Source organism: Brevibacterium sp. CT2-23B (assembly GCF_013168765.1).
GTDB lineage: Bacteria > Actinomycetota > Actinomycetes > Actinomycetales > Brevibacteriaceae > Brevibacterium > Brevibacterium sediminis.
Genome location: NZ_JABBYK010000004.1, coordinates 345,282 through 402,467, shown reverse-complemented (window position 1 = coordinate 402,467; position 57,186 = coordinate 345,282). Strand labels below are relative to the sequence as shown.

49 protein-coding genes (2 of these 49 running past the window's edge) are annotated in these 57,186 nt (G+C 61.8%); 28 read left to right on the top strand and 21 right to left on the bottom strand.

Annotated features, from left to right (window positions below):
- A protein-coding gene (locus HIM68_RS12750) for a hypothetical protein (protein WP_172172709.1) crosses the window boundary here: on the bottom strand, positions 1-197 show its 5' end (the start). Its footprint begins 256 nt before the window's first position; only the first 197 of its 453 coding nucleotides appear in the window; its start codon is at positions 195-197; its stop codon lies off the left edge, out of view.
- A gap of 96 nt (positions 198-293) precedes the next feature.
- Between HIM68_RS12750 and HIM68_RS12745 the strand changes: the two genes are divergently transcribed.
- Together HIM68_RS12745 and HIM68_RS12740 are read left to right on the top strand one after the other, a co-directional pair.
- Positions 294-1,013 carry a hypothetical protein gene (locus HIM68_RS12745; protein ID WP_172172831.1) on the top strand — a complete coding sequence of 240 codons (720 nt, stop codon included), beginning with the start codon at positions 294-296 and terminating at the stop codon, positions 1,011-1,013.
- A gap of 188 nt (positions 1,014-1,201) precedes the next feature.
- Entirely contained in the window at positions 1,202-2,698 is a 1,497-nt protein-coding gene (locus HIM68_RS12740; RefSeq protein ID WP_172172707.1) for a PepSY domain-containing protein, read from the top strand.
- 195 nt (positions 2,699-2,893) lie between these two features.
- Here HIM68_RS12740 and HIM68_RS12735 read toward each other — a convergent pair whose 3' ends face one another.
- The 3 genes from HIM68_RS12735 to HIM68_RS12725 all read right to left on the bottom strand — a co-directional run bounded on the left by HIM68_RS12735 (position 2,894) and on the right by HIM68_RS12725 (position 8,005).
- Positions 2,894-3,700, bottom strand: a complete 807-nt coding sequence (locus HIM68_RS12735) for a carbon-nitrogen hydrolase family protein (protein ID WP_367647530.1) — start codon at positions 3,698-3,700, stop codon at positions 2,894-2,896.
- Between the two features lie 236 nt (positions 3,701-3,936).
- On the bottom strand, positions 3,937-5,910 hold the full coding sequence (locus tag HIM68_RS12730) for a hydantoinase B/oxoprolinase family protein (RefSeq protein ID WP_172172705.1): 1,974 nt from the start codon (positions 5,908-5,910) through the stop codon (positions 3,937-3,939).
- Between the two features lie 10 nt (positions 5,911-5,920).
- Positions 5,921-8,005, bottom strand: coding sequence for a hydantoinase/oxoprolinase family protein (locus tag HIM68_RS12725; protein ID WP_367647529.1), 2,085 nt, complete (start codon positions 8,003-8,005; stop codon positions 5,921-5,923).
- A 164-nt stretch (positions 8,006-8,169) separates the two neighbouring features.
- On the opposite strand from HIM68_RS12725, the gene HIM68_RS12720 reads away from it, so the two are divergent.
- From HIM68_RS12720 to HIM68_RS12695, 6 genes are all read left to right on the top strand, one after another.
- Positions 8,170-9,381, top strand: a complete 1,212-nt coding sequence (locus HIM68_RS12720) for a CdaR family transcriptional regulator (RefSeq protein ID WP_172172701.1) — start codon at positions 8,170-8,172, stop codon at positions 9,379-9,381.
- A 9-nt stretch (positions 9,382-9,390) separates the two neighbouring features.
- On the top strand, positions 9,391-11,739 hold the full coding sequence (locus HIM68_RS12715) for an MMPL family transporter (protein ID WP_172172699.1): 2,349 nt from the start codon (positions 9,391-9,393) through the stop codon (positions 11,737-11,739).
- Positions 11,740-12,045: 306 nt separating this feature from the next.
- Positions 12,046-12,507 (top strand): MarR family winged helix-turn-helix transcriptional regulator, encoded by a 462-nt coding sequence (locus HIM68_RS12710; protein WP_172172697.1) that lies wholly within the window; start codon positions 12,046-12,048, stop codon positions 12,505-12,507.
- 65 nt (positions 12,508-12,572) lie between these two features.
- Positions 12,573-13,628 (top strand): pirin family protein, encoded by a 1,056-nt coding sequence (locus HIM68_RS12705; RefSeq protein WP_172172695.1) that lies wholly within the window; start codon positions 12,573-12,575, stop codon positions 13,626-13,628.
- Between the two features lie 107 nt (positions 13,629-13,735).
- Positions 13,736-14,110 (top strand): GNAT family N-acetyltransferase, encoded by a 375-nt coding sequence (locus tag HIM68_RS12700; protein ID WP_172172693.1) that lies wholly within the window; start codon positions 13,736-13,738, stop codon positions 14,108-14,110.
- An 8-nt stretch (positions 14,111-14,118) separates the two neighbouring features.
- On the top strand, positions 14,119-14,589 hold the full coding sequence (locus tag HIM68_RS12695) for a carboxymuconolactone decarboxylase family protein (RefSeq protein ID WP_139469518.1): 471 nt from the start codon (positions 14,119-14,121) through the stop codon (positions 14,587-14,589).
- Between the two features lie 72 nt (positions 14,590-14,661).
- Here the strand turns inward: HIM68_RS12695 and arr are convergent, their stop codons facing one another.
- Positions 14,662-15,075, bottom strand: a complete 414-nt coding sequence (gene arr, locus HIM68_RS12690) for an NAD(+)--rifampin ADP-ribosyltransferase (protein ID WP_172172691.1) — start codon at positions 15,073-15,075, stop codon at positions 14,662-14,664.
- 263 nt (positions 15,076-15,338) lie between these two features.
- On the opposite strand from arr, the gene HIM68_RS12685 reads away from it, so the two are divergent.
- Positions 15,339-16,646: an Nramp family divalent metal transporter gene (locus HIM68_RS12685; protein ID WP_172172689.1), complete on the top strand. Its 1,308-nt coding sequence runs from the start codon at positions 15,339-15,341 to the stop codon at positions 16,644-16,646.
- A 6-nt stretch (positions 16,647-16,652) separates the two neighbouring features.
- On the opposite strand, the gene HIM68_RS12680 is transcribed toward HIM68_RS12685, so the two are convergent.
- The 5 genes from HIM68_RS12680 to HIM68_RS12660 all read right to left on the bottom strand — a co-directional run bounded on the left by HIM68_RS12680 (position 16,653) and on the right by HIM68_RS12660 (position 22,042).
- Complete coding sequence (locus HIM68_RS12680) at positions 16,653-17,903, bottom strand: DUF4143 domain-containing protein (protein ID WP_172172687.1); 1,251 nt, start codon at positions 17,901-17,903, stop codon at positions 16,653-16,655.
- A 243-nt stretch (positions 17,904-18,146) separates the two neighbouring features.
- Positions 18,147-19,430 (bottom strand): TRAP transporter large permease, encoded by a 1,284-nt coding sequence (locus tag HIM68_RS12675; protein ID WP_139469512.1) that lies wholly within the window; start codon positions 19,428-19,430, stop codon positions 18,147-18,149.
- Positions 19,430-20,074: a TRAP transporter small permease gene (locus tag HIM68_RS12670; protein WP_172172685.1), complete on the bottom strand. Its 645-nt coding sequence runs from the start codon at positions 20,072-20,074 to the stop codon at positions 19,430-19,432. Before HIM68_RS12670 ends, HIM68_RS12675 begins: the two co-directional genes overlap by 1 nt.
- Positions 20,074-21,108 carry a DctP family TRAP transporter solute-binding subunit gene (locus HIM68_RS12665; protein WP_172172683.1) on the bottom strand — a complete coding sequence of 345 codons (1,035 nt, stop codon included), beginning with the start codon at positions 21,106-21,108 and terminating at the stop codon, positions 20,074-20,076. Before HIM68_RS12665 ends, HIM68_RS12670 begins: the two co-directional genes overlap by 1 nt.
- 235 nt (positions 21,109-21,343) lie before the next feature.
- The gene (locus tag HIM68_RS12660) at positions 21,344-22,042 is read right to left on the bottom strand and encodes a GntR family transcriptional regulator (protein ID WP_139469509.1); all 699 of its coding nucleotides are present in this window, start codon (positions 22,040-22,042) and stop codon (positions 21,344-21,346) included.
- A gap of 146 nt (positions 22,043-22,188) precedes the next feature.
- On the opposite strand from HIM68_RS12660, the gene HIM68_RS12655 reads away from it, so the two are divergent.
- The 3 genes from HIM68_RS12655 (at position 22,189) to HIM68_RS12645 (ending at position 26,362) form a co-directional block, all read left to right on the top strand.
- Positions 22,189-23,430, top strand: coding sequence for a CaiB/BaiF CoA-transferase family protein (locus tag HIM68_RS12655; RefSeq protein WP_172172681.1), 1,242 nt, complete (start codon positions 22,189-22,191; stop codon positions 23,428-23,430).
- Between the two features lie 110 nt (positions 23,431-23,540).
- Complete coding sequence (locus HIM68_RS12650; protein WP_172172829.1) at positions 23,541-25,178, top strand: FumA C-terminus/TtdB family hydratase beta subunit; 1,638 nt, start codon at positions 23,541-23,543, stop codon at positions 25,176-25,178.
- Positions 25,179-25,213: 35 nt separating this feature from the next.
- Positions 25,214-26,362 (top strand): acyl-CoA dehydrogenase family protein, encoded by a 1,149-nt coding sequence (locus HIM68_RS12645; protein ID WP_172172679.1) that lies wholly within the window; start codon positions 25,214-25,216, stop codon positions 26,360-26,362.
- Between the two features lie 19 nt (positions 26,363-26,381).
- Here the strand turns inward: HIM68_RS12645 and HIM68_RS12640 are convergent, their stop codons facing one another.
- Positions 26,382-26,852, bottom strand: coding sequence for a MaoC/PaaZ C-terminal domain-containing protein (locus tag HIM68_RS12640; protein WP_172172677.1), 471 nt, complete (start codon positions 26,850-26,852; stop codon positions 26,382-26,384).
- A 113-nt stretch (positions 26,853-26,965) separates the two neighbouring features.
- Between HIM68_RS12640 and HIM68_RS12635 the strand changes: the two genes are divergently transcribed.
- Both HIM68_RS12635 and HIM68_RS12630 read left to right on the top strand, forming a co-directional pair.
- Complete coding sequence (locus HIM68_RS12635; RefSeq protein WP_216657120.1) at positions 26,966-28,429, top strand: MFS transporter; 1,464 nt, start codon at positions 26,966-26,968, stop codon at positions 28,427-28,429.
- Positions 28,422-28,931, top strand: coding sequence for a nuclear transport factor 2 family protein (locus tag HIM68_RS12630; RefSeq protein ID WP_172172675.1), 510 nt, complete (start codon positions 28,422-28,424; stop codon positions 28,929-28,931). The genes HIM68_RS12635 and HIM68_RS12630 overlap by 8 nt, the downstream gene beginning before the upstream one ends.
- Positions 28,932-28,933: 2 nt before the next feature.
- Here the strand turns inward: HIM68_RS12630 and HIM68_RS12625 are convergent, their stop codons facing one another.
- Positions 28,934-29,572 carry a TetR family transcriptional regulator gene (locus HIM68_RS12625; protein ID WP_172172673.1) on the bottom strand — a complete coding sequence of 213 codons (639 nt, stop codon included), beginning with the start codon at positions 29,570-29,572 and terminating at the stop codon, positions 28,934-28,936.
- 59 nt (positions 29,573-29,631) lie between these two features.
- Between HIM68_RS12625 and HIM68_RS12620 the strand changes: the two genes are divergently transcribed.
- The 6 genes from HIM68_RS12620 (at position 29,632) to HIM68_RS12595 (ending at position 36,452) form a co-directional block, all read left to right on the top strand.
- A complete protein-coding gene (locus tag HIM68_RS12620; protein WP_172172671.1) occupies positions 29,632-30,396 on the top strand; it encodes a hypothetical protein in 765 nt (254 codons plus the stop codon).
- A 1-nt stretch (position 30,397) separates the two neighbouring features.
- Positions 30,398-31,330, top strand: a complete 933-nt coding sequence (locus tag HIM68_RS12615) for an alpha/beta fold hydrolase (RefSeq protein WP_253903933.1) — start codon at positions 30,398-30,400, stop codon at positions 31,328-31,330.
- Complete coding sequence (locus tag HIM68_RS12610; protein WP_172172667.1) at positions 31,327-33,039, top strand: AMP-binding protein; 1,713 nt, start codon at positions 31,327-31,329, stop codon at positions 33,037-33,039. Before HIM68_RS12615 ends, HIM68_RS12610 begins: the two co-directional genes overlap by 4 nt.
- Before the next feature lie 42 nt (positions 33,040-33,081).
- Entirely contained in the window at positions 33,082-34,257 is a 1,176-nt protein-coding gene (locus HIM68_RS12605; RefSeq protein ID WP_172172665.1) for an acyl-CoA dehydrogenase family protein, read from the top strand.
- A 114-nt stretch (positions 34,258-34,371) separates the two neighbouring features.
- Complete coding sequence (locus HIM68_RS12600; protein ID WP_172172663.1) at positions 34,372-35,229, top strand: MaoC family dehydratase N-terminal domain-containing protein; 858 nt, start codon at positions 34,372-34,374, stop codon at positions 35,227-35,229.
- Between the two features lie 11 nt (positions 35,230-35,240).
- Positions 35,241-36,452: a CoA transferase gene (locus HIM68_RS12595; protein WP_172172661.1), complete on the top strand. Its 1,212-nt coding sequence runs from the start codon at positions 35,241-35,243 to the stop codon at positions 36,450-36,452.
- A 795-nt stretch (positions 36,453-37,247) separates the two neighbouring features.
- Here the strand turns inward: HIM68_RS12595 and HIM68_RS12590 are convergent.
- Positions 37,248-38,372 (bottom strand): DNA cytosine methyltransferase, encoded by a 1,125-nt coding sequence (locus tag HIM68_RS12590; RefSeq protein WP_367647528.1) that lies wholly within the window; start codon positions 38,370-38,372, stop codon positions 37,248-37,250.
- A gap of 380 nt (positions 38,373-38,752) precedes the next feature.
- Here HIM68_RS12590 and HIM68_RS12585 point away from each other — a divergent pair, with 380 nt between their 5' ends.
- The 6 genes from HIM68_RS12585 to HIM68_RS12560 all read left to right on the top strand — a co-directional run bounded on the left by HIM68_RS12585 (position 38,753) and on the right by HIM68_RS12560 (position 46,460).
- On the top strand, positions 38,753-41,416 hold the full coding sequence (locus HIM68_RS12585) for a Z1 domain-containing protein (protein WP_172172659.1): 2,664 nt from the start codon (positions 38,753-38,755) through the stop codon (positions 41,414-41,416).
- Positions 41,413-42,384 carry a PD-(D/E)XK motif protein gene (locus HIM68_RS12580; RefSeq protein WP_172172657.1) on the top strand — a complete coding sequence of 324 codons (972 nt, stop codon included), beginning with the start codon at positions 41,413-41,415 and terminating at the stop codon, positions 42,382-42,384. Before HIM68_RS12585 ends, HIM68_RS12580 begins: the two co-directional genes overlap by 4 nt.
- 17 nt (positions 42,385-42,401) lie before the next feature.
- Positions 42,402-44,348, top strand: coding sequence for a hypothetical protein (locus HIM68_RS12575; RefSeq protein ID WP_172172655.1), 1,947 nt, complete (start codon positions 42,402-42,404; stop codon positions 44,346-44,348).
- Positions 44,345-45,217: a hypothetical protein gene (locus HIM68_RS12570; RefSeq protein ID WP_172172653.1), complete on the top strand. Its 873-nt coding sequence runs from the start codon at positions 44,345-44,347 to the stop codon at positions 45,215-45,217. The genes HIM68_RS12575 and HIM68_RS12570 overlap by 4 nt, the downstream gene beginning before the upstream one ends.
- Complete coding sequence (locus HIM68_RS12565; RefSeq protein ID WP_172172651.1) at positions 45,217-45,975, top strand: hypothetical protein; 759 nt, start codon at positions 45,217-45,219, stop codon at positions 45,973-45,975. The genes HIM68_RS12570 and HIM68_RS12565 overlap by 1 nt, the downstream gene beginning before the upstream one ends.
- 65 nt (positions 45,976-46,040) lie before the next feature.
- Positions 46,041-46,460, top strand: coding sequence for a very short patch repair endonuclease (locus HIM68_RS12560; RefSeq protein WP_172172649.1), 420 nt, complete (start codon positions 46,041-46,043; stop codon positions 46,458-46,460).
- Between the two features lie 46 nt (positions 46,461-46,506).
- Here the strand turns inward: HIM68_RS12560 and HIM68_RS12555 are convergent, their stop codons facing one another.
- Positions 46,507-47,550, bottom strand: a complete 1,044-nt coding sequence (locus HIM68_RS12555) for a DUF2891 family protein (protein WP_172172647.1) — start codon at positions 47,548-47,550, stop codon at positions 46,507-46,509.
- 131 nt (positions 47,551-47,681) lie between these two features.
- Between HIM68_RS12555 and HIM68_RS12550 the strand changes: the two genes are divergently transcribed.
- Positions 47,682-48,008 carry a CHY zinc finger protein gene (locus HIM68_RS12550; protein ID WP_172172645.1) on the top strand — a complete coding sequence of 109 codons (327 nt, stop codon included), beginning with the start codon at positions 47,682-47,684 and terminating at the stop codon, positions 48,006-48,008.
- A 9-nt stretch (positions 48,009-48,017) separates the two neighbouring features.
- Here the strand turns inward: HIM68_RS12550 and HIM68_RS12545 are convergent, their stop codons facing one another.
- From HIM68_RS12545 to HIM68_RS12535, 3 genes are read right to left on the bottom strand one after another with little or no spacing between them, the layout of a single operon-like run.
- Positions 48,018-48,647 (bottom strand): hypothetical protein, encoded by a 630-nt coding sequence (locus HIM68_RS12545; RefSeq protein ID WP_172172643.1) that lies wholly within the window; start codon positions 48,645-48,647, stop codon positions 48,018-48,020.
- Between the two features lie 12 nt (positions 48,648-48,659).
- A complete protein-coding gene (locus HIM68_RS12540) occupies positions 48,660-50,621 on the bottom strand; it encodes a primary-amine oxidase (protein WP_172172641.1) in 1,962 nt (653 codons plus the stop codon).
- Between the two features lie 5 nt (positions 50,622-50,626).
- Positions 50,627-52,183, bottom strand: a complete 1,557-nt coding sequence (locus HIM68_RS12535; protein ID WP_172172639.1) for an APC family permease — start codon at positions 52,181-52,183, stop codon at positions 50,627-50,629.
- A 137-nt stretch (positions 52,184-52,320) separates the two neighbouring features.
- Between HIM68_RS12535 and HIM68_RS12530 the strand changes: the two genes are divergently transcribed.
- Positions 52,321-52,935, top strand: a complete 615-nt coding sequence (locus HIM68_RS12530; RefSeq protein WP_172172637.1) for a TetR/AcrR family transcriptional regulator — start codon at positions 52,321-52,323, stop codon at positions 52,933-52,935.
- Positions 52,936-53,055: 120 nt separating this feature from the next.
- On the opposite strand, the gene HIM68_RS12525 is transcribed toward HIM68_RS12530, so the two are convergent.
- The 4 genes in view from HIM68_RS12525 to HIM68_RS12510 are tightly spaced (at most 54 nt apart) and all read right to left on the bottom strand, a layout consistent with a single transcriptional unit that may run on beyond the window.
- Positions 53,056-53,829, bottom strand: coding sequence for an SDR family NAD(P)-dependent oxidoreductase (locus HIM68_RS12525; protein ID WP_172172635.1), 774 nt, complete (start codon positions 53,827-53,829; stop codon positions 53,056-53,058).
- Positions 53,830-53,857: 28 nt separating this feature from the next.
- A complete protein-coding gene (locus tag HIM68_RS12520) occupies positions 53,858-55,393 on the bottom strand; it encodes a cytosine permease (protein WP_172172633.1) in 1,536 nt (511 codons plus the stop codon).
- Positions 55,394-55,447: 54 nt separating this feature from the next.
- Positions 55,448-56,968, bottom strand: coding sequence for an aldehyde dehydrogenase family protein (locus HIM68_RS12515; protein ID WP_172172631.1), 1,521 nt, complete (start codon positions 56,966-56,968; stop codon positions 55,448-55,450).
- A 51-nt stretch (positions 56,969-57,019) separates the two neighbouring features.
- Positions 57,020-57,186, bottom strand: the 3' portion of a protein-coding gene (locus HIM68_RS12510) for an MFS transporter (RefSeq protein WP_172172629.1). It continues 1,237 nt past the right edge of the window; 167 of the gene's 1,404 nt are visible here — the last part of the coding sequence; the start codon falls outside the window, past its right edge; it ends in the stop codon at positions 57,020-57,022.

Genomic DNA, 57,186 nt, shown 5'->3' with positions numbered 1-57,186 from the left:
GTCAGGTTCCGCCACAGCCACACCGCGATTCCGATGGCGACGAGTGCTGTGAGTCCACCGGCGAGGATCGTGACCTCGCCGCCGGTGGCAGAGACGACGATCTGCACGATGGTCATGGCGATGATGAGACCGAGCGTGTATGGGAGCAGAAGGGTTCGGGCGTTGGCGGGCGATGACGTCTGCGGAGCTGTAGTCATATTGGTACTGTACCTATGGTTCACTGCCTGGCGCAAGGGTCGATCCCGCACGATCATTCGGGTGGGTTCCACCTGTGTGAGAATGTCACCGTGGAGATGGAAGTCAGGCACCGGCGCGCTCTGCGCGGCACTCTCGCCGCAGCGTTCGCGACCTTTGTCGCGCTGACGTCGCACATCCTCGGCGGTGGATCGTTTCCGACTGCGATGGGCGTCATCGTGCCGCTGGCGCTGTCGACCCTCGTCTGCGTTCTCTTGGCCGGGCGCCAAATGTCGCTGCCGCGGCTGACAGTTTCCGTCGGAATCAGCCAGACGCTCTTCCACCTTCTGTTCTCCCTCTTCACTCCGCACGGTTCTGCATCGTCGAACACGATGGCGCGATCCGACAACGGTCTCGCCGCGCTCCTCGGCGGGCGCTCTCACCACTCGCCGGCGCATGGAGTCCACCAAGCGGCGATGCATGCGTCGCCCAGCGGCGGGGTGCAGATGACTCATGATTCCGCAGTCATGCCTGCCATGGATGGTTCTGTGGGTGCAGCAGCCGAGATGCATTCGCACGCGTCTCCCGCGATGCTGCTGGCCCACTGCGTTGCCGGGATCGTGACGATTGCGATGATCTACTGGGCCGAGCGACTGCCGGTCATGCTCGGCGAGTTCGCCCGCCTCATCATCCGTGCGGTCATCCCGCGCCTCGTCGTCTTGCGGGCGCAGATCGAGAAGCCGCGGTCACTGGTCGGCTTCGAGCCCGAACTGCCTCGCAGCCTCGGTGTGTGCCGATCCCCGGTGCTGCGTCGAGGGCCACCACAGCCTGCTTTCTGACACTCATCACATCCGCGCATCGGCTCTCGTGAGCCGGTGCGATCACTGCTGACCGCATCTGGTCGTCGACCGCGACTGCGTGTCGTGCGCGACCACTGCCGACCGCAACTGCCCGGCGACCGCATCTGCTCGTCGAAGGCATCAGGCCGACCCGATCCGGCTCAGCGCACCTGAGAGAAAGCATCATCATGACCACACCTTCATCAACCGTGCCCGAAAGCTCGGGTCCGGAACCGACCAGCCACCGTAACTACCACGACCGCCCTATTCCGTGGCTCGGCCCGCTCCTGCGCCGTCTCCACTTCTACGCGGGCATCCTCATCGGCCCGTTCATCCTCATCGCCGCGCTCACCGGGGCGGCCTACGCGATCAGCCCGACGCTCGAGAAGCTGGTCTATGCCGACCAGCTCAGCGTCCCCGCCACCGACGACCCTCTGCCACTGGCCGCCCAGATCGACGCCGCGAACACCGTCATCGCAGGCAGCGATTCGACGCTGTCCGCCGTGCGACCGGCCCCCGAGCCGGGCGATACCACGCGAGTGATGTATTCCGATCCCAGCCTCGGGGAGAGCGAATCCCGGGCGATCTTCGTCGACCCCGCCACCGCCGAGGTGGTCGGTGACCTCACCGTCTACGGAACCTCGGGTGCCCTGCCGCTGCGGACGTGGATCGATCAGATGCACCGGAGCCTCCACCTCGGCGACGTCGGACGGATCTACAGCGAACTCGCCGCCTCATGGCTGGGAATCGTCGCCGCCGCGGGTCTCGTCCTCTGGATCCTCCGGTCTCGCAAAACCAAGAAGCCTGCCGCGATGCTGCGACCGAACCGGAAGCACAAGGGGCTGAGACGCACGTTCTCCTGGCATGCTTCGGTCGGTGTCTGGGCGGCGATCGGGATGCTCTTCCTCTCGGCCACCGGGATGACGTGGTCGCAGTTCGGCGGGGAGAACGTGACGAAGCTGCGCGCGGCGCTGAGCTGGGAGACTCCGGCCGTGTCGACGGAACTTGGCAGCGGGGCCGCCGCGCATGCTGACGGCGGGTCCGGTCACGCTGGTCACGAAGGCCACGCTGGGCACGAGGGCCACTCGGGAATCGGTGCCTCGGCAGGGGCCGATTTCGATCCGGCCGATTTCGACAGGATGCTGTCGATGGCGCGCGGGGTCGGCATCGACTCCGAGTCCGTCGAGATCCTGCCGCCCGAGGACGACGGATCAGCGTGGGTGGTGCAGGAGATCCAGCGCACCTGGCCCACTCAGGTCGACACGGTCGCCTTCGACCCCGAGACGATGAAAGCCGTCGACCGTGTCGACTTCTCCGATTACGGTGTGGCGGCCAAGCTCGCCCGCTGGGGTGTCGACCTGCACATGGGCACACTGTTCGGCTTGGCCAACCAGATCGTGCTCGTTGCACTCGCTATCGCCATCGCGTCGATGGTGATCTGGGGATATGTCATGTGGTGGCAGCGTCGGCCGAAGCGCGGTCCGGCGAGACGGTTCGGGCGCGCACCCGCGCGCGGTGTGCTCAATGGGGCTCCGTGGTGGGGTGTGGCTGCGGTCGGTGCTGCCGCAATCGTGATCGGTGTGTTCCTGCCGCTTGTCGGTATCAGCCTCGTCGGGTTCGTCGTCATCGACGTTCTGCTCGGGCTGAGGGAGTGGCGTCGCCAGCGGCAGTCCATGAGGATCTAACGCTCACAGCACCGGCCGATAAGCGGAGGTACCGCAACAGGTACATGCCGTCATCACATTAAGTGCAATCCGCCATCACTTCTAGGACAGGTCATCAGGACGCGAACCGATGACCTGTCCTAGAAGTGATGCGACCGGATGCATTGGCCGGCAAGGACGAAGTCGAGCGGCCTTCGCGATCGGCCGCCCGCCGCTTCACTCAAACGTCACGGAGCTCTTCGCGCGAGTGTCGACTCGCAGCTCAAAAACGTCCGGCCGGGAGTAGTGGCCCACCGGGTCGAAATCGAGGTGCGAACGGGTCTTGGCGCCGAGGTCGATGTCGGCGTAGAGGATCGTCTCCTCGTCATAGACCGGTCCCGCCAGCACCTCGCCGGTGGGTGCGACGATGACGCTGCCGCCGCGGATCGCGGTCTCGCCGTAGGGGAGTTCCTCGTCGAAGGGGTGGTCGTCGGGGAACTCGCTCTTCGTGATGAACTGGCATGCCGAGAGCACGTGAGTGCGGCCCTCCAAGGCGATATGCGTCATCGTCGCCGTCCAGGTCGGACGGTCGTCGACCGTCGGCGCGCAGTAGACGGAGACGCCCTTGGCGTACATCGCCTGGCGCAGCAGTGGCATGTAGTTCTCCCAGCAGATGACGCTGCCCACTCGGCCGAAAGGTGTGTCCATCGTGTCGAGAGTCGACCCGTCTCCGAATCCCCAGATGACACGCTCGGTGCCGGTGGGCATGAGCTTCCGGTGTGCGCCGACGATCCCGAGTTTCGGGTCGATCATCACTGCTGTGCAATAGAGGGTGTTGCCGGACCGTTCGATGATGCCGATGACGACGAAGGCACCGACCTCGCGGGCCGCCTCGGCGAGCTTGGTGATTTCCGGTCCATCGACGGTGACTGCTCCGTCGAAGTACCGTTCGAATTGCGCCCGGCCCTGCCCGGTGCGCATTCCCACGGGAGCACCGAACGTGCTGCCCTTCGGGTAGCCGCCGATGAACGCTTCGGGGAACACGACGAGCCCGGCCCCCCTGGCCGGCGGCCTCCCGCAGCCGGGCGATCGCCTTGTCGGTCGACGCTTCGGCATCGAATGGAACGGAACCTGCCTGGACTATTGCCACTGTGTTCATGATGCTCGACCCTCTTTTCTCTGTGGATTCTCCTGCTATCACTCTCGAACGCGAGGTGATTCAGGTCAAACAATCGGGGCGTTCGCCTCGAATGGACGAGCGCCCCGATTGATTCGAGTCATCAGCTCCAGTGCGAAGCAGACCGAGTCCGCATACTGTCGCGGAACTGTCCCGTTGACTTCTCCAACAACTCTCCGGTGCCCCAATCGAGCACGACGCCGTATTGGCGGATGACGTCGTGGACGGTGCTCTCACCATCGCGGTAACGGCGGGCCACCTCGGCGGGGTCGGCTTCCAGCCAGGACGCACGTTCGGAGCGGATCCGTTCCCGCTCCGTCGCTGTCGCGGTCTCATCGATCTCGTACTCATCGAGCTCGGCATCGATCTCACGGATGACGACGCCGTAGTCTTTCGCCGCCCGGTCGATGGAGACATAGCCGTCGATGACGTCCTCGAGCACCTCGACAGTCGGCCGATCCAGCGGGTCACCGAAGCCACCACCTCCGGCGCTTGGTCGTTCGAACGTGTCACCGGGGCTGATGGCTACATTCGAGAACGTGGCACCCAAGTAGCGCGGGTTCTCTGACGAAGGATTGAGCCAGACTCCGTGTGGGATCGACGGCAGTCCGCCATTGATGCCCCACGTCGTCGACCGCCCGCGGTCGCAGCAGTAGCTCATCACCGCACCGGTCGCATCTGTGAGGATGCCGCCTTTATTCACTCCACATCCTCCGCGGAACCTGCCCGGCCCGCCGGAGTCGATGTTGATCGAGTGCTGAGTCGTGATTACCGGGGTCAGGCGCTCCTGTCCCTCGACCGGCTGCACGGCGAGTCCGGTGCCGAATACCGGTGAAGTCGCGGAGGAGCCGTCCTTCGTCGACCGGCCGCCCCATCCGCCTGCCATCCAGTCGTACCACATGAAGTACGGGCTCGACTCGGTCCTGGCATCATGCCCACCGACGAGCAGATACTCGAGGTTGAATGCACACGCCATCGCGCGTTCGGGCATGATGTGGGACCACAGTTCGAAGATCGCGTTCATGACCTTCTCGTACGGGCCCGAACAGAACCCGGTCACTGCATGCGGCCAGCCGGCGTTGACGACGGTTCCCTCTTCGCCGATCTCTGCGGTCACCGCCTGGTAGAACCCGGAGTTGAGCGGAACCTCGGGGAAGAACGTCTTCGTGCCCGCGTAGATCGCAGAGAAGGTCGTCCCGTAGCCGGAGTTGAGGAACGTTGAGACCGCCTCGGCGGATCCCGTGAGGTCGTAGTGGATACCTGTCCCATCGAGCGTGAGCTTCACCCGGATCGGAGCCAGCCCCTCGCCCTTAGCCGGATCGCCGTCGAGGAAGTCGACCGTCTCCCACTCGCCCTTCGGCAGATCGCCGAGGCTGGCGAGCACGGTGCGGCAGACATAGTCCTGCGTCTCCTGCATCGCATCGAGGACCGTGTCCTTCGAATATTTGTCGACGAGGCGGAGCACTTCGCGTTCGCATACAGCTGTGGCCTCGGCTTGGGCGTTGAGATCGCCGAGGGCCTGATCGGGAGCACGCGTATTCGACACGAGCAGCTGAGCCACATCGTGGAGGAACCGGCCCTTGTGCCAGACCCGAAGCGGGGTGATGCGCAGACCCTCACCGAAGTGCTCACTGGCAGAGACATCGAACGAGCCCGGGACGGACCCACCGATATCGGCCCAGTGGCCTTTGTTCTGCGCGAAGCCGATGATCTCGTCATCAGCGAAGATCGGACGAATGAAGCTGACGTCGTTGAAGTGGGTACCGCCTCGATAGGGGTCGTTGATGAGGAAGACGTCACCTGGGTTGATGTCGTCGCCGAACTCCTCCATAACGGCCTTGCACTGGAAATGCAGGGTGCCGACGTGGACGGCGATGTCTGCACTTCCTTGCATGACAGTGTTGCCGTCGCGGTCACAAAGTGCCGACGAGAAGTCGCGTGAATAGATGACGAACGAATAGCAGGTCCGCAGGATCTGTTCGCTCATGAGGTCGACGCTGGTCGCGAAAGCGTTCTTGAGTACTTCGAAAGTCACCGGGTCGAGCGTGGACGTCGACTGTTCCGTTGCTGTGGTCATGGGTCTCTCCTCACAGGCCGTTCTGTGTTGAATTGTTCGCAGCTGACAGCGCAGGCTCTGTTGTCTCTGCCGTCAGTGCGATGCGGATGTTGAACCACTCATCGATCACTGCGGACGAGTTCGGCGGGATGACGGTGGTCGAGTCGATCTGGTTGAGGATCGCCGGTCCGATGAACGCAGCACCCGAGGGCAAGTTCTCCCGCTGGTAGACCGGCGTCGAATGCCACTGTCCGTCGAAGTAGACGTCGCGGACCTCGAGCGGCTCACCGGGATCTTTGCTGCTGACAGGGGTCGGTTTGAAGGTCGGCTTCGGTGTCTTCCCGAGTGCTTTGAGGTGGAGTTGGTAGATCTCGACCGGGGTGTCGTCCTGCCGGAACTCGTACTGTTTCTCGTGTTCCTCGTGGAATAGTTGGACGGCCTCGCGCAGCGCGTTCGGGCCGGAGCCCATCTTCACCTGCAGCGACCGCCACTGGCCGTGGTAACGCATCGAGATGCCACGTTCGAAGACCGAGTCTTCCTCGGCGACTTTCTCATGCCGCAGTCGATCACGACCTTCGAGTTCGAGTTCGCGGAAGTGCTGTTCGACCGTTTCTCCGTCTGCGGAGTCCGCGACGCCGGTGAACATCTGCGACAGGTCGTGCTGGATGTCGACGAGGAGGCACCCCAGCGCCGAGGTGACTCCCGGGCTGGGCGGGACGATTACAGTGGGGATGTTGAGTTCGCGAGCGACGTCCGCCCCGTGCAGTGCACCGGCACCGCCGAAGGCGATGAGTGCGAAGTCCCGGGGGTCGAGCCCGCGACGGATGGAGACGAGGCGGACCGCATCTGCCATGTTCGCGTTGGCCACCTGGGCGATGGATTCGGCCGCGGAGTCGACATCGAGGCCGAGCGGATCGGCGATCTTCTCCTTGATCGCTGCCCGTGCGCTCTCACGGTCCAGCGTCATCTCACCGTCGGCGAGGTCGGTGCCCAGACGATTGAGGGCGAGGTTCGCATCGGTGTTCGTCGGCTGGTCGCCGCCGCGGCGATAGCAGACCGGACCGGGAGCGGCACCGGCCGACTGCGGCCCGTTGCGCAGGGAGCCGGCGATGTCGATGTGAGCCAAAGAGCCGCCGCCGGCGCCGATGGTGAGTACTTCGATGCTCGGGAAGACGATGGGGTGGCCGTATTCGACTTCCCATTCGTTCGTCTCCCGCAGTTCGCCGTCGGCGATGAGTGAGATGTCCGTCGAAGTGCCGCCCATGTCGAGTCCGACGGCATTGGCATGACCGCACTGCTCGGCCACGTGCTGAGCGGCGATCGCGCCGGCGGCGATTCCTGAGGCCGCGAGTCGCACCGGGAACCGCTTGACCATCTCCGAGGTCATCGATCCACCGCCCGAATGGAGGAGAAGGAGTTCTCCGGCATAGCCGTCCTCGGTGAGGTTGGAGTCGAGCTGTTCGACGTAGCCGGATACCAACGGACCAAGAACGGCATTGGCGACAGTCGTGTTGAACCGGTTGTGTTCGAAGATCTCCGGCAGCACCTCGGCCGAGGTGGAGATGCTGGCTCCGGGAAGCTCCTCTGAGAGGATCTCGCGCATCCGGATCTCGTTCGCGGCGTTCGCATAGGAGTTGACGAAGCAGACGGCCACGGTGTCGGCACCGCGCTTCTTAAGCAGGCGGCCGAGCTTCCTGGCCTCGTCTTCGTCGAGCTCGGTGACGATGTTGCCCGCGTAGTCGACGCGTTCGGTGACCTCGAAGCGGTCACGGCGACGAATATAGGGGCCGGATACATCGGAATAGGCGTCCCACAGATCGTCCTTCGTGCCATCGCGGATCTCAATGACATCGCGGAAACCCTTGGTCGTCACCATCGCTGATTTGGGAAATCTGCGAGTGATGAGCGCGTTGGTGGCAACAGTCGTGCCATGTGAGAAGAGCTCGACCTGGCTGAGGTCGATGTTCGCCCGCTTCACTCCGTTGAGGACAGCTTCCATGGGGTTGTCCGGGGTGGACGGGACTTTCGTCACCCGCATCGTCTGGGTGGATTCGTCGAATACACAGATGTCGGTGAATGTTCCGCCGACGTCAACTGCGACGCGTAGATCTGCCACGGTCATCTCCTTTGATTGTGGTTTCCCTCATAGCCTGGGCTTCGATGATCGGGCCGGTCAATAGAGCAGATGAAGGAAAAGACGGTTAGATTTGTAAGAATCACAAAGCCGTGCCGACGGCGCGGAATGATGCAGCAGGCGAGTGGGAGCAGAGGTGAAATCCGATGGGTTCGAGCCGAGACACCCTGGCGCGAGAGCGGATCTTCGATGAGCTTTTGAGCGCGATGAATTCTGCAGATCCGCTTGAATCGGCGCTCTCCCGGGTAGCACGGATGAGTAGGGGAGCTGGTCTCGTCATCAACGAACTCGGCGAGGTCGTCAGATCCGTCGGTTCCGCCCCGGTCCACCTCATCTCCCGGTGGACTCAGGAGGAGGTCCTCGGTCCGGCGACACCAGCGGGCTGGGCCGAGTCGACGTCCGGTGCGATCGGCCGCTGGAAGGTGCACGCTCGGACAGTGCGACTACGCAGTCGCGCCCATGTCATCGTCTTCGCCGTCCACGCCGATGACGAAGAGGCCGGTACTGCCGGCAGCGAGCGCAGAAGTGGAACTGGGGAGGGCAGAGCTGGCAGCGGCACGGGCACCACCCACCCTTCCGCTGAGATGATCCTCGATGTTCTGTCCAAACTTCTGCGCGCCTTCGAGGGATTCGAGTCCTTTTCGATCAGCATTCGACGGGAGGAATCGTCGCGGGTTCTGCGCGACTTGGAGGCCGGTGTCTCTCCCGGTCGCGAACCGGCGCTCTGGCGGGTCCTCGAGACCTTCGGCTTTGCAGCCTACGAGCCGATTCGCGCCCTGCGCCTCCGCATCGACGCCTCCGACTCGGGGCATGGGAAACCGACCCCGAACCCGGGGCGCGGCCTGGTCATCAAGGATTCCGGGCACGTCAGTTCGATGGTCGAACGGACCGCGCTGTGTACAGCAGACTTCGATATCGAGGGTAGCCTCGACGATTTCGGCCTCATCGGAGTCGGGGTCTCCGGACTCTTCACGGCACTCAGTCAGGTACCGGAGATGCTGCAGACGGCGGACGTGGCGCTTGCCTCGGCGGGGGAGTCGAGGTTCGCTTTCGTCGATCGCATGCGCCCGATCGAATGGGCGGCGGCCCGCATGAGTTCCCGATTCGATCGCCGCCTCGTCGCTGCTTTCCTCAACCCGATAATCGCCAAGCCCGAATCTTCCACCACACTGCGCACCTACGTGGAAAGCGGCGGCAACATTTCTGAGGCTGCAGGTCGGCTGCATGTGCACGAGAACACTGTTCGTTACCGAATGGGGCAGATCGAGAAGGTATTGGGCGCACGCCTCACCGATCCACGGACGGCCGCAGAAATCGTCCTCGCACTGCAATGTCTCGATTCCGCCGAACACGCGTAGCCTGAGACCATGCCCCGTCACCTCCTGACCTCGACGCCGCCGAACCCCGACCCTCGCCGAGGGGGTCCCGCCGGTGACGACGTAAACGGCGCCGACACAGCTGCCGCGCCCAAACAGCACCCCAAGGGTCCCGTCCGCGGCCGTGGGGCACTGCTCGCACTCTTCGCCGTCCTCCTCGTCGCCTGGGTCGGCATCTCCGGTGTCGGAGGTCCGTACTTCGGCAAGATCTCCGAGGTCGCCACGAACGACCGCTCATCGTTCCTCCCCGAATCCGCGGAGTCCACTCGCGCCCAGGACCAGATCGAGAAGTTCAGCGACCTCGATTACGTTCCCGCCATCGTCGTGCTCGAGAACAGCGACGGAGTCACCGACGACGACCGGTCCCGGCTCGATGAATTGACGAAGACGCTCGAAGACGACGACCTGCTGGCCGCAGACCCTTCACCGGCCATCCCGTCCGATGACGGCGAGGCCCTCCAGCTCATCCTCCCGGTCTCCTCGACGACCACCTCCGACGACGTCGAATCCATCCGAGACGCGGTCGGCAAGGTCTTCCCGACCGCGGTCGCCGCCGATATGACCTCGGACCAGTCCGCGGAAGCACCGACCACCGTGGCAGACGTCCACGTCACCGGTCCGGCGGGATTCTCCGCTGACCTCTCCGAAGCCTTCGCCGGCATCGACGGCATCCTCCTGCTCGTCGCGCTCATCGCCGTCTTCGTCATCCTCATCATCGTCTACCGGTCCCCGCTGCTGCCCGTCATCGTCCTGTTCACCTCGGTTGCCGCGCTCGCCGCCTCGATCTTCATCGTCTGGCATCTCGCCGACGCCGGAATCCTCCTGATCAACGGGCAGGTCCAAGGCATTCTCTTCATCCTCGTCGTCGGCGCCACCACGGACTACTCCCTCCTCGTCGTCGCCCGGTTCCGCGACGCGCTTCTCCACGAACCCGACCGAGTCAGAGCCGGATTGAGCGCCCTCAAGGGGGTCCTCGAACCGATCGCGGCCTCCGGCGGAACCGTCATCGCCGGACTCCTCGTCCTCCTGCTCACCGACCTCGCCTCGACCAGGGCGCTCGGGCCGGTCGCTGCGATCGGCATCGTCGTGGCGATGTTCGCAGCACTGACCTTCCTGCCCGCCGCGCTGATGATCATCGGCCGTGCCGTGTTCTGGCCCTTCCTTCCGCGCCCCCAGGCCGAGACGGCCAAGCCCAAGCGCGGGATCTGGGCCAGGGTCGCCGAGGCGGTCGCGCGGCATCCGCGCCGCATCTGGGTCACAATCGTCATCCTCCTCGCCATCCCGCTGCTCGCCCTCCCGCAGTTCAAGGCCGAGGGAGTCCCACAGTCCGACTTCGTGCTCGGCGACTCCGAGGCCCGCGACGGCCAGGACATCCTCGCCGAGCATTTCCCCGGCGGCTCCGGATCCCCAGCACAGATCGTCGTGGCGGAAGACGAACTCAGCGATGCCGCACAGGCGGTCGGCCGCCTCAGCGAGGTCGAATCGATGACCGTCGTCGCCAACGATTCCCCGAGCGGGACGCTGTCCATCGGTACGGACGGGGAGATCGATCCGCCGCGCGGAATGCCGAGCGGGGCCGGGCCGGACACGTCCGGTCAGTCGGGCGGGTCCGGTCAGCCGGAGACGCCGGCCCCCACCGAGGTCGACGGCAACGTCCTGTTGGAAGCGACGCTGAAGTCGGTCGCGGATTCGGACGAAGCCGAAACCGCAGTCACCGAGATCCGCGAGGCTGTGCACGACATCGACCGGGAGGCCCTCGTCGGCGGGGAATCCGCGGTCGACCTCGACACGAACACCACCGCCGAGGCGGACCGGGCCTTGGCGATCCCGCTCATCCTCGTCGTGGTCACGATCGTGCTCATCCTGCTGCTGCGGTCCCTGCTGGCACCGCTGCTGCTCGTGGCGCTGACCGTCCTGTCCTTCGGCACCGCGCTGGGAGTCTCCGCTCTCGTGTTCAACGACGTCATCGGGTTCTCCGGAGCAGACCCCTCGGTGCCGCTCTATGCGTTCGTCTTCCTCGTCGCGCTCGGCATCGACTACAACATCTTCCTCATGTCCAGGGTGCGGGAGGAGTCACTGCATTTGGGAACCCGTGCGGGCGTGCTCAAGGGACTCGTCTCCACGGGCGGGGTGATCACTTCGGCGGGAATCGTGCTGGCCGCGACCTTCGCTGCGCTCGCCGTCATCCCTGTGATGTTCCTCTTCCAGCTCGCCTTCATCGTCACCTTCGGCGTCATCCTCGACGCGATCCTTGTGCGGTCGCTCGTCGTGCCGGCGCTCGTCCACGACATCGGGCGCAGCGTGTGGTGGCCGTGGCGGAAGCGGATTCCGCGGGATTGAAGCGCGGATGTCCCCGGACTGGGCGGGTGGGTTCCGCAGGGCCGGAAAGCGGATGCCCTGGGTCTGAGCGGAGAGGTGGGAGGCAATACGATACCCCCGGCCGGTGATGAAGGGTCGTGGGGAGACCGCTTTCATCCGTGATCGCCGGGGGTTCGTGGGGGATACTCCGGTACTTCGACGAGGGGATCGTCGACGTGGCCCTAAAAGTCAGGGCCAGGTATACCATTGAACTACGATTTTGTTGACGGCGCAACAAATGTGCCGACCGACACGTCAGCTGGCAGTTCGTGAGGGATAGAAGGGCAGATGGAAGAGACGACTCCCGTCAGCAGCATGATCAGGCAGAACGGCCCGATCAAGATCGCGGCCTGGCGGTTGATGATGGAGAAATATCAGGACTTCATGACGCGGTTCGAACAAGAGTTCCGGACCCGTCACGGGCTCAGCGCCAACGAATTCGATGTGCTCATCAACGCGTCGACCTCGGCGCAGGTCAGGCACCGCGACCTGCTGCGCAGTCTGGTGATCAGCCGCAGTGCGCTCAGCCGCCTGCTCGGCAAACTCGAGGGGCGCGGGCTCGTGACCCAGGAGCCCGACCCGGAGGATCACCGCGGTGTGCTCGTCGCCCTCACCGAGGCGGGGCAGAAGCTCTGCGCCGAGGCGGCTGAGACGAACGGTGAGATCATCATCTCCGCCTTCTCCGGTCTCACGGACGCCGAGGCGGAGGAGATTTTCCAGCTTGTGTCCAAGATCTGCCCGGTGGGGTAGGGGAGCGATCCGCAGGGGAGAGTAGGCCCCTCCCCGACGGACGAGAAGACGGCTAGGCTGTGGCCATGAGCAACGTTGAGACCCGTCCCGAGCAGGTCGTCTGCAAGGCCGGGGGACTGCCCGGGCCAGCCTGTGACCAGCAGGGACGTTCCCCTGTCGAGATCATCACCTCCCGCGACGTGCCGCTGGGCGGGCCCCGCGCGATGACCGTGCGGCGGACCCTGCCGCAGCGTCAGCGTTCCCTCATCGGTCCGTGGTGCTTCGTCGACCACTACGGCCCGGCGGAGGTCTCCGTCACTGGTGGGATGGACGTCGCACCCCACCCGCACACCGGGCTGCAGACCGTCAGCTGGCTGTTCGAAGGCGCCATCCAGCACATCGACTCCGGCGGCAATGCAGGCCTCGTTCTGCCTGGTGAGGTCAACCTCATGACCGCCGGCGCCGGCATCTGCCACTCCGAGGTCTCGACCGACGATACGACGACCCTGCACGGCGTCCAACTGTGGCTGGCTCTGCCCGATGCCGCTCGCCACCAGCCCGAACGCGAATTCGAGCACTTCGAACCCGAGCCGGTGTCGCTTGACGGCGGGGAGATGCTCGTCTTCCTCGGCCGCCTCGGCGAAGGTTCGTCGCCCGTGAAAACGCACTCTCCGCTGCTCGGGGCGGAGATCCGCCTCGATCCGGGCGCAACCATCGACCTGCCCGTCGATCCGCAGTTCGAGCACGGCCTCCTCGTCGACTCCGGCGATATCGCACTGGAGAACGTCGATCTTCCGGTCGCGGCGATCGGCTACACGGGCACCGGCGTCGAGGAGCTGCGCATCGCCAACCGCGGCGACGAACCCGGCCGACTCATCCTCATCGGTGGCGAGCCCTTCGGTGAAGAGATCGTCATGTGGTGGAATTTCATCGGTCGCACGCACGAGGAGATCGCCCGGTACCGCGAGGAATGGCAGGCCGAAGGTGATCGCTTCGGGGCCGTCGAGGGATACGTCGGCAAGGGCGGGCCTGGTCAGAACGCCGATGGTATGGGCAGGCTCCCCGCGCCGAGGATGCCCGACGTGACGATCAAAGCGCGGAGGAATCCGCCCCCGCAGGTCCAGGGCGGACCCGCGGAATAAGTTCGCGCCGATTTCTGTCCTAGTCAGCGGCGACCGAATTCGCCGCGTCAGTCAGCCGGCACAGAAGAACTCGAGACCCAGCCGCCACAGCAGAAGGAGCGTCAACCATGTCGAAGACATTCGAAGACAAGACCGGGGCCGAGGTCACGGTCTCGCTGAACGAATCAACGCAGGCCTATGAGATCACCGTGGCCGATGGGACCGTCGCCGGGAGCGCGTTCTTCCTACCCGGACCCGACGCGGAGACCGAACGCATCTTCTATCACACGGTCGTCGACGAGCAGTTCGGCGGCCGCGGACTGTCGAAGTTCCTCGTCGCCGAGGCGCTCGACGACTCCCGTGAGCGTGGAGTGACCGTCGTGCCCGTCTGCCCGCTCTTCGTCAAGAAGCTGCAGGAGGCTGGCGACGACTACATCGCTCAAGGCGGAAAGTTCCGCAATGCGACGGGCGCCGACATCGACATCGTCAAGCGACAGGCGTGAGTGAGGGCATGAGCAACGCAAGTCGACCATTCATCGACAAGATCCACCCCGAGAACTACAAGGCGCTGGCCCAGGCGGCCGCGAGTTCGCGGAAGGCGTCGCGCGAAGCGGGGCTCGACGATGCGCTCATCGAGCTCGTGAATACGCGGGTCTCGCAGATCAACGGCTGCCGCACCTGCCTGAGCATCCATGCCCCGGCGGCCAGGAAGGCTGGTGTCTCCCAGCTCAAGCTCGATGTGCTGCCGAGTTGGCATGAGGCCGAGATCTTCACCGATCAGGAATTCGCGGCGCTGACCCTGGCCGAGTCGTTGACCGTGCTGGACAAGACGGAGGATCGGGACGCGATCGCCGCTGAGGTGGCGCAGTACCTGACGACCGAACAGATCTCTGCGATCGAATGGTCGACGATCCTCATCAACGCGTTCAACCGCATCTCGATCGCCAGCGATCACCCGGTGTTCGGAGCCAAGCAGGACTGAGTCCACGCGGTGTTCGGTGCGAAGCGAGGTTGACTCCTTGCGGGCGCAGTGGGACGTGCCACCTCGGCGGTGTCAGTTGATGATCTCTTTGTCATCGTCCTCGCGGATGGCGGCGAGGCGTTCGCGCCACATCTGTAGGTCCTGCTCGCTCAGGCGCTTCCAGTCGGTGACTTCGCGGACGATGCGCAGGGGTTCGGTGCTGCGAAAGGAGCGGGTGGGGTTGCCGGGGAACTTCTTGTCCGTGACGTTCGGGTCGTCGACGAAGTCGCCGACGGGTTCGACCTCGTAGACGTGCGGTTGTCCGCCATTGAGAGCGGCCACCTCGGCGGCCAATCCTGCACCGTCGGGCAGGGCCGTGAAGTAGATGTGGTTCATCGTCACTTCGGGTCGGTAGTTGGAGGCGAAGCCTGCGGTCAGCAGGTCACCGGGTGCGAGTTCGGCACGGGTGCCATGGAAGAAGGGTCCCTCATCGAGTGCGTCAGCCATGGTGTCGAATATACGCTCGAAGACTGCGAATCGGCCTCGGACTCGGCGACTAGAATGGGCCTTGAGCGGTTGATGTGGAGCGCTGCGGAACGGGTTGCAGTAGGAGCAGTGGCAAAGACCGCGGCAAGGGCTCTTCCCGGGTGGTGAGACTTCCGTCCCGGAATGTGACGACCTCGGCCATACTCTCCTGAGCGAAAGATGCCCCGTGCGAACTTCTCCGGTGGCGTCGTCGACGAACCCACGTGAAGGAGCCCACCCCGCAAATGTCCGCCGAAACGACATCGCAGACGAAGAACGCCGCCTCGGCGCCGACATCATGGGCTGGACGCCTCCGCCTCATCGGTCCGGGGATCGTGTTGGCACTTGCCAGCGTCGGAGCTTCGGACATGATCACGACGATGAACTCCGGCGCCGAATACGGTTTGGCGCTCATCTGGGTGTTCACGGTCGGCATCCTCCTCAAGTTCGTCCTCTCCGAGGCGGTGTCGCGGCTGCAGATGAGCGGCGACCGGTCCCTGATCTCCCATCTCACTCGATTCGGCGGGCGGACGTTCCCCGTGCTGTTCCTCACCGCGGAGCTGCTCGTCGGGCTGTTCTTCGGAGCCGGAGTCGTCGCGGTGACGACGACGATTCTGCAGGCGATCTTCCCGGTTCTGCCGTTCTGGCCGACCGCGATCGTCGTACTGCTTTCCGCAGCGGTGCTGGTCGGCATCGGCCGGTACGGGATCGTGGAAAAGGCCATGATGGGCTTCGGAATCATCATGTTCTTCGGCATCCTGGCCCTGGCGATCTCAGTATTCCAAGGTCAGGACGCTCAAGCGGTGGCCGCAGAGACGATCGTGCCGACGTTCCCGAACACTTCGATCATCACGGTGATGTCGCTCATCGGCGGGGTCGGGGGAGCGACCGGCATCCTCGCCTACTCGTTCTGGATCCGCGAGAAGGCGTGGCGGACCCCTGACTGGAAGCCGGTCGTCCGCCTCGACCTGTTCATCAGCTACGGCCTCGTCTTCATCTTCGCCGTGGCGATGAGCGCTGTGGGAGCCTTCATCCTCTACGGGCAGGGCTTCACGATTTCGGACAATGATGCGCTGTTCGCGATCGCCGATGACCTGGTGGGTCGGATCGGTGAGACCGGGCGGTTGGTGTTCCTCATCAGCTTCCTCGCCGTGGTGTACACGAGTGTCCTCGGCGGGTTCTCCGGGATCGCCTACGTCACTGCCGACTGCCTGCGCGTGCTGCGCCGCTACCCGCACCAGGACGAGCCGGCCAATGAGATGTCGGCGAAGTCGATCGAGTTCCGCGGCGTCCTCGTCTACCTTTCGATCGCGACGTTGGTCATCATGAGCCTCGGCAAACCCGTCACCCTCGTGCTCGTCTACGCAGCGATCAGCGCGTTCATCCTGCCGGTGCTCGCCCTGGCGCTGCTCGTCATTCTCAACCGCTCATCCGTTCCGGCTCAACTGCGCAACACGAAGTGGTCGAACGTGCTGCTGGCCGTGTGCTTGGCCCTGTTCGGGTTCCTCGCTGCCCTGCAGGTCAAGGAGTCGGTGATGGGGTTGGTGGGGTAGAGCTTCTCAGGGGCCGAGCAATGCCAGCGGCACGACGGCGATTCCATCGTTGCGCCGGTAAGCCGTCGTGCCAGTGGTGACAACCACCAGGTCGGTGACGCGATCAGGAACTTGCTCTCGGAGCCAACGTAGGTGCTTCACATCTGAATCCGAGACATCGGCAGCGAGCTTGACCTCGATACCGACGATTGCGCCGTCGACGCCTTCAACAACGAGGTCGACTTCTCGCTCACCTCCATGTAGGCGGAGGTGACTGACAGAGGCCTCTGCCGCCTGAGCCATGACCCGGACCCCCAATGTCACAAGTGACTCGAACAGAGGCCCCGCAAGATGGGCTCCTCGGGGAGACAAAAGTGATTCTGCGGTCTGGTTGAGAAGGCTGGCAGCGAGAGCGGGATCGGCTAAATGGTGTTTCGGAGCTTGCTGCAAGCGTCGGTTCGGGCTGTTGGTCGGTACCCAGCCGGGGACTGGGTCGAGAAGCCACAGTTGGCTGAGGTGGTCTCTATAAGCAAGTGTCGTAGTCTTCGCTGGTTTCGTTCCATTACCGGCTGTAGTCGTGTCGAGTAGACGTGAATATGCCGTTGTCGTTGACGAGGCAGCGGCATAAGCGGCGAGCCACCGCCGGAGCGTTTCTGGACGTCTGACAGTGAACCCCAGGTCAGGCAGATCCCTGTCGACGATCCTCTGAAGGTAGGCATCAATCATGCGGCGCCGGATTCGCAGCGGGCGATTCATGATGCCGGGGAAGCCGCTGGAAACAATGGCTTCCGCGTAGTCGGTCAGTTGCAACGTCGTTGTTCCGTCGACTGACGTGGCCTGCCCTGACAATAGCTGAGCCAATGAAACAGTCGGCGTGGTGAGTCCGCGCTCGTGCACGCCCATTGGACGCATGCGAAGGGACAGGATGCGTCCTGCACCGCTGTGTGTCCCAGCAGTGTTGACCGGTGATGCAGAGCCTGTGAGAAGAAATCGTCCATTCGGTGCACCCGCATCCACCAATCGCCGAACTGAATCCCAAATCTGTGGCAGTTGTTGCCATTCGTCGAGAAGTACGGTGCCCTTTGGGATTGACTTCAGGGAGAAGGCGGAGCGAAGGATGTCGCGTTGAGCGGGGTCGTCCAAGTACCAGGCAATGTCCGATCGGCGCGATGCTGTATCGGTTTTACCCACGCCTTTGGGGCCGTCAACTGCTATGGCTGGGGTTTCATTAAGCAGTTCGTCGAGTTCGAGATCAATGGTTCGGGAAAGGTAATCCACGTAGCCTGCCCTTGGTCGGTTACCTGCGATTCTGCCAGTTATCCGCGTGGTTCTGATTTACGACGCTACCATTTCGCAGACTCATACACTACCATTTCGCAGGTTCATACACTACCGTTTGCGGAAAACTTACGCTACCTTTTCGCGCTCAGTTCACTCTTGGCGACACAAGAGTGGGACAGACTCCTTCTCGGAGAACTGTCCCACCCGAAGCGACCGCGGAGCGTCAGCCTATGCCAGACATCACCCCACGAACGCCGTGGCGAAGAACGGCACGAACGTGACCAGTACGAGTGCCGCCAGCAGCACCAGCGCACTCGGGATCGCGGCTTTCGCCACTCCCATCACGCTCATCCCGGACATGCCCGATGCGACGAACAGGTTGAGGCCGAGCGGCGGTGTGATCATGCCGATCTCAAGGTTCATCACCACGATGATGCCGAAGTGGATCGGGTCGATGCCCAGCTCCATCGCGATCGGCAGCAGGATCGGGGCGAGGATGAGGATCGCCGAGGATGTCTCCATCACACAGCCGACGAACAGCAGCAGGATGTTGACGAGGATGAGGAACTGCCACGGCTGCAGGTCCCATTCGGTGATCGTCGTCGAGATCTGACCAGGGATCCGCTCACTGGCGAGCACGAAGGTGAAGAGAATGCCGTTGGCGATGATGAACATGACCATCGCCGAGGTCTTCACCGACGCCAGCGTGACCTCCCACAGCTGCGAGATCTTGATCTCGCGGTAGATGAGCAGCGACACGACCAGCGAATAAGCGACGGCCACGGCGGCCGCCTCGGTGGGGGTGAACCATCCGGAGTAGATTCCGCCGAGGACGAGGAACGGCAGCGCAAGAGCGAGAATCGCATCCCGGAACGCCTTCAACTTGTCCTTGTTCGACATCCGGAAGCCGACCCCGGCGTGACCGTAGCCCTTCTTCCAAGCGACGAACACAGCCATGCCCAACAGCATCACGCCGGCGAGGATGCCCGGCAGGACGCCTGCGAGGAACAGGTCGCCGATGTTCTGCTCGGTGGCGATGCCGAAGACGATGAGCGGAATCGACGGCGGGATGAGGATGCCCAACGACCCCGAGGTGGCGACGAGTCCCGTGGAGAACTCCTTCGGGTACCCGTTCTTGATCATCGCCGGAATCATCAGCGCACCGACCGCGACGACCGTGGCCGGTGAGGACCCGGAGACCGCTGCGAAGAACATGCACGCGAGCACCGTGGTGATCGCCATGCCGCCGCGCAGATGCCCGACCATGGCCGCACCGAAGTCGGTCAGCCGTCGGGAGATCCCGCCGCGGGACATGATGTTCGCCGCGAGGATGAAGAACGGGATCGCCATGAGCGGGAACGAGTTAAGCGCATTGAACAGCCGTTCCGAAACCTGGGTCATCGGAATGAGCGTGAAGTAGTAGAAGTAGACGATGCTCGTCAGACCCAAGGCGACCGCGATCGGCGCCGAGGTGACGAGCAGTGCGATGAGGACGACGATGAGGACGATGGTGGCTTCGAACATCAGCGATCGCCTCCCTTCTCGTCGGTCCCGCCATCGCCGAGGCGGTCGCCCCCGTTGGCTCCGTCCGTGCGGTTTGTGCGGTCGCTTCCGTCATCGACGATCGCGATGTCTTCGACGTCGATGCCGACGGCGGCGGCCTCCTCGGCGAGGACATCCTTGTCGAGTTCCGTCGCAGGAGTGCGCAGGGCACGGATGGTCATCTCGACGGCGCGGATGAAGAACAGAGTCATGCCCACGGCCAGCGAGAGTTCGACGACCCACAGCGGCAGCTTGAGCGCCGGGGTGATCGTCGTCCGCGAGAACGGTTCGGTGATGAGCGCCCACGACAGGTAGGCGATGAAGCCCGCGTAGACCAGAGTGGCCAGTCCGCCGAGGACGACGAAGAACTTCTTCGCCTTGCCCTTGAGCAGAGCCGGCATGATGTCGACGGCGACGTGCTCGTTGTGGCGCAGGGTGACCACCGCGCCGAAGAACGTCGAGAAGATGATGAGGTAGATGACCGCCTCCTCGGACCAGAAGAGGACGTCACCGGTGATATTGCGCAGAAGCACGGCGAAGACCGCCAAGGCGGTGGCCGCGATGAGGCAGCCGCCGGCCAGGAAGTTCTCGAGCCGACTGAGGTACTTGTCGATGGTCTTCATCATCAGCCCCTCTTCTCGTTGCGTTCGAGGAGCTCGTCGACGACCTCGGGACCGATGACGTCGCGGTACTTCTCGTATTCGGACGGCACGACCATGTCCTTGAAGGCTTGACGCTCTTCCTTGCTCGGGATGACGATCTCCGTGCCGCCGGATTCCTCGATGGTCTTCTTCGACTCTTCGTTGACCTTCTGAGCTTCCTTGCGGTTGAACTCGCTGGCCTCATCGGCGGCCTCGTCGACTGCGGTCTGCAGGTCGTCGGGAAGCTCGTCATACCAGCGCTTATTCACCGTGAGGATGTAGCCGATGTAGCCGTGATCGAGTTCCGTCACGTACTTCTGGACAGTGTGCATGTTCTGCGACTGGATGTTCGAGTAGGTGTTCTCGCCTCCGTCGATGAGACCCTGCTGCAGTCCGCTGTAGACCTCGGCGAACGCAAGCGGAGTCGGAATCCCACCCCAGGTCTCGAACTGGGTGCGTAGCACGTCTGAAGGCTGGATGCGGTACTTCTTGCCCCTCATGTCTTCGGGTTTCAGCGTCTTGTTGTTCGAGTGGATCTGCTTCATGCCCGAATCCCACAGACCGAGGACCTTGAGCCCGTTCTCCTCGAGATCGGGGTTCGCGTAGATGGCCTTGCCGATCTCGGTATCGGGACTGGCGACCTCGGGGATCTCGTCGGGGTCGTCGAAGATGAACGGCAGGTCGAGAACCTGCAGGCTCGGTGCGATCGTCGTGAACTTCGCGCTCGCCGGGGCCAAGACCTGGACGGCATTGGACTGGATGGCCTGCATCTCGTCCTTATCGCCGTAGAGTTCCGAGTTCGGGAACACCTCGACCTCGATGCGGCCGCCGGACTTCTTCTCGACCTGTTCGGCGAAGAAGTCTGCGGCCAGTCCCTTCGGTGTGCCCACCGAGGTGACATGGGCGAAGCGCAGTTCGAATTTCTGTTGGTCTCCGCTGCGTGCGGGATTGCATCCGCTCAGCAGCAGGAGGCTTATCGAGAGGCCCGCGATGAGCGGCTTCCACCTCGGTCGTCTCATTGACGTCATCGTCAGCTCCAGTCTGGTTGGCCAGGGGCGATGCCGATCGGGAGCCTGCGTGTGGACGAACTCGGCGTAGAAGACGGCTGGTCATTGCCGTGCGGAGAGTTCGTGCCGAGTCAGGTTCTCGATCGACCGTTCACGAGCCTAGAGGACTTTTCGCTGATTTCCAATATGATCGGCAATAGAATGCATTATTTGTTGAACTGAGAGTTCGCGGCCTGCCTCGAGGGCGTCAGTCCGTGTCGAAGTCGAAGGGGTCGGAGACTGCCTGACCGGTCGTCGACTCGGCCAGGCGGAGGAAGCCGTTCGTGATGTGATCGCCGAGGTGGCGCGCCGCCGCGTCCGGATCGACGTCGCGGACAGCGTCGACGATCGACTGATGTTCGGCGTGCACCTGGTCGAGTCTCTCGGGGCTGTCGAGAGTGAGGTCCCACGGGAAGGCTCGCCAGCGTGCAGCGATGTCGTCGCGCAGCGCGGGCATTCCGCAGCGGTCGTAGAAGAAGAAGTGGAACTCCTCGTTGCGGGTGTTGCGTCCCAGCGAATCACCGTCGGCGCTGGCCTCGTCAAGCGCCTCGAGCAGGCGCTCGGCCTGGCGCAGCTCGTGTCTGGAGATCCGCGTGGTCGCACGGGCGATGGCGAAGGTCTCGGTGAGCTTTCGGGTGACGAAGAGGGACTTGAGACGGTCGACGTCGACGCCGGCGACGCGTACACCGCGGTGAGCTTCGGAGGTGACGAGACCCTCGGCTTCGAGGATCCGCAGGGCCTCGCGGACCGGCGTGATGGAGGCATTGAACCAGTCGGCGACCTGATCCTGTCGCAGTCGTTCGCCGCGATCGAGCTCGCGGGAGAGGATCTTTCGGCGCAGGCCGAGGACGATGACGTCCCGTTTGGTCGATGCCGACTCCTGATCCACCCGATGCCTTTCGTTCATGCGTCACCCGCTGTTGGGGTGTCAGTTTCATGTCTCGGTGGTCCCAGTCTACAGGCGCGGGCAACAACTGAGACCGAAGAATGCATTATCTGTGAAGATATGTATGATGTGGATGTCAACGTTTCATACCTCGTCGTGGAGGGCCGATGGCCACTGCTGCACCGACGTCCGTACCGAGCCCCGCGGGCCAGGACGACGCGACCGCCTCGAACTTGCCGCTGTCCGGCATTACTGTCATCAGCTGCGAGCAGGCAGTCGCCGCCCCCTTCGCCTCACGCCAGCTGGCGGACCTCGGAGCCCGGGTCATCAAGATCGAACGCCCAGGCGTCGGCGACTTCGCCCGCGGATACGACACGACGGTCAATGGACTCTCGAGCCATTTCGTGTGGATCAACCGCAACAAGGAGAGCCTGGCGCTCGACCTGAAGAGCCCCGACGGACTTAAGATCCTGCACGAGCTCATCGCCTCGGCGGATGTCTTCATCCAGAACTTCGCTCCTGGCGCGGCAGAGAGACTCGGCCTCGGTGCCGAAGACCTTCGGTCGATCAACCCTCGGCTGATCCACGCCTCGATCTCCGGATACGGAACGGACGGGCCGTACAAAGATGCCAAGGCCTACGATGCACTTGTGCAGGCCGAGGCAGGACTGGTCTCCGTGACCGGAACAGAGGAGTTCCCTGCGAAGACGGGAATCTCGACGGCAGACATCGCCGCGGGAATGTACACGTACTCAGGCATCCTCACCGCTCTGTACAACCGCGAGCGCACCGGTGTTGGCGCCACCCTGTCGACGAGCCTCTTCGACTCCCTCGTCGAATGGATGGGCTACCCCCTCTACTTCACCCGCTACGGCGGCGCCCGTCCCACTCGGGCCGGCACCTCCCACGCCGCCATCGCCCCCTACGGCGCGTTCACCTGCGGCGATGGCACTCAGATCATGCTCGCGATCCAGAACGAACGCGAATGGGAACGCTTCGCCATCCAGGTTCTCGACCGTCCCGATATGGTCACCGACGAACGCTTCGACCGTGCCGCTCACCGCTACGCCCACCGACACGAACTCCAAGAGATCATCGAGCGAGCCTTCTCCGCCCTCACCGGCGAAGCCTGCGACGCTCTGCTCGAGCAAGCCGCGGTCGCCCACTCGAGGCAGCGCGATATGAGCGAGATCGCCGACCACCCACAGCTGACCGAACGCCACCGCTGGCACGAGGTCGAGACCCCCGCTGGTCCGATCTCCATGCTCGCACCACCGGTCGAGATGTCCGGGGTGGGCCCACGGATGGATCCGATCCCGGCGGTGGGGCAGAATTCGGAGTCCATCCTCGGCGAGCTGGGGATGGATGCCGAGGCGATCGGCGAACTGCGCCACAACGGGGTGATCTGACGACGATGAATGACGAACCCGCACAACCGACCGACGGCGGGGCCGCCTCGGCGGGGGCAGACGACTTCGCCTACTCACCTCTGCTGCCCACCGAAGGCGAGGGCCCGCGGATGCGCGGGCTCGACATCGGGGGAGTGGAGACGACCACCGTCGAGGTGGGCGGGACGTCGCGCTCGTTCCTCACCGTGGCGCCGGAGACCCTGTCCGACCTCGCCGAGGTCGCCTTCAAGGAGATCTCGCACTACCTGCGCACAGATCATCTGGCCAGCCTGCGCGCGATCATCGACGATCCGGAGGCCAGTGACAACGACGTCTACGTCGCCCTCGACCTGCTGCAGAACGCCGCGGTCTCGGCCGGGGAGATCCTGCCGATGTGTCAGGACACGGGCACGGCCATCGTCTCGGCCAAGCGCGGACCGAACGTACTCACCGACGGCGATGATGCCAGGCATCTGTCGCGCGGAATCGGCCGTGCCTACGAGGAGCTCAACCTTCGGTACTCGCAGTTGGCGCCGACGAGCCTGTTCGAAGAGACGAATACCGGCACCAACCTGCCCGCCCAGATCGAAGTGGGGTTGAGCCCCGCCGACGACTATGAGCTCCTGTTCATGGCCAAAGGCGGAGGCAGTGCGAACAAGTCCTTCCTCTACCAGGAGACGAAGGCCGTGCTCAACGAGTCGGCGATGCTCGACTTCCTCGCCGAGAAGATCTCCACCCTCGGCACCGCAGCCTGCCCGCCTTATCATCTGGCCGTCGTCATCGGCGGGCCGTCGGCCGAATTCACGCTCAAAACCGCGAAACTCGCCAGCGCCCACTACCTCGACGACCTGCCGGAGACCGGAGACGCCGAGTTGGGGCACGGATTCAGGGACCGGGAATTCGAGCAGACCGTCTTCGAACTCACCCAGAACCTCGGCTTCGGTGCACAGTTCGGCGGCAAGTACTTCTGCCACGACGTCCGCGTCGTCCGGCTGCCCCGACACAACGGATCCCTGCCGATCGCGATCGCCGTAAGCTGTTCGGCAGACCGGCAGATCATCGCCCGCATCAACGCAGACGGCGTGTTCATCGAAGAACTCGAACACGATCCGGCGAGGTTCCTGCCCGCGATGGGCCGCGTCGAGGAGATCGAATCCGGCAATGTCACCGCCATCGACCTCGACCGACCGATGCCGAGTCTGCAGGAACAGCTGTCCGAACTGTCCGTCGGCGACCGTGTGTCGCTGACGGGAACGGTCGTCGTCGCCCGCGACATCGTCCACGCGAACCTGCGCGACCGCCTCGACGCCGGTGGGGAGCTTCCCGACTATTTCAAGGACCATCCCATCTACTATGCGGGGCCGGCGAAGACACCCGAGGGAATGCCCTCGGGGTCGTTCGGTCCGACCACCTCATCGCGGATGGACACGTATGTGCGGCAGTTCCAGGAGGCCGGCGGATCGATGATCATGCTCGGCAAAGGCAACCGGTCCGCGCAGGTGAAGAGCTCCTGCGCCGAATTCGGCGGCTTCTACCTCGGATCGATCGGCGGCCCTGCCGCCCGGCTGGCTCAGGACTGCATCACCTCGGTCGAGGTCCTCGATATGGAGGAGCTCGGGATGGAGGCAGTGTGGAAGATCCACGTCGAAGACTTCCCGGCGTTCATCATCACCGACGACAAGGGCAATGACTTCTTCGACAGCACCGGTCCGCCGACGCTCGGCCTCGGCCGGACCCGCACGGTCCGCGACGGCACCCGACTGGACTGAACTTTCCAAATGACGAACGAACAGAGGATTTCACCATGGCAGTGAGCAATGAAGAGCAGATGATGATCGACCTGGTCGCCGAATTCATCGACGAACAGGTCAAACCCAGCGTCAACAAGGTCGAACACGCCAACGAATACCCGGAAGCGTGGATCCAGACGATGAAGGATATGGGCATCTACGGGCTCGCCATCGACGAGCCGTGGGGGATGGGCAAGGTCTCGACCGAGGCGTATGCGCTCATCACTCAGGAACTCGCCCGCGGGTGGATGTCCCTGGCCGGTGCCATGGGCGGGCACACCGTCGTCGCGAAGCTCCTCCAGGAATACGGCACCCAGGAACAGAAGGACAAGTACCTGCCGCGAATGGCCACCGGTGAGCTGCGCGCGACGATGGCCCTGACTGAACCCGGCGGCGGATCCGATCTGCAGGGCATGCGCACAACAGCTGCCAAGGACGGCGACGACTACCTCATCAACGGGTCGAAGACGTGGATCACGAATGCCCGGAAATCCGACCTCATCGCTTTGCTGTGCAAGACCGACCCCGAGGCGGAACCACGGCACAAGGGAATCTCGATCATCCTCGTGGAGAAAGGGGAGGGCTTCACGGTCTCCCAGGATCTGTCGAAGCTCGGGTACAAGGGCGTCGAGACCTGCGAGCTGTCCTTCGACGGTCTTCGGCAGCCGCAGTCGCAGTTGCTCGGTGATGTTGAGGGGGTCGGGTTCAAGCAGATGATGAAGGGGCTCGAGATCGGCCGCATCCAGGTTGCGTCCCGGTCGCTTGGTGTGGCTCAGGCTGCTCTTGATGATGCGGTGAAGTACTCGCAGGAGCGTGAGTCGATGGGCAAGCCGATCTGGAAGCATCAGTCGGTGGGCAACAAGCTCGCCACGATGGCGACGAAGCTCGAGGCGGCTCGGCAGCTCGTCCTCCACGCCGCTCGCACCTATGATTCGGGTGCGCGTGTGGACATGGAGGCCGGAATGGCGAAGCTCTATGCTTCGGAGATGGCCGCCGAGGTGGCCCTCGATGCCATCCGCGTCCATGGCGGTTACGGATATTCCACCGAGTACGACGTCGAACGCTATTACCGGGATGCCCCGCTGATGATCGTCGGTGAGGGTACGAATGAGATCCAGATGAACGTTATCGCCAAGCAGCTCATCGGTCGGAACAAGGCCTGAGGGTCATCGGCCTATTTGGTCACGGCGTGGAAGGTGTCAGCTCGATGAGGAATCCGGATCTCCCCTCCTGCGCCTTCTCGCCGTGCTGATTGAACAGAGTGAATCGCCGGTCGACGAAGCCCTTGTCGCCCGCGGAGACCTTACGGCAGGACAGGATCTCCATCTCGAGGGTCACCGTGTCTCCGATGCGCAGCGGTGTGAGGAACTTCCAGTCGTCGAGGCTGGTCATGGCGATCGCCGATTGCGCGAACCAGCCGGCTCGGTCCATCAGTCCGGTGAGGACGGCGATTCCCAAGGCGCCGTGCAACAGACGTCCGCCTCGGTCCTCCATGTATTCGGCATCGGCATGGACTTGGTTCCAGTCGCCCGAGAGCATCGAGAACATTGTGAGGTCGGCTTCCGTCAGCGTCCGCGCGGGGGACCGATAGACCTGGCCGACCTCGAGGTCCTCGAAGTAGAGGCTGTTGTCAGTGGTGCGCTTCTCGAGCATGGAGTTCTCCTGGGTCAGGGGCCGAAATCGGGCGCCTGTTGCCTGGGTGGAGCGCCTCTGTCATACTCAGCATACAAGAACGAACGTTCTTCCCTGCTCAATGAGGAGTGATAATGCAATCAGCACCCAACTCGCCCACCGGCCCTGACGCGACCACGTCCGGCATGACCACGACCGAACTCGAAACACCCGACGAAGGCAAAATGACCCGCCTCGCTGCCGCATCTGTCATCGCCACAGCGCTCGAGTGGTTCGACTTCCTCATCTATTCGACCGCCTCGGCGCTCGTCTTCGGCCATGTCTTCTTCCCCTCGCTCGAAGGAGCCTTGGGAACCATCGCCTCGTTCGGCACCCTCGCGGTGGGCTTCATCGCCCGTCCCGTCGGCGGCATCATCGCCGGTGCTCTCGGCGACAAGTTCGGCCGCAAGGGACCGCTCGTCGCCTCGATGATCGTCATGGGGCTCGCGACAACGTCGATCGGACTGCTGCCCAGCCACGAGACCATCGGAATCTGGGCGCCGATCCTCCTGGTGACCGCACGCTTGGTCCAAGGACTCGGCGTCGGCGCACAATGGGGCGGCGCCACGCTGCTGTTGACCGAGCATTCGCCGCTGAAGCGTCGCGGTTTCTACGGCTCCCTCGTCCAGCTGGGCACCGTCGCCGGCATCATCATCGGCAATGCCTTCTTCCTCTGCATCCTGCTCTTCGTCGATGAAGGCGCCTTCATCGAGTGGGGCTGGCGCGTGCCGTTCCTGTCGGGCATCCTCCTCGTCGCCGTCGGAATCTTCGTGCAGATGAAGATCGAAGAGACCCCGGTCTTCAAGTCGATGCAGGCCAAGGCGGAGGCCGCAACCGCCGGTACGAAGATGCCGCGTGTGTCCTTCCTGCGCGCCCTGCGGCTGTACTGGAAGCAGATTCTGCAGGCTGCCGGCGCATTCTTCGTCGTCAACGGCACCTTCTACATCATGATCTCCGGAATGCTGTCCTACGGCACCGCGAATGTCGGGCTCTCTCAGACGACGATGATCATGATCGTCTGCCTCGCCGTCGCCACTCAGATCTTCACCATCCCCTACTTCGGGGCCTGGTCCGACCGACACGGCCGCCGCAAGATCTTCCTGCTCGGCACCGTTCTCATGGCCGTGTGGGCCTTCCCGTTCTTCTGGCTCGTCGACACCGGCAATCCGTTCCTCGTTGCGGCAGCCATCATCGTCGGCCTCACCCTGCATGCCATGATGTTTGGGCCCCAGGCGGCACTGTTCGCCGAGATGTTCCCCGCAGACGTCCGGTACTTCGGCGCCTCCCTCGGATTCCAGCTGGCGAGTGTCTTCGCCGGTGGTCTCGCACCGATGATCATGGTCTCGCTCATCGAAGCGACCGGCACCTCGGCGAGTGTCTCCCTCTACATCATCGCGATGGCCGTCATCACCTTCGTCGCCGTGTACTCCATCAGGGAACGCTTCCAGACGAACCTGCATGAGACGGCCGCAGACATCGAAGAACGCGAACTTCGGGAAGCAGGCAAGCTCGATGTGGCTGCGAAATCGACAACTGCGGAGGAGGCCGAACATGCCTGAGACGACTCTGACCCTCGAAGAGAGGATCACCCGCCTCGAAGACATCCACGAGATTGGGCAGCTCCGCGCCCGGTACTGTCAGGCACTCGATGACGGTCGCTGGGAAGACCTCGCCGACACGTTCACCGAGGACGGCGCATTCGTCGGTCTGTCCACTGCACGCGGCCGTGCGGAAATGCTCGAGTTCTTCCCACAGCTCAACTCCTCGACCGTGACATCGTGGTGGCACTTCAGCTCCAACGAAACCGTGGAGCTCGACGGAGACACTGCGACCGGAACGACCTGGCTGCTGCAGCCCTGCGTCGTCGACGGCGAATCCCAGATCGCGGCCGGTCGGTACGAAGACACGATGGTCAGGACGGCACACGGGTGGCGATTCCAGGAGCGTCGAGTCTCGTTCTTCTTCTGGTCGTCGCTCGAATCCGGATGGGACGCGGCGCGATTCTCGTTCCCGCCCGCCGTCGACGCGGCCGATGCCCGAACGGTCGAACGGCTCGGATGATGTCAGTCGGAAGAGGCAGGCCGCTTGGCGGCACGGACCAGACCGAAGACGAGGTCGACCTGCAGATCGGCGAGTTCGGCGGGCGAGAGTTCACCGTCGGGCCGGTACCACGTCGACATCGAGTTGCAGAGGGTGACGACGCCGCGCACCGCCGAGCCGAGATTGCGCACCTCGCACTCTCCGGCGGCAGCAGCGTCACCGATCGCAGCCCGGAACACCGCTTCCGTCCTGTCTCTTTCGGTGACCACCTCGGCGCGGTTCTCCCCCTCGAGGTAGCGGAATTCGGTGATGCCCACCACCGAGGCGCGGGGCTGGGCCACGATGAAATCGACGTAGGCACGCACCGCGGCCTCGAGCCTCGACATCGGGTCCGTTCCCGCTGCGCCGACCGCTTCCTCGAGCGAATCGGCCAGGGTTCGCGCCGTCTCTTCGAGCACGAACTCGAGGATCTCACTCTTCGACCCGAAGTAGTTGTACAGATTCGACAAGGAAGTGCCCGCCGCCTTCGCGATCTGCCGCGTCGACGCACCGTGGAAACCCTGGGCGGAGAACACCTCGAGAGCAGCGTGGACAACCGTGTCACGGTCGATGAATCTCGGCGCTGCTCGCCGCCGGTTCGCATTGGCTGGGGTGTCCTCCATGGGCACCAATCTACTCATAAGTTCACCTGCACTCATAAGCACACCCGGAAGGAACTGTTATGACCACCCCGCTCAAACCCGGCCGAAGACTGCTCGCCGATGCTGACGCACTGGCTGCGTCAAGTCCGCTGTCGCTGGCCGACTCCGTTGCCGAGGCGATCGGTCAGGAGCTGGGGCAGTCGGTCCGACTGGTCTCGGCTGAGCTGGAGACGAACGGCGAGGCCCAGACCGACGACGGCGAACTCGTCTCCCCGTCTGCAGTGGTGACGGCCGTCCTGCCTCAAAAGGGACAGGAGCTGCAGACCGAGGTGACAGCTCACCTCGAAGGGGACGCCGCCTATTCCGCCTCGGTGCGTTTCGCCTTCGCCGAAGCCATCGATAACAGCGACGACGTGTCCGATCTGCTCTGCCCAGGCAGTGCTGGTTGGAACAGCGCATTGCGCGATCGCCTGCGTGAGGACTCCGAGTTCTCCACACTCATCGAGGCCTACGACGGAACGATCGGCATCGCCATCGGCGGTCGCCCAGTGCACTTTCGCTGCTACCGCGGTCACGTGCTCGAGGTCGTCGCCCGCTCCATCCTCGGCGCTAACTTCGTGCTCTCCATCCCCGGCGACGTCTTCATCGACCTCGTGACCGCAGAGCGCAACCGCTTCATGGAGACCGCGATGAGCGGGAGGATGCGCTCCTCCGGATCCGGGTACGAGTACCTGCGCATGACCAGCGCACTGATCCGCATCATCGACCACGCTCGAGCCATGGCCGTCACAGCCGGCTATGTCGGCTCCGAACGCGTCCTCGACACGAATCTGCAGGTGGCTTGAGATGACGACACTGAACTACACGAACGCTCCGGCAGCGACGACCCTCCGCGCTCACCAGCTGATCATCGACGACCGCATCGCCTTCGTCGAGGACTGGGGCGACATCGACGCGACGCCGCTGCTCGCTGTTCACACCGCAGGACAGTCCGGAGCCCAGTACCGTCATGTGGCGGCGGACCTCGCTGCCGTCGGCTACCGGGTCATCGTTCCCGACCTGCCCGGGCACGGCCGCACGGAGCCGGCGAAGAACGACCCGGTGACCGACCTCGGCGAATACGCACGATTCGGTCTTGACGTGCTCGACCAGCTCGGGATCGATCGGTTCGTCGCCGTCGGCTGCTCGATCGGCGGCAAGATCACGATCGACCTGGCCGTGCGCGCCGGTGACCGCATCATCGCGGCCATCGCCATGGCCGCCGGATCCCGTCCCGGTCATGTCTCGCTGCGAGGACTGACACGTGAGCTCGTCGACATCTCGACGCCGTCTCGAGGCGATCGAACCTACTGGGGGACGCGAGCCGTCGTCGGCTCGGCAATCGACGAAGAGCGGCGAGAGCTCATCGCCCGCATGCACTGCAGGGAGGACCCGATCGTGTCGAACTCTGATCTCATCGGTTGGGGCCGCCACGACGTCAGCGCGGGCCTGCCCGGTGTCACCTGCCCGACGGTCCTCGTCGCCGGTGAGGACGACCTGTGGATCGACACCGCAGCGATCCGCCGTGACGCCGAGTCCATCCCTCGAGGCACCTTCGTTCTCCTGCCGGGAATCGGGCACTATCCGATGGAGGAGATGCCGGACTTCGCCGAGGCGGTCGACTCCTGGGTGCGGAGTGCCGGCACTCGCGGTGCCGATACCGATCTTCCCGATTCCGGCGGGGCCGATTCCGGCAGCGTTGACCGCAAGACCGAAGAATTGGAGGCCGCCCGCTCATGAATTCGCCCACTACTCTCTTCGGTCATCTGAAATCCTGGGCCGAAACCGACCCACAGCGGACGGCCCTCATCGATCCGCTGCCGACCGGTGCTGCCAGCGAAGGTACCGAGTCCGGGCACGTGCGCATCAGTGTCTCGGATCTGCTGGCCCGCACCAACGAGTTCGCCGATCTGCTCGCCGAGCACGGTGTCGGCCCGAACGACTGCATCGCGGTCTGGCTGCCAAGCTGGTCCGACACCTATGCGTGGCAGTTCGCGGCTTCCGCGCTCGGTGCCCACGTGATCGGGGTGAACACCCGCTACAACGTCGCCGAGGTGGGGCACGTCCTCACCAAGGCCCGCCCGCAGGTGCTCGTCGTGGCCCACGGATTCCGCAACCTCGACTTCCTCGCTACCGCACGGAAGGCCATCGCCGAGGTGGACCAGGAAACTGCCGCACAGCAGGACCGTTCACCGGGGGAGCCGTTCACCCCGCCGAAGGCATTCGTCTGGGCGGTGCCGGGAGCTACGAGCGAACCCACGATCGCGGACTACGACCTCGGCGCCGGGGCGGTGCTCGTCCCCGCGGAGTCGTCAACCATCGATCAGGCAGCGACTTCATTCGCCGCGGCCGCACCCGAAGAATCCCGGCTGTCGGTTGCCTTCACGACTTCCGGCTCCACGGGGATGCCGAAGCTCGCGGCTCACCGGGAGTCCGCGGTCATCACTCATTCCCAGCAGGTCGCCTCTCGAATCGGCTTCACCACCGGTGACGTCCTCGTCGAACCGCTCCCGTACTCGGGCGTCTTCGGATACTCGGCGGGAATGGGAGCGCTCTTCGGCGGAGCGGCAGTCCTCCTTCACCCGGTCTTCGACGAACAAGAACTCGTCCGGGCCTGGAGCACCTTCTCCGGCTCACACTTCGTCGGAGCCGACGACATGCTCTCCCGGGTGCGCAAGGTCTGCGAAGACACGGGCACGAAACTCGAATCGTGGCGGTGGGCAGGCGTGGCCGATTTTCAAGGAATGTCCGCTGACATCGCCGAATGGGCGGCCGAACAGTTCGGCACCCGCACCGTCGGCGTCTACGGATCCTCCGAAGTCTTCGCACTCACTTCGTTCTGGCCGAACGACACCCCGGAAGAGCTGCGGTACTCGGGAGGCGGTCGCCTCGTCGACCCTCGCTACGAATACCGCATCGCCGATCCGGTCACGGACCAGCCTGTGTCCGAAGGCTCGGAAGGTGAAGTCCAACTCCGCGGTCCCAACGTCGTCGACCACTACCTCGGTGATCGGGGAGAGGGAAAGAAGAACTTCACCGCCGATGGATGGTTCCAGACGGGGGACCTCGGACGTGCTCAGGGGCCCGAAGCCTTCGAATACGTCTGCCGAATGGGTGACGTCATCCGTCTGCGGGGGTTCCTCGTCGATCCCGCAGAGATCGAGCTGCACCTCATCACCCATCCGGACATCGAGTTGGTCAAGGTCGTCGGGCGCAGCAGCGACGTCGGCGAGCCCGAAGTAGTCGCTTTCGTACAGCCAGTGCCCGGAACTACTCCCGAACCTGAAGACATCCGGCAGTACTGCCGACAGCAGCTCGCCAGCTTCAAAGTCCCGACCGAAGTCCGTCTGGTCGAAACCATGCCCGTGACCGCGGGAACGAACGGCTCGAAGATCAAAACCGCCGTCCTCCGAGAATGGGCGGCTCAGCCGGCAGTGGTCGGACAGTGATACGAATCGAAGAAGACACGAAGACCCCAGAAAGGGCAGAAGATGACTCATAAGCCGCGTCCGCGTCCGGACACTCCGCACATGATGACCGAGGAGCGCCTCGAGATCCAGGCGCTCGCCCGCGAGTTCGCCCGTGATGTCGTCCTGCCGATCGCCAACGAGCTCGACCCTGTTGAACGGCAGTTCCCGGATTCGATGGTCAAACAGATGGCGGAGATGGGGTTCTTCGGCATCCTCATCCCCGAGGAATACGGGGGACTGGGGCTCGGTGTGTTCGAGTACTGCCTCGTGGCTGAGGAACTCTCCCGTGCTTGGATGTCGGTGGCCGGCCTGTTGGCTCGCGGCAACGGCATGGGCGGTGGGTTCTCTCCTGAGCAGGAGGCCCGTCTGCTGCCGAAGGTCGCCAGTGGTGAGTACCTCGGTGCCTTCGCCCTGTCTGAGGCCGAGGCCGGGTCGGATGTCGCGAATCTGCGGTGCAAGGCCGAACGTAATGCCGATGGTGATTGGGTCATCAACGGTACGAAGATGTGGTGTACGTATGCCGATCAGGCCGACTACATCGTCCTCTTCGCCCGCACTTCGGTGGAGGAGAAGCGGCATCGGGGGATCTCGGTGTTCCTCGTCGAGAAGGAACGCGGCACCTTCCCCGAGGGGATCTCCGGGGCGCCGGCGAAGAAGATCGGGTATCACGGGTGGAAGACGTGGGAGCTGTCGTTCGACAACTTCGTCCTGCCTGCCGATGCTCTGCTCGGTGAGGAAGGACGCGGGTTCTACCAGGCGGTGTCCGGCCTCGAGGTCGGGCGTGCGCACACGGCTGCGCGGTCGATCGGGTTGGCGCAGGCGGCGCTCGAGGACTCGATCAAATACCTGAAAGAACGCGAGCAGTTCGGCCATCCGTTGGCTGATTTCCAGCATCTGCGGTTCAAGGTCGCGGACATGGCCGCTCAGATCGAGGCGTGCCGGCAACTGATGTACCACGTGTGCACGGAGATCGATTCGGGTCGTCGCTGCGACAAGGAAGCGGCGATGGTGAAGTACCTGGCCGGAGAGATGAGCGAGAAGGTCACCTCGGAGGCGCTGCAGATCCACGGTGGTGCCGGGTACACGAAGGACTTCGCCGTCGAACGCCACTGGAGAGATGCCCGGCTGACGAAGATCTTCGAGGGCTCGTCGGAGATCCAGATGCGCATCATCTCCGACGAACTCTTAGGCCGCTGAATTACTACCTGACGGCGGCCTAGCAACCTGGCGCCAGGTATCTGCGCCGCCGTCACGTAGTAATTAGCAGGTTGTGGGTGCTTTTCACGAACTACCGATTGGAATTTGACTGCGATGAGTGAGACGAACCTCCAGGACTGGGTCGGCCGCAGCGCCACCGCCACCGAAACCGCCGACGGGGAACGAGCCGCACGCCTGGCGACCCTGCTCGGCCATGACGGGGACCCGGCTGCGCCGCTGTTCCCGCTCGGGCACTGGCTGCACTTCTCCGAAGACGATGTGCCGATGAGCGACCTCGGAGCTGACGGGCACGCGGCGCTTGGTGGTTTCATGCCGCCAGTGCCGTTGCCCAGGCGGATGTGGGCCGGCAGCGACCTGATCTTCCACGCTCCGATTCTGCCCGGGCAGACGATGGAACGGACGACGACGATCGAGTCGATCACGGAGAAGATCGGCAGCACCGGTCCGCTGTGTTTCGTCGTGCTGCGTCACGAGATCACCGCCGACGGGAAGCCTGCCACGACGGACCGGCACACGATCGTCTACCGCGAAGCGACCTCGGCGCCCGAGGGATCGGCGGCCAAGCCCCCTCGGACGGATTCGCCTGCCGCGGAAGGCTGGGATTGGACGCGTACGGTCAGGCCGAACGAGGTCATGCTGTTCCGCTACTCGGCGCTGACGTTCAACTCCCACCGCATCCACTACGACCACCCGTACGTCACCGAGGTCGAGGGCTACCCCGGCCTCGTCACGCATGGTCCGTTGACCGCGACACTGCTGTTGGACGCGTTAATGTCCACCCACCCCGAGGCGGCTGTGACCGAATATCGATTCACGGCGAAGTCCCCGTTGTTCGCGAATGAGCAGATCCACCTCGTCGGGCGAGAGACCGAATCCGGCGTGCACGAGTTGCAGGCCATCGCCCCAGGCGGGAAGACCGCAACCGCAGCCACGGTGACGACGAAGAACTGAGGAGCACCACTATGTCCGATACCCGCCCCGCACCCTTGACCGGCCTCAAGATCATCGAGATCTCTGCATTCGTCGCAGCCCCGCTGGGGTCGATGACCCTCGCGCAGCTCGGCGCCGATGTCATCCGCATCGACCCGATCGGTGGGAACATCGATGCGAACCGGTGGCCGATCAGCGATGACGGCACGAGCATCTACTGGGCGTCCCTGAACAAGGGGAAGCGTTCGGTCACGCTGGATCTGAAGTCCGAGGAAGGGCAGAAGATCGCGACGGACCTCATCGCCGAGGCGGGCACCCTCATCACGAATCTGCCCGCTCGCGGGTGGTTGAGTTATGAGAATCTCAAGCAGCATCGCGAAGATCTCGTCATGCTCCGCCTAGGCGGGTGGCACGACGGTTCCCCGGCAGTGGATTACACGGTGAATGCGGCCAGTGGTTTCCCGATCATCACCGGTGACGACGAGCATCCGGTCAACAACGCGGTGCCGGCATGGGATGTCGCTGCGGGGCTCTATATCTCCAACGGGATCATGGCCGCGGAGCTTGACCGTCGTACTTCGGGCAAGGGCCAGGAGATCACCTTGGCGCTCTCGGACGTCATGCTCGCGACCGTCGGCAATCTCGGCTACATCGCGGAGGTGCAGGCGACGGGGAAGACGCGTGGTGCTTTAGGTAATGGGTTGTACGGCGCGTACGGTCAGTCGTTCGAGTGCTCGGATGGCCGGCAGGTGATGGTTGTCGTCATCTCGAACAAGCACTGGCGCGGCCTGGGCAAGGCGACGGGGCTTGCCGAGAAGCTCGAAATGATCGGGCCACTGCTCGACGTCGACCTAACCACCGAGGGCGGCCGGTTCGAAGCACGAGAGGCGATCGATGCAGTGGTGCGCCCGTGGTTTGCCAAGCACAGGTCCGAGGATGCGACGAGGCTACTTGCCGAGGCGGGAGTGCTCGTCGGTGGGTTCCAGACATTTGAGGAACTGGTGAAATCTGATCCGCGGTGTTCGACGGAAAACCCGATGCTCACTGAAATCGACCAGCCGGGTATTGGGCGGGTGCTCGCACCGCGGGTGCCGTTGACTTTCGGTGGTTCGCTGGTGGCCGATGCCGTCCCGGCACCGACGATGGGCGGGGACGCCGCTGCGGTGCTCGAATCCGAGCTCAGGCTCGATGCGGATGTTCGCGATCAGTTGGACTCGGCTGGGATCGTATGCCTGGAGGAGTGAGAGGCTCAGCCCGTGTGGTCGAATGCCTGGCTTGGCAACGATCTGTGAGGTAGATCCAACCGACGCCGCAACGCGCATTCAGGGACCACTCCCGTCAACGCAGGCCTGTCGCGGGCTCGGATGAGGGCGAAATTCTGCGTTCCCACATATAGGGACCGAGATTCGTTCGCAGACGATGATCACCCTCAGCCGTGAACACTAGGAGGCTCTCGCGAAGTACGCGGGAGAATCGTGACTAGTCTGGCCCGTAGAGTGCCTGGTTCGTTTTGCTGTCCTTTCTTGGGCAATTTGACACTGCACCAAACAAAAAATCATGGGTGCACGAGCAGGAGAACAATTCGCCGGCTGCCACTCATATTCCAAGACGCCAGTGGAGACCGAGTCTCGCTGGTCTGTGCTGTAATGAAGATAGGCATCGTCGCGATTCAATCGAAGGCAGAGCAATGGCACGAATAGGTAAGATATTTTGGAACTCGACGCTGGGGAATCCTCATCCATCTGAAGTCGAAGCTGAGCTTCGGGAAGTCAGAATAGCTGGTGGCGAAAAGCTGTTGCAGCTGAGCACGTTCGGTTCGCCAGACCGCCAATCGAGACCTAAAGTGAGCCAGACTATCCAGCTTGACAGGGAGCACGCAATGGAGTTTCGACGTGCTATTGACAAGGTATTTCCACCCGAAGAATAGAAGAATTATCTGGCTAGTTAGCAGACCCCGATGGTGAACCCCCTGGGTATTCACCCTATTTCGTAAATGAGAGCCGTCCCCGTTCAGATGGTAAAGCCACTAACGGTAACGTTCAGTTTGTTGGTATCAAATGTGCCAGCGAAGGAGCCACGGTGTCGTACGGAACGCCAGTGAACGTATTGAGAATGGCTTCGAAAATGATTTGTGCGCCCTTCGGAGGAACTGCCATTCCAATCTGTTTCCGGACGGACTCTTTGGATCCATAGAATTCAAAATTGTCGTCGAAGGTCTGCAATCTCGCACGCTCACGGTTGGTCAGAGCGCGATTCTGAGACCAATGATAAATATGGGTGCCCCCGCCTCCTGAACCTGTCACAGTGTATGAAGGCCTTTCGGGGTCGAGGCGACGGTATATGGAAGACAGCTTCGTGCGGGTCTTGATCTGAAGATGCTCGGGCATATCCGCGACCCAGGCGTTACCGCCAGCTGGGATATGGCTCAGGCGTTCGACTACCAGATCTGATTGCCTAGTCAGTTCCTGGTTCGTCGCCCACGAGGGGATGTTAGAGAGAGCAGTTTTCGCGGAAACGTCGGCGTCAGCGTATGCCGTGGGGCTTGGAACTCCGAACTCCAAGTCAATATCGTCGCGAATGCCGATTACGATCATGCGGTGGCGAGCCTGAGGAACACCGTACTCTTCGAACTTGTAATAGTGGGGATAGACCTTGTAGCCGACCGATACCATGCCAGACAAGATCTGTTTCAGTGCCATGCCTCCCTTGGCCCGTATCCCGCCGACGTTCTCGGCGAGGAACCAATCGGGCTTGAATTGGAGAAGGGCTTCTAGGCCATAGGTGTAAAGAGGACCGAATTTGCCAGCGAACCCAAGCTGTTCTCCGACAATTGAAAAGTCATTACAAGGAAAGCCGAAGGCGAGCCCATCGATATCGCCGATGTCGTGGAGCCTCTGGTAGTTCAGCTTTCTAATATCGGCATGAATGACTGACGGAGCATCAGGGGCCCCGCAGACATTTGAGGCGTATGTTCTGCAGGTGTCTTCATCGTAGTCAGTGGCCCATCGGTGAACGATCTGAGCACCTGGGTTTTTCGCTTCTTTGGCTGCCCAGCCAAGTCCTCCCGGTCCGGAAAAGAGCTCACCGAGTCTGAACGTCTTCAACTCGGTTCTGTCTGATCCCAACTCCGCGAGATGCGTAGTGGAGGAATTTGTCTGTTTCACTGGTCTCTTCTCTGGTCCGGTGCAGCGCTTGTGAACTCAAGATTACTCAATCTCGCAGCGTAGCGCTGCCTGCAGGGATACCGCAATTCGTGTAGGCGTACGACCGCCCGTTCTGCGAGTGACTCGCAAGCCGAGAAGGGTTGCAGACCTCTTCGATGCGTGAGGAAGTCAGTATCGAATGGTGCGGTCGATCTTCAACGATTCGGTTTTGAGACCAGCTTGTCATCCGGCACTGACATATCCCTCGGACAGAGGTTCGACAGTGAAAGAAGCCGGCTGATGCAGGCGTCAATACTAGTGGTGGCAAACTACCGCGAGGTGGGGACTAATTGTGTCGTGTCCGTCCGTTACGATGAGTTCTAATCAGCCAATGAAGGGAAATGATGAGCTCCAATATTGAGACTGTCCGCCGCATGGTCGACGACGCCCGCAGGGCGAGAAAACTCTCATTTGACGATGCTGTTTCAGACGTTCGGACTCTGATTTCGAGCTTCAAACCCGAGGCTCTACCTGATCTAGATGCATATGTGCGTGAGCATCAAGATGCGGCGCAGAAAGCAACGAAGCTCTCTGAAAAGACAACATCACACGCCGGGTACGAAGATGCGCGTGCCATTGGCTGGTACGTACCTCATGTTCACCCTGGCGGAGTTTGGGATGGCCTCCGGGGCCGCATGCGGTCCAGTGGATTGAGTGGTGCGGTCGATTCAATCGATGAAGCTGCAGACGCCGTGATGTCGCACTTGGCGCAGCCGATGGTCAAGAATGACAAACGCCGAGGACTGGTGATCGGCAATGTGCAATCCGGCAAAACCGCCAACTATGCAGCCGTAGCCGCAAAGGCGTTGGACGAAGGCTATAAGTTCGTCATAGTCATGTCCGGGATTCATTCGAATCTGCGTCAGCAGACTCAGCAACGGTTGGAGCGCGACCTTGGTACGCAGATCGACAAAGAAGATTGGCACCGACTGACATCACTGGATGGTGACATCGGGCGAGCTGATATCAAGAACGCCAGTGGCATTGTCAGTAAGTCAGAACGCATCTTGGCGGTCGTCAAGAAGAACTCCAGGCGATTGAAGAACCTGGTCGACTTTATTCAAGCAGTGGATTCCGCAACACTTGCAAACACCCCAATACTCATCATTGATGATGAATCCGACCAGGCTACTCCTGACTCTTCCGCGTCAAAGGAAGCCGAACCGACTGCCATCAACCAGCGTATGAAGGAAATTTGGCAGTTGGTCGGTAACGGCACCTATGTAGGGTACACAGCAACACCCTTCGCAAACGTGTTTATGGACCCGAACGACGATACCGACCTATATCCTGCTGACTTCGTCAGCGTACTTCCGACGCCTAGGGCCTACTTTGGCGCCGAAAAGCTGTTCGGGCTCTCGCAAGATAGTTCAGCCAGAGTCTCTGACCTGATAAGGCACATTGACGACAATGAGATCGAATACCTTGTTCCTGCGAGCGGGAAGAATGCTTCACCTTTCGAGCCACGAGTAACGTCTTCGCTCGAGGTTGCTGTTAAGTGGTTCGTAGTTGCGGCTGCTGTCAGAAGGCTGCGAGGGCAGTCTGCTGAGCACTCAACAATGCTTGTGCATACGACTCACCGGGTTGACCCTCATTTTGCGATGCGCGATGAGATTCAGTCGTTCCTTCAGCCTTTGCGCAAGGCTGCGTTGGACGGAGACGTTGATAGTTTCTACGAAGTCTTCCACGATGAGATGAATCGTGCGGCTGAGCTGTATACAGGCAATAGCCCTGCTCCGGCCTGGCCAGAGGTGAGCACAGAGATTCGCAGTGTTCTTCGTACTTTGGATGTTGCTGTCGACAATGGTTCTGCTGATGATGAAGATCGTCTGGACTACACGGGAGACAAGCCCAAAACGGTCATCGTAATCGGCGGTGGAACACTTTCTCGAGGATTGACTCTTGAGGGATTGTTCGTGTCATTCTTCTGCAGGACTTCGAACGCCTATGACACTCTCCTGCAAATGGGCCGTTGGTTTGGGTACCGGCAAGGATACGAAGATCTACAGCGGGTTTGGGTGAGCTCTCGATTGGACTCGGACTACCGGTTCCTTGCCACGATCGAAGCTGACCTGCGCTCGGAGATCGACAAGATGACGGCGGCTCATCGCACACCGAGGCAGATCGGACTTCGGATTCGCCAGCACCCGGGGCGCTTGGAGATTACGTCGAAGAACAAGATGAAGCATGTAGTGAATGTGCAAGTCGATTTCGAAAGTTTCCAGCTTCAGACGACTCGATTCAATTTTCGAGAGCTTGAACAATCGAATGAACCAGTCCGAGACTTTTTGAAATCGTTGTCTGGGCACCGTTTTGCTGGATCTACTGGAAACTCTGTCCTTTACAAAGACGTATCTGCGAGCCGTGTTACTGAGTTCTTGCGCAACTTCAACGTACACCAGAGCTATGCTGACCTGCTTCGGGGCGCGATCGACTGGTCCGAACACAAGCTGCCGGACACGGCATGGAATGTTGTCTTGAGCAACGGCAGTGGGCAGGAGAAATTCAGCGTTGGTGACGTGACTGTAAATACGGTCAAACGTGGCCCCCTTCGCATCGGCAAATCAACTCGAGCAGATGCCGAGATCGATATTCGTGCCCTGATGAGCGCTGGAGATCTCATCGCAGATTTGAACATCGAGGCTGTCAGTTTCGGAGCGAAGCCCGAAAAGATGAAGAACGACGCTCAAAAGGATCTGCGAAAGAGCCCAGAAGGTGCCAGCGGCCGGGGTCTTCTTGTTCTGTATCCAATCAGCCGGTCTTCAACGGACAGCAGTGAGACCAGACAGCCGATGATCGATGCTCTTTCTGCTATAAACCCAGAATTGGTATCAGAAGAACCGCTGTTCGGAATCGGCTTGGTTGCGCCCTCTGACACGATGAATATCTTGAAGGACAAGGGCGACTATGTAGCTGTGCAACCGAACTACACAGATGACGAAGAGGTTCTGGAAGAACCGCCGACAGATGACGAGAAGGATTTCGGCGGGGATGACGTGCAATGAGAGTTGACGGGGTTCTGGCCGAAGCTTTGGAATACGGCCAGGTATTGGGTGAGCATGATGCCAGAGTCGCGGCCGTGCCAGAGCTTGCTGTCGGGTCTAGAGCCTGGATCGGTGCTGACAGTGACGATCGGCATGTGGCCTATTTGGAAATTGAAGGAAAGCGATTCAGCTCTTTCGCGGTCAGTGAAGTGCTGGAAGTTTCGTGGGTTGAGACGACTGTTGGCGACGAAGTTGACTTGACCACCGCAAAGATCATCTGTCGAGATGATCGACTGAATGATGTGTTCCTTTCACTGATTGGAGACGTGGTTGCGCAACTAGGGGAGAGAGACTCTCTAGACGTGCTCTTGGGTTCGATCGCGGCCTGGAGGCGACTTCTGCAGATCGTAGACAATGGCCTGTCCGATGTTGCGGCTGCCGGGCTATACGGTGAGTTGCTGTTTCTGGAAGAGCTTGTTGTGAACAGAGGTCCTCAGCAGGTTGGTATCTGGCAGATCAGTGAGAATGATGTCCATGATTTCATCAGTGCTGACATTCGTGCTGAGGTCAAAACCTCGTCTTTTCAGAATCGGCAGTCGGTGACTGTCCATGGCTTGAAACAACTTGATGTGGTTAGCGGAGCAGATCTGATTCTTGCAGTAGCCGAAATTCAACGCCATGGGTCTGGAGAAACGATTGACGATGTCGTGAACCGTCTTTTGGACCTTGGCGTCGACATCGACGTGTTGAGCAGGAAACTCGAAGCTAGAGGCTATGTCCGAGGAATGAGCTCGGCTGCTGCCATTGAAACGACTTTCGAACTGCAGTCGTGGCGGTACTGGCCGATCACCTCAGAATCACCGGTGATATCGGCTAGCAAGCTGGGTACAGCCGCATCAGCCGCAGTCGCTGACGTTTCCTATTCACTCAGTCTCTCGGCTCTGGGCGAAGCTGAGGTCAGTCTTGACTGGAACCGTTTCTCGATCTGACACCGCAAAGGAACACAATGAGCAAGACACAGCTCAAACTCTATTCGAAGCCCCGTGGAGCAGGAGACCAGACGAGTGGTGGCCGCGGGAAGCTGCTTCGGGCAACCACCGACTTGACCAGGGTCCAAGTATTGGTCCGAGAGACTCTTCAAAATTCATGGGACGCCGCAGATTTGGACGACTGGGTCCCAGCCTATGGGGTCCACATCTATCGTCCGAGCGATGAGGCGAAGAGAGTACTGACTGACAGCATTTTCGCTGAGCTTCCACCTTCTCTCGAGGTGCTTGAGCAGAGTCTTCAGGACCCAGACATGCACGTGATGGAGATCTACGATCGAGGCACAACTGGACTGAACGGCCCCGTGCGCGCCAGCGAAGCCGCTGACCCCGACTCTCCAAACAACTTCAATGCGTTTGTCTTCGACATCGGAACTACCAAATCCGATGGAGCTTCCGGCGGAACCTTCGGGTTCGGTAAGACTGCAACATTTGAGGTCTCACACGCGCACAGCGTCGTCTATTGGTCGGTTTGTGCGACGGCTAGCGGAGATCTCGAACACCGTCTGATCGCCAGCACTCTGCATGAGCCCTACGATCAGGATGGGGCTCGTTACACCGGAGCTCACTGGTGGGGTGATCCGGACGACGCAGAAATCGTGCCGTTGCGCGGAGACGCTGCACAGATGCTTGGAGAGGCACTCTTCAAGACGACATTCGGCGAAGACGAAACCGGTACGTCGATCCTAGTGATCGATCCTGAGATGACTGACGTCAAAGACAGCGACCTCGAGACTGTTGCCGAGCGCCGGCCAGTCCGCTCAGATGCCGAAGCTGACATCCTAGTTGAAGAGATTGTTGAGGCACTTGCAGACAACGCATGGCCGAAAGTTGTGTATGCCGGCGGAGAGTATCCGCCGATGTTGTTTGAGATCTTTCGGCGTGACGAACAGCTTGAGGTCGCCGCTAAGATCCGTTCGCATTACACTCGCTACTCAAAGTCGCTGACTGAAATTCGAAAGACACTCGAACAGCTTGAAGGGCCGACCGATGAATCGGCCGATTTTCAGGTGCTGAAAAGCTCTCCTCCAATCCCGATCAATCTTCGTCCGGCACGTTCGTTCGACGCTCCGCACTCTGCCTTTTTCGGGGAGAGAACTGATTCGGTTTCCGGCTACCTGCACCTAATGTTGACTCTGGACAGCTCTGCGGGCGCCGTCGGCGGCAACAAGGATTCAGTTGGAGCCTCACCTTGCAATCAGCTCTGTCTGATGCGCTCGAAGGCAGAGTTCGTTGTCTATTACGACAAGATCGTGGATATTGAGCTCGACGGTCTGCAATGGACCGGAGTATTCAAACCCACTCCGGAGTGTGATCATCATTTCGCTTCGTCTGAACCGCCTACTCACGATGCGTGGACGCCGAATACTGCCGAAAGTGAGATATCGAGCTATGTGGTTAGGCGAACGATAGAGCAGGTTCGTAAGAAGACGCGCGATTTTCTCGAAGCTCAACAGGGGGAGATCAAGGCAGCGAACAGATCAGTCCGCGATGTCTCAGCCGCGCTCCGTAGTTTCATGCCAATTTCCGTATTCGATTCGGCTTCGGATCTGGCGGCCGACCGACGGCGGAACTCAGGATCTGGCAAGAAGGGGAGCAGCTCCCCAGAAGTCGTTGTCACATCGGTGGCTCAAGATGATCAGGCGGCATGCTATCGGGTCGAATTCGCAGTGAAGTCTCCGAAAGGCAGTGCTGTTGCGGTGAAGGCATTGCCTTCAGCTCGTACAGCGGATGGAAGAATGAACTTGGAAGACCGTGAATACCAAGTCGAATGGGCAGGCCAGACTCGGGGTATCAAAAACGAAAAGACTGTCGTGTACAGAGCCGGTGCTCACGGCGAGCTCAAGCTGAGCACTACTGCGCCGATTGCGATTGAATTGGACTTCAGGGTGGAGGCGATTGGATGAACGCCATTCGGCTCTTCCCATATCCGAGGATCGACAATGCAGTCGAATGGTCGCGGACAAGTATATTGTCGAACGGACAGCCGGTGGCGGTCGACGAATTGGCGGACCGCTGGGATGCTGACTCAAGCCTTTCTTTCACCGTCTCAGCATCGGTACCGAACGAGAAGATTGAGTCGTTCAAAGACGGCGAGCCGAAGCTCAATCTCTCGATAGGGTGCAGGGAGACTGGAGAAACCACCTACTCAAGTGCTCAGTTCTCGAAAGACTCATCAAAGTCGTATGCGACTGCATCAGTCACCTTGAATGGGTCGGCGGTAGCTGAACGACTGGAGCTCAGAGCGACAGTCACCGCCCCGTTGGGTGAAAGCGACTGGCTCAGCAGGAGAATTGTCGCAACTCGCCCGGTTGAGAAAATCAATCTGGATTCTCATCTTGTCGGCTTCCCGACCTCTGCCGTCTCTTTCAAGGCCAACAATCTAGCGCCCGCTCCTTGGGCGGTCAGGATCAATGCAGTTTCACTGAGTGATCCATGCGCCAACTCGGTCAGATTGTTGCTGAACGAGGACTATCCTCGGGTCGTCGAGCTCATTGAAGGGCGCGCTCGACCTTACGTGGAGGAGGCGCTTCAGGCAACGATCGTCCGATCACTGTTGTCTACTGTGCAAAGGCTCTCTGCAGCTGACGGCGGCGATTCTGATGTGTCAGACGTCATCGCCGAGTTTCCCGATTCGATTGCGGCAGCGGCAGAGAAGAGCTGCCGCGACTACCTGAATAGGTCATTGCCTGCCGTGCTCACACTTTTGGATCGGGAACCAGAGACGGTTGAGCACCATATCGCCAGCGCTGTGGGCTTCTTGAAGGGACGATGATGACTGACTTCATACTGTATCCACGGCTATCTCCAGATGCTGCGGATGCGATCCGTGTAGAGCTGATTCGCAACGAAAACGTTTATGAGTTCAATACTCAGAAGTTCGAGGAAGCTCTATCTGCTGCAGATGCATTTCCTGCAACAGGCGGCCGGCGGACGACCGAGAACGAGTTGATGGAACTGCGAGAAGAATGCCTTGAAGCAGTTGCCTTCTCAGAAGGCTCGAGCTCTCTCACAACTTCTCAGTTCGATTTGCAGCTGGGTCGGGTAATCTATAGTCGCTCAATCGGTTCAGTCGGTGAATTTGGAAATGCTCGTGTATGGGATTTCCTGACTCTGGTGCTACTTCCGGACATTGCCTCGGCCCGCTTTCCCGGGACGACGAGCAACCTCGGTGCTCGTTTTACTGGTGGCAATCGTCGGCATGTGCTTCAACGACTTTGGCGCCGATGGAAAGTATTTGGAGTCGAAGTCGTCGAGAGCGGGCGCCTTACAGAAGACGACTATGTGGCGTTGCTGGAGCGCCGGCTCACAAGCGAACGGCCTGCAGTTGCGGCAAAAGCAGCTGAGGCCATTCTCGGATCAAATAGGACGGGTACAAACCGGCGGGAATATGCGCGTGTATTGATGCGCCAATTGATTCAGATTTCAGGCATCGTGGAGATCGGTGACGACGACCCAGAACATATTGAAGCGTTGATGCAACATGTACGGGGAAATGTCGAACTGATGTTTCAGAACACAACGTTGTTCTGAATAAGCTCTAATCGAATCACAGCTCAACGGAAGCGTACCGCTAGCCGCCCCTAGGAGCGACTTTCATGGAAGCGTCATGGGCATCATCTGAACATGCAAGGCGTACGATGCGTGCGAACCGGCGTCGAGACACAAAGCCCGAACTGGCTCTGCGTTCGATGCTGCACTCTCGCGGGCTGCGCTTTCGTGTGGACTGTTCTCCAATGAGAGGGGTTCGGTCACGTGCCGACATCGTATTCTCCAAAGCAAAGATCGTCGTGTTCGTCGACGGGTGCTTCTGGCATGGTTGCCCGGAACATTTCATCATGCCCAAGACGAACACAGATTACTGGTCGACGAAGATCAGCCGAAACTCGGAACGAGATAGTGCAGTCAACCGGAAGCTGAAGGACGCGGGATGGACCGTTATCAGGGTATGGGAGCACGAAGACTCTAGTGCGGCCGCCGACCGTATCGAGGCCGCATGGAAACGAGCCGTGCAGTGAACCGAAGTGCAGGCTCAGTCGACGTATGTGGGCTGAGCTGATTGAGTTACTTGCCCGGACCCGTTTGAACGGCCTCCCACGCGAACGTCGCAATCCAGTGAGAAGACACGTATTCGTCTGACACCGCGGCTTCGAGACCTGGCTCGATCAGAGTTTCGACGCGTGTGAGCATGCCTTTGGCTCGGGCCATGAGTTCGTCATGGCCTGAACTCTCAGCAATCGCCTCCAGCCTCGGCGCCAATCGTATCACCGATGCCGCGACCGAGAGCCCCAAACCGTACAGGTGACTCTGGTGGCCGTCAGTCGGGTCCAAAACCGCAACAGGCGTGAGCGCCGGCGACTCCGGTGACAACTCCGATAGGAAAGCAGGCAGCCACGTCGCTAGCTCGTCGTCGGTGAGCACTTCAGCCATGAGGTCGGCCTCGCACAAGCCGGGGGAGAGGAAGTCGTGACCGCTGCGCTCCTGAGTGAAGTTCCACGCGACATCCTCGGCGAAGAAGCGACGGGCCGCTCCCGCGATGACGTCGACAACATCATGTCTGTCCGCTGCCCGGGCTCCGAGGAGGATTCGGCGCAGACCGAAGGCCGTGTTCGAGTGCACCCCATGCCGAACCGGCGCGGCCACCTTGGGCAGCCACGTCGATGCAAGATCGAAGATCGTATTCGCGAGCACCTGAGTCTTTGCGCCGAGCGCCCGCAACTCCGAAACCTCGCTGGCATTGAGCACTCGGTTGAGCTCGACCGCCCAGGCCCAGCCATACGGCCGCTCCCACGAAGGATTCTCACGGAGGAAGGCCGCCTCGGCGAACATATTCTCCTCACTCAGGTGTGAAGAAAGAACCTCAATCGCGCGTTCGCGCCAACCGGCACCCTGGGCCACCTCAGTCTCCAGCAGCGATACCAGCAGGTAGTGCATGTGCACGCTCGAATGCCAGTCATAGGAGTTCGCGAACGCGGGGTGCTTCTCCACAGCGGGCACGATGTCGGCGAGACTCCGCGCCAGATGATGGGAGGCGAACGGATATTCACGGGTGATGTTGCTCAGTGCCACCTCGGCGAAGGGGTGGACGTAGTCGTCAATCTGCGGCATGGATCCTCATCGGCTCGGGGGTTTCCACTCTACTGGGATGATCGCCGGACCAGGTGGCGAACCGCAACGGCTAGGCTGGATCGGACCAGGACCAGCCCTAGTCTCGACGTGCCGGAAAGGACCAGTGAGCAATGACGCGGATCCCCGAGGTATTCGGCCCGACGGTCGATGAGCACACTCGGTGCGTCCACTACGCCACCGAGCTCGATATCATCGCGATCCGCTTCGCCTGCTGCGACCGCTACTATCCTTGCCACCTTTGCCACTCTGAGACTGCCGATCATCCCGCGCAGCAATGGCCAGGGGAGAAGTTCGACCAGCCCGCCATCCTGTGCGGGAACTGCTGGAGCGAACTGACGATCAGCGCCTACAAAGCAACCGATGAATGCCCGGAATGCGCCGCGCAGTTCAACCCACGGTGCGCTACGCATTCCCATCTCTATTTCGCCGGTCAGTGACTAATCCGGTCAGTGCAGGAACTGCATCACCACGATCATTGCTGCCATCCCCCAACAGTCGAAAGAAACTAGAGGGCGCCTTCGGACGATGTCATGGACAGCGCAGATCACCAAGAGCACGGCGAGGACGACGACAGCCACCGTCAGGAACGTACTGATGAGCGACATGTCGCCGGCATGATGACCGTGACCGCCGGCATGCGTCGAACCGCTCATATGCGCCCCATGGTTGAGGACCTGCCACGCCATGACCGGATAGGTGATGGCGGAGAGGATCGCAGCCGTCGGTCCCGGGTGCGACTCCCCGGAACCGCTACGTTCAGACGCGGCAGATGACCGAAGCCCGCGGTCGGCCTCCGACTCCGGCGCGCCGTCCGGGCCACTCGCGACGAGAGCGGGGGACCGCCTCGGCGAGGGAACCTCGGACGACGATCGGAGGAACACTGCCAAGCAGATCCCGGCGAGGAGCAGCGCCCCCGACCAAACGACTGCCGGGACGAGGGCGGTGTAGGCCAAATCGATCATGGCAAGAACCATCACGACCGCGGCGACGATGGCCGGTCGTCCTTTCGACGCAACGGCGCCGGTGAGGCACAAGACCCCCGATGCGACCATGAGGAACGATGCCACGCTGCTCATCGTGGATTCCCCTCAGTCGCACTCGCAGGAGTGCCCGGTCTCGGTGCTGCAATGACCCGATTTCGGGCGCGGCACGTCGAGGGCGGGGTTCCTGTCGAAGAAGCCATAGGGCTTCATTGTGAACCCGAGCTTGTCGACGGGCATGATCGGCCAATCCTCGGGACGGGGGAAGTGTGTCATCGCGAACGACGCCCACACGATGATGTCGTCACCATCGACCGGTCGCTGCTGCTCGATCCACTGCGTAATGGTGCCGGCACCCGGGTTCTGATTCGGATACGTACCTGAGGGGAACCGCTCATCCGCGTCGAAGTGCGTCAGCCACATGTGCTTCGACCCGAAGTCTGCCCGCTTCGAGATCGACGAACCTTCGGCCGCCATCATCGTCGGCTCGTCGGGCACGCGCAGCTCATAGCCGACTGGGAAGCCGTGCCGATTGGTCTTGTCCGGATTGACGATGTGCCAGACCCGCCCGGCCTCACCATCGGCTGTCCGTCCGCCCTCGGCGGTGAGTCGGGTGAGCTTGCGGGTGAAGGCGTTGCCGTAGGGGTTGTCGTCGCCGAAGGGCACGCGGACAGCTTCCTGCTCGTCGACGGCGTTGGCGATGCCGTCGACCTGCATGTCGAGCCGAGCACAGAACATGTGCTGATGGAAGGGCATGCCCAGTCCCTCGTCGCCGAGGGGAGACGACCAGCGTTGCCGCTGAGCCTCGTCACCGTATACGGCCGTGTAGACGATGCCGGTGGCCTTGCACTCGAGTTCGATCGTGCCGTCGAGGTAGAGGTACCAGTAGAAGCCGTAGTCGTAGTTGCCGACGGTGATGAAGAAGGAGATGACGAGGCGGCGGTTCCGGCGCACATCGACGGCGCCGGTGAATTCGTCGGTGTGCTTGAACAGGATCCCGGCATCCTCTTCGTGGATGCAGATGGCGTTCGTGATCGTGTGCGCATGCCCCTGATCATCGGCGAGCACCGCGTCCGAGTAGTGGATCTCGCCGAGGCAGTCGCAGCCCAGTTCGAGTGAGTTCGTGTTCTTGCCCATCGAGTACTCGCCGGCGTCGAAGTAGTTCTGCCAGAAGCGCACCGGGCTGGGGTCGCCGTAGGGCACGACCATCTCCGCCACCGAGGCGCGGTAGACGATGGGGCGGCGCTCGCCCTCGTCATCGAAGCTGATCTGATGGAGCACCAGGCCTTCGACCGGATCGAAGCCGAGTCGGACCTGCCACTTCTCCCAGTCGAGGACATCCCCGTTCAGGGTGAAGCTCGCGCCCTCGGGTTGGGTGATCTCGATCGGCTTCTGCGTCGTCCGCGGCTCGGGAAGCCAGGAATCGAGATGGTAGTCGAAGCGCTCCTGGGGCACGGGCACGATGTCGGTATCGACGACCTCGACGACCTCACCGGTGTTGAGGTCGAGGTAGGCGACGAGCCCCTCGAGCGGATGCGCCCACGCGTTGTCCTGCGGGTCCGACTGAATGAAGGACGAACCGCGTACGAGGCGGCGGCCGGCCTCGCCGGGAATGTCGAAGCATCCGGCCGAGAGCGCGCAGATGCGCACGGTCTCGACATCGGTGATGCCGCGAGCCGCGACGGCCGCCCGCCACGTCGCATCGTTGCGGATCATCTGCTCGGCTTCTTCGTACTCGGTCATGGTGATCGGAGCCTGACCCTCGGCCGCGACATCGAGCACACGGGCGAAGAGGACCTTGCGCTCGGTCAGCGAGACGAGGAGCTCCGTCTGCTCCCCGGTGTCGCGATCGATGATGAGCGAGCGCACGCGGCGGTCGAGGTCGGTGGCACCTGCGATGACCTCGCGCTTATCCGGTTCGACGAGGCTGACGAGAGCGAACAGCGTCTGCTCGCTCACGTAGCCGGCATCGACGATGATGGCCCGGTTGAGCTCGATCTCCTCACCGGTCAGGCGGTCGAGGGGATGTGCAGTCGAAGTGCCGACGGCGGTCGTTGTCGGTGCAGTCATGGTCTTCACATGCCTTTCTGTGTATCGAGTTTGCTGTCGAGAGCGGGGTCGAGGTCGTCGAGCAGATCCTGAGGATCGGCGGGTGTGGGGCGGAAGACGCGGACCCGGTGCCCGCGGACGTATCCGATCAGGGCCAGCGCGGCGAGGGCACCGAGGGTGCCGAGAGTGAGGGCCGTGAACGGTCCCTGATCGACGCCCCATTCGTCGAGGAAGTTGTACTCCTGCCCGAAGAGCCGATCGAGTGTGCCGGGGAAGATCGCGACCCAGGATCCGAGCAGGATCCAGAGGAAGGCGATGCCGCCGATGATGGTGAACCCGACATTTCCGACAGGCACCTGGAAGGGGCGTTCGATACCGGGATGCTTCCACCGCAACTTGATGGCCGCGGGAATGATGAGCAAATAGCTGAGCAGGAAGGTCGAGATCGAGATTGAGAGGACGACCCCGAACAGTGCACCGGCATCACCGCTGAGCTGCATGGCCGCGATGAGGAACACCGTGGCGACGGTCCCCGAGAGCAGATTGACGTTGACCGGTGTGCCCAGTGTGCGGGAGATCTTGCCGAAGAAGCCTCCGAAGAAGGCGCCGTCGGCCGCAGTCAGTGCCTGCATCCGATCGCTCATGATCATCCAGGCCGCGCCTTGTGAGGCGAGGATGATGACGAACATCAGTGCTGCGAGCACGACCATGAAATCAGCGGCGGGACCGTAGACGGTGAACACCGTCTGCACGGCGTCGAGGAGTCCACCGATGCCGGTGATCGTCTCGGTCGGCAACACGAGCAGCATGGCGAGGACCGGCAGGAGATAGCAGAGCGCGGAGATGAAACCGGAACGTGCGATCGCGACGGGGATGTCCTTCTTCGGGTTCTTCATTTCGTCCGAGGCGCTGTTCGATGCCTCGAACCCGAGGTAGGAGAACAGCAGGAGCGGCACAAGCCCGAGGAAACCGCCGAGGCTGGGGCTGAAGTCCGAGAGGTGGAGCGGCTGAACGCCGTGCTGGGCGGCATAGATGATCGTGGTGAAGAGGAAGAACGCGATGAAGATGACCTTGAGCACGCCGCCGAGCGTGGGCAGCCACTTCGCCTTCGCCAGCGACAGAATCGCCGCGATCACCGTGATCCAGATGAAGACGATCTTGAAGATCCAGTCGCCGATCGACCCGGCCTCGAGCGGGCTGATGAACTGGTTCCATGTGCCGGTGGCGAGGAACGCCATCGAACCGCCGACCCATACGGGCTGGGTGACCCAACTGAGGATCGAGGCGATCGCGCCGAACGGCCGGCCGAAAGCCTGGCGGACCCAGATATAGGCTCCGCCCTCACCGACGAAGGTGCTGCCGGTCTCGGCGAAGACGAGCGCGTAGGGCACGAGGAAGAAGATCGCGAGGACAAGCGTCCATGTGAAGGTCTCCGCACCGAATCCTGCGGTCTCGGCGAGGACCTCGATGCTCAATACCGCCGACATGACGATGAGCACGATGTCGAATCGGCCGAGCGTCTTCTTCAGATGCTGCTTCTGTTCGTCCGCGTATGCGGTCGTGCGTTCAAGGGAAGACACCATCCACCTCCTTGTGAGTGGGCGTCCGATAGAGTTCTTTGAGTTACACCGTAAAGAATTGCACGGGCGGCCGCCGATTGACAGAGTTACGGCCATACCGATCCGCGTTTGCCTGCATCACTTCAGGAGATAATGGAGCCATGGCACGACCGAAGAATCAGGCGGGACGCCGTGCACAGCTGGTGCAGGCGGCGAAGCAGGCGATCGCGCAGCGCGGACTCAACGGACTGCGCGCCATCGACGTGGCCGCACACTCGGAACTGGGTGCCGGATCGGTGGCGTACTACTATCCCGACCTCGCAGACCTCGTGCGTGAAGTGCATGAGGACACGGTGTCGCGGTTCTATTGGAACCGGCGCGAGCAGGGGATCGCAGGTGAGACTCCGGAGGCCAAGCTGGCTCAGGTGATCCGCAGCGGCATTCCCGTCTCCTCGGACGACATCGACTTTCAGGTGCTCAACGAGCTGCACACCCATGCGTTCAGAGACAGTTTCCATGCTGGTCTCATGGCAGAGCTCTACCGGCTCGAGGTCTCCCTCTACGCCGCGGTGCTCACCGAGGGCGTCGAAGCAGGTGCCTTCACGATGACGCTGCCCGTGGAGACGGCGGCGAGCAACCTCGTGGCTCTCGAAGACGCCTACGGACTGCACTTCATGGGCGGAACACCGCTCGACGCCGACGACATCTTTCGGCTCATCGTGGCCAACGCCGAGGTGCTGACCGGGTGCAGGCTGGTCGAGACGACGTTAGGGTGACCGGATTGCACCCCATTTCTGCGCATTCTGACCTCCTGTGAATGCAGTTCGACGCCAGCTCGTGACGGAGCTGGCGCCGAGAACTGCATTGCGGCTGACAGTTGCGCTTAATAGCGGGGACTACTGAACGAGGAATCCGCCATCGACTGGAAGTGAAACGCCTGTGATGAACTCTGAGTCAGAAGACAGGAGGAAGCTGATTGCGGCGGCCACGTCATCTGGTTTCGTCAGGTGTCCCATGGGGATCGGGGCGGCGAGCTCAGCCTTTTCAGCTTCTAATTCAGCACCGGTCTTACCGATGAGTCCATCGATGAGCGGAGTGTCTGCATCTGCAGGGCAGACGGCATTGACGCGAATCTTGTCTGAAGCGTGCTGCAATGCCATCTGACGAGTGAGGTTGACGACTGCGCCCTTTGACGCAGCGTAGGCGCACTCGTCCTTGTTGACGACGAAGCCGAAAACCGAAGCGATGTTGACGATCGAGCCGCCTCCAGACTTGACGATCTCTGGAATCGCGTATTTGCCGGTGAGGAATATGCTCTTGACGTTGACATTTATCATCGTGTCCCACGCTTTCTCAGTGCAGTCCACTACCCCTCCCTCCCCGAGAGCAATCCCTGCACAGTTGACGACGCCGTGGAGTCCGCCGAACTCAGTAGTGGCCTGGGCGACTGCAGATTCGACCGCGTCGGCTTCGGTGACGTCGGCTTCCAATGCTATGGCATGACCTTCAGCGACGGCATTGATTTCTTCCGCCACCGTCTCTGCCGATTTGAACTGCAGGTCCAATACGCCGATGCGAGCTCCTTCAGAGGCCAAGCGCAGGCTGGTTGCTCTGCCCAAACCGGATCCACCGCCAGTGACGATGATGATCGCGTTCTCAAAACGTGCCATTGATTCTCTCCTTTTGATTGCAACCAGTTCAGACCGGCTCATTGTTTTCTGGACGATTGACGGAAGGGATACTTGGTGAGTTCTCATCTATGTCGGTGAGGGATCCGAGCGGTGAGCTCATCTCGTCGACAGTGGTGTCCGACTCCAGGCGATCAGCCATGCGTCGCGTTCGGCGCATGAGCACGAAATAGATGAGTCCCGGCAAGGTCAAGGCGATGATCCAGGCGTAGTCGATTCCGCCGACTGCTTCGAAGAGGAATCCGGTGAAGAACGCAGTGCTCATGAACGGGATCTCAACCAGGATTGTCGCGCCGTAGGCGATCAGTGCACGCGAATTGAATCGGCCGTATCGCCCATTGGGATCGAAGATGTCGCCGACGACGTATCGACCCTTTCGGACGAAGAAGAAATCGACGAGGTTGATGGTGGTCCACGGGAACAACATATAGCCGAGAACAAGCAGTAGGTTCTCGAAGAAGGCCATGAAGTCGCTGCTCGCCAATACGGCCACCAAAGTGGCGACGGCAAAGACGATGAGGAACAGAACCGCTCGAGCAGACAAGGTTGTTTTGACTCGTCTGAAGGTGTCAACGATTGTGGTCAGCGACATGAATGCGCCATACAGATTGAATACGTTTGTAGCAATGACGCCTATCACGATGAATATATAGACCGCGGGAGCGAGCGCGCTTGGGAAGAGCCCTGCAATAGTCTGACTGGGCTGGGAGCCGTACTCGGGGAAAATCGTCGTCAACATGGCGCCGAGCGTCATCAGCCATGTGGTGCTGACCACAAGACCCAGATAAGTGAAAATGAATGTCTGTTTTCCGCTGGTGCTGCTTGGCAGGTATCGCGAATAGTCCGCAACGTACGGGGCGAACGTCAATTGCCAGGTTGCTGTCGCAGCAATTAGCAGGAGGAACGCGGTGCCGTTGAAATTGCCGGCATTCCAAGAGCTTGACGGAAGACCGTGCTGTATCACCACTACTGTCACAGCCAGGAACCCTGCTCCGAGAATGATGGCGAACCAGCGTTCGATCTTGTGAATGAGGTCGTGACCGTAGAAGGTGATTACGAGAATCACCAGGCCTGAGATGACGATGCCCCAATTCTTTCCTATTGGTGTGCCCGCGTCGATGGCGTCTCCAGCAATAACTGAATTGCTTGCGAAATAGCCGATGTACATGATGAGTACTGCGAACAAAGGGATGGCTGCGCCGAAGACTCCGAACTGCGCGCGGCTCTGAATCATCTGGGGGATTCCGAGGACCGGGCCCTGCACAGAGTGACCGGCGACAAATAAGGCACCAAGGAAATTGCCGCAGATGATTGCGACGACGCTCCAGAACATGTTGAGTCCAGAGAGAACCCCAATACCTCCAGTCAGGGTGGTCAACACCATCATGTTGACGCTGAACCAGAGGGGAAACTGGCTGGCGGGATGCCCGTGCCGCTCGTTGTGCGGAACAAATTCGACTGATCGGAGTTCCGGGACTCTTGCACTCATGTACTGCTCACTTCTTTGTGGTCTCTTTTGAGATTGCTTATGGAGCTGTCTGTCCACGTTTCACCTTTCGCGTATGCGGGAAAGATGAGACACGGAGGGCAAAGTGGTGCTTCACCCCCACTGCATCCACGTGGTCTTGAAGTCCGAGTAGTTCTCCAGTGCATGGACGGAGAGGTCGCGTCCGAAACCGGACTGCTTGAAGCCGCCGAAGGGCGTGGTGAAGCCCAGTGCGTCGACGGTGTTGACCGAGACGGTGCCGGCCACCAGGCGCGCGGAGACTCGATGGGCTCGGGCCATGCTTCCCGTCCACAGTGCTGCTGCCAGACCGTAGGGCGTTTCGTTGGCTTTCGAGATCGCCTCCTCCTCGGTGTCGAAAGGGGTGACGAGGGCGACGGGGCCGAAGATCTCGTGGCTGTGCAGACGGTGATCGGCCGGCAGGTCGGTGACGATCGTCGGCTCGACGAAGGTGCGGCGGCCGTTGATCGCCGGGCGATTGCCGCCCTGGACGATGGTGCCGTCCGCGCGGGCCTGCTCGATGCATTCCCACACCTCGTCGGCGTGCTTCTCGGATACGAGGCAGCCGATCGCGGAGTCGGGGTCGAGCGGATCCCCGGGCTGGAAGTTCTCGGCTGCGTCCTCGAGCAGATGGACGAACTCCTCGTAGACGGGGCGTTCGACGAAGATCCGCGAGGTGGCCGAGCAGACCTCGCCCTGGTTGTAGAAGATGCCGAACGCAGCCTTTTGGGCCGCAGCTGACAAGTCGTCGGTATCGGCGAAGATGACATTGGCGCTCTTGCCTCCGGCCTCGAGCGCCAAACGCTTCATATTGGACTCACCGGCGTAGACCTGGAGTTGTTTGGCGACCTCGGTGGACCCGGTGAAGCCGAGCATGTCGACCTCCATGTGCCGACCGAGCGCGGTTCCGACGACAGACCCGCGACCGGGCACGACGTTGAGGATGCCCGCGGGCAGCCCCGCCTCGGCAGCGATCTCGGCCAGCAGCAGGACCGAATGCGAGGCCTCGACCGGAGGCTTAACGACGAGGGCATTGCCGGCCGCCAGTGCCGGAGCGATCTTCCACGTCGCGATCTCCAGCGGATAGTTCCACGGCACGATGACCCCGATGACGCCCAGCGGTTCACGGGTGACGAGCGCCGTCGACCTGGCCGGGGTCACGGGGATCTCGTCACTGAGTTTCTCGATGGCCTCACCGTAGAAGCGGAACAGGGCCGCGGCCCCCGGGGCGTCGATCGTCGAGGACTCACCGATCGGCTTGCCCATGTCGAGTGTGTCGAGGAGGGCGAATTCGTCCGACCGCGCTTCGATGAGCTCGGCCAGGCGCAGTAGCACCTCGCGTCGATGCGTCGCCGAGGCGCGCGACCACTCGCCGCCATCGAACGCGGCGCGGGCGCTCGCCACCGCCGCATCGACATCGGATCCGTCACCGAGGTGGAGCTGCGAGATCACCTCACCGGTGGCGGGGTTCGTCTTCGGATGAGTCTGCCCCGAGCGTGCATCGACCCGTTGCCCGTTGATGACTGGGCGTCCGTCGATGGTCAGAGCCGCTGCTGCGGCCTGCCATTCGGCCAGGGTCGCCGGTCGGGTCGTGGTGTCGGTCAGAGTCGCGGTCATGGAAGGTCTCCTTCGAAAGTGGTGCGGAAAGCGAGTGGGCAGTGACTGCGATCAGCGGTCGCTGGAGGGTTCGACGGGCGAGGGGCTGGGGCACTCGACGGGCGTTGCCGCCTCGGCGACGGGGGAGGCCGGTGCCTCCTCGATGTCATCGGAGTGCAGCAGGTCGATGCCGCGGGTCTCCGGCAGCGAGGCGACGGTGACGATGCCGATGACGCCGA

Excerpts from the sequence above, each read along its gene's own strand:
- HIM68_RS12745 (WP_172172831.1), top strand. The coding sequence starts at position 294 with ATGGAAGTCAGGCACCGGCGCGCTCTGCGCGGCACTCTCGCCGCAGCG.
- HIM68_RS12740 (WP_172172707.1), top strand. The coding sequence starts at position 1,202 with ATGACCACACCTTCATCAACCGTGCCCGAAAGCTCGGGTCCGGAACCG.
- HIM68_RS12730 (WP_172172705.1), bottom strand. The coding sequence starts at position 5,910 with ATGACCACAGCAACGGAACAGTCGACGTCCACGCTCGACCCGGTGACT.
- HIM68_RS12720 (WP_172172701.1), top strand. The coding sequence starts at position 8,170 with ATGGGTTCGAGCCGAGACACCCTGGCGCGAGAGCGGATCTTCGATGAG.
- HIM68_RS12715 (WP_172172699.1), top strand. The coding sequence starts at position 9,391 with ATGCCCCGTCACCTCCTGACCTCGACGCCGCCGAACCCCGACCCTCGC.
- HIM68_RS12710 (WP_172172697.1), top strand. The coding sequence starts at position 12,046 with ATGGAAGAGACGACTCCCGTCAGCAGCATGATCAGGCAGAACGGCCCG.
- HIM68_RS12705 (WP_172172695.1), top strand. The coding sequence starts at position 12,573 with ATGAGCAACGTTGAGACCCGTCCCGAGCAGGTCGTCTGCAAGGCCGGG.
- HIM68_RS12700 (WP_172172693.1), top strand. The coding sequence starts at position 13,736 with ATGTCGAAGACATTCGAAGACAAGACCGGGGCCGAGGTCACGGTCTCG.
- HIM68_RS12695 (WP_139469518.1), top strand. The coding sequence starts at position 14,119 with ATGAGCAACGCAAGTCGACCATTCATCGACAAGATCCACCCCGAGAAC.
- arr (WP_172172691.1), bottom strand. The coding sequence starts at position 15,075 with ATGGCTGACGCACTCGATGAGGGACCCTTCTTCCATGGCACCCGTGCC.
- HIM68_RS12685 (WP_172172689.1), top strand. The coding sequence starts at position 15,339 with ATGTCCGCCGAAACGACATCGCAGACGAAGAACGCCGCCTCGGCGCCG.
- HIM68_RS12675 (WP_139469512.1), bottom strand. The coding sequence starts at position 19,430 with ATGTTCGAAGCCACCATCGTCCTCATCGTCGTCCTCATCGCACTGCTC.
- HIM68_RS12670 (WP_172172685.1), bottom strand. The coding sequence starts at position 20,074 with ATGATGAAGACCATCGACAAGTACCTCAGTCGGCTCGAGAACTTCCTG.
- HIM68_RS12665 (WP_172172683.1), bottom strand. The coding sequence starts at position 21,108 with ATGAGACGACCGAGGTGGAAGCCGCTCATCGCGGGCCTCTCGATAAGC.
- HIM68_RS12660 (WP_139469509.1), bottom strand. The coding sequence starts at position 22,042 with ATGAACGAAAGGCATCGGGTGGATCAGGAGTCGGCATCGACCAAACGG.
- HIM68_RS12655 (WP_172172681.1), top strand. The coding sequence starts at position 22,189 with ATGGCCACTGCTGCACCGACGTCCGTACCGAGCCCCGCGGGCCAGGAC.
- HIM68_RS12650 (WP_172172829.1), top strand. The coding sequence starts at position 23,541 with ATGCGCGGGCTCGACATCGGGGGAGTGGAGACGACCACCGTCGAGGTG.
- HIM68_RS12645 (WP_172172679.1), top strand. The coding sequence starts at position 25,214 with ATGGCAGTGAGCAATGAAGAGCAGATGATGATCGACCTGGTCGCCGAA.
- HIM68_RS12640 (WP_172172677.1), bottom strand. The coding sequence starts at position 26,852 with ATGCTCGAGAAGCGCACCACTGACAACAGCCTCTACTTCGAGGACCTC.
- HIM68_RS12635 (WP_216657120.1), top strand. The coding sequence starts at position 26,966 with ATGCAATCAGCACCCAACTCGCCCACCGGCCCTGACGCGACCACGTCC.
- HIM68_RS12630 (WP_172172675.1), top strand. The coding sequence starts at position 28,422 with ATGCCTGAGACGACTCTGACCCTCGAAGAGAGGATCACCCGCCTCGAA.
- HIM68_RS12625 (WP_172172673.1), bottom strand. The coding sequence starts at position 29,572 with ATGGAGGACACCCCAGCCAATGCGAACCGGCGGCGAGCAGCGCCGAGA.
- HIM68_RS12620 (WP_172172671.1), top strand. The coding sequence starts at position 29,632 with ATGACCACCCCGCTCAAACCCGGCCGAAGACTGCTCGCCGATGCTGAC.
- HIM68_RS12615 (WP_253903933.1), top strand. The coding sequence starts at position 30,398 with ATGACGACACTGAACTACACGAACGCTCCGGCAGCGACGACCCTCCGC.
- HIM68_RS12610 (WP_172172667.1), top strand. The coding sequence starts at position 31,327 with ATGAATTCGCCCACTACTCTCTTCGGTCATCTGAAATCCTGGGCCGAA.
- HIM68_RS12605 (WP_172172665.1), top strand. The coding sequence starts at position 33,082 with ATGACTCATAAGCCGCGTCCGCGTCCGGACACTCCGCACATGATGACC.
- HIM68_RS12600 (WP_172172663.1), top strand. The coding sequence starts at position 34,372 with ATGAGTGAGACGAACCTCCAGGACTGGGTCGGCCGCAGCGCCACCGCC.
- HIM68_RS12595 (WP_172172661.1), top strand. The coding sequence starts at position 35,241 with ATGTCCGATACCCGCCCCGCACCCTTGACCGGCCTCAAGATCATCGAG.
- HIM68_RS12585 (WP_172172659.1), top strand. The coding sequence starts at position 38,753 with ATGATGAGCTCCAATATTGAGACTGTCCGCCGCATGGTCGACGACGCC.
- HIM68_RS12580 (WP_172172657.1), top strand. The coding sequence starts at position 41,413 with ATGAGAGTTGACGGGGTTCTGGCCGAAGCTTTGGAATACGGCCAGGTA.
- HIM68_RS12575 (WP_172172655.1), top strand. The coding sequence starts at position 42,402 with ATGAGCAAGACACAGCTCAAACTCTATTCGAAGCCCCGTGGAGCAGGA.
- HIM68_RS12570 (WP_172172653.1), top strand. The coding sequence starts at position 44,345 with ATGAACGCCATTCGGCTCTTCCCATATCCGAGGATCGACAATGCAGTC.
- HIM68_RS12565 (WP_172172651.1), top strand. The coding sequence starts at position 45,217 with ATGACTGACTTCATACTGTATCCACGGCTATCTCCAGATGCTGCGGAT.
- HIM68_RS12560 (WP_172172649.1), top strand. The coding sequence starts at position 46,041 with ATGGAAGCGTCATGGGCATCATCTGAACATGCAAGGCGTACGATGCGT.
- HIM68_RS12555 (WP_172172647.1), bottom strand. The coding sequence starts at position 47,550 with ATGCCGCAGATTGACGACTACGTCCACCCCTTCGCCGAGGTGGCACTG.
- HIM68_RS12550 (WP_172172645.1), top strand. The coding sequence starts at position 47,682 with ATGACGCGGATCCCCGAGGTATTCGGCCCGACGGTCGATGAGCACACT.
- HIM68_RS12545 (WP_172172643.1), bottom strand. The coding sequence starts at position 48,647 with ATGAGCAGCGTGGCATCGTTCCTCATGGTCGCATCGGGGGTCTTGTGC.
- HIM68_RS12540 (WP_172172641.1), bottom strand. The coding sequence starts at position 50,621 with ATGACTGCACCGACAACGACCGCCGTCGGCACTTCGACTGCACATCCC.
- HIM68_RS12535 (WP_172172639.1), bottom strand. The coding sequence starts at position 52,183 with ATGGTGTCTTCCCTTGAACGCACGACCGCATACGCGGACGAACAGAAG.
- HIM68_RS12530 (WP_172172637.1), top strand. The coding sequence starts at position 52,321 with ATGGCACGACCGAAGAATCAGGCGGGACGCCGTGCACAGCTGGTGCAG.
- HIM68_RS12525 (WP_172172635.1), bottom strand. The coding sequence starts at position 53,829 with ATGGCACGTTTTGAGAACGCGATCATCATCGTCACTGGCGGTGGATCC.
- HIM68_RS12515 (WP_172172631.1), bottom strand. The coding sequence starts at position 56,968 with ATGACCGCGACTCTGACCGACACCACGACCCGACCGGCGACCCTGGCC.